45 protein-coding genes (2 of these 45 running past the window's edge) are annotated in these 57,061 nt (G+C 68.0%); 31 read left to right on the top strand and 14 right to left on the bottom strand.

Annotated features, from left to right (window positions below; genetic code table 11):
• The 4 genes in view from LJF27_RS21355 to LJF27_RS21340 are tightly spaced (at most 28 nt apart) and all read left to right on the top strand, a layout consistent with a single transcriptional unit that may run on beyond the window.
• Nucleotides 1-868, top strand: partial view of an acyl-CoA synthetase gene (locus LJF27_RS21355; protein WP_003102517.1) — the 3' portion only. It extends 800 nt beyond the left edge of the window; 868 of the gene's 1,668 nt are visible here — the last part of the coding sequence; the start codon falls outside the window, past its left edge; the stop codon is at nt 866-868.
• A 19-nt stretch (nt 869-887) separates the two neighbouring features.
• Complete coding sequence (locus LJF27_RS21350) at nt 888-1,655, top strand: 3-hydroxyacyl-CoA dehydrogenase (RefSeq protein WP_003451527.1); 768 nt, start codon at nt 888-890, stop codon at nt 1,653-1,655.
• A gap of 17 nt (nt 1,656-1,672) precedes the next feature.
• Entirely contained in the window at nt 1,673-2,863 is a 1,191-nt protein-coding gene (locus LJF27_RS21345) for an acetyl-CoA C-acyltransferase (protein WP_003108823.1), read from the top strand.
• Between the two features lie 28 nt (nt 2,864-2,891).
• Complete coding sequence (locus LJF27_RS21340) at nt 2,892-4,019, top strand: acyl-CoA dehydrogenase family protein (protein ID WP_003451524.1); 1,128 nt, start codon at nt 2,892-2,894, stop codon at nt 4,017-4,019.
• A 116-nt stretch (nt 4,020-4,135) separates the two neighbouring features.
• Here the strand turns inward: LJF27_RS21340 and LJF27_RS21335 are convergent, their stop codons facing one another.
• Nucleotides 4,136-5,068: a LysR family transcriptional regulator gene (locus tag LJF27_RS21335; RefSeq protein WP_003090000.1), complete on the bottom strand. Its 933-nt coding sequence runs from the start codon at nt 5,066-5,068 to the stop codon at nt 4,136-4,138.
• A 173-nt stretch (nt 5,069-5,241) separates the two neighbouring features.
• Here LJF27_RS21335 and LJF27_RS21330 point away from each other — a divergent pair, with 173 nt between their 5' ends.
• Complete coding sequence (locus tag LJF27_RS21330) at nt 5,242-6,471, top strand: acyl-CoA dehydrogenase (protein WP_003089998.1); 1,230 nt, start codon at nt 5,242-5,244, stop codon at nt 6,469-6,471.
• 42 nt (nt 6,472-6,513) lie between these two features.
• Here LJF27_RS21330 and LJF27_RS21325 read toward each other — a convergent pair whose 3' ends face one another.
• The 4 genes from LJF27_RS21325 to LJF27_RS21310 form a co-directional block, all read right to left on the bottom strand.
• On the bottom strand, nt 6,514-6,705 hold the full coding sequence (locus LJF27_RS21325; RefSeq protein ID WP_003089995.1) for a hypothetical protein: 192 nt from the start codon (nt 6,703-6,705) through the stop codon (nt 6,514-6,516).
• Nucleotides 6,662-7,705 (bottom strand): TerC family protein, encoded by a 1,044-nt coding sequence (locus LJF27_RS21320; RefSeq protein ID WP_003104462.1) that lies wholly within the window; start codon nt 7,703-7,705, stop codon nt 6,662-6,664. The genes LJF27_RS21325 and LJF27_RS21320 overlap by 44 nt, the downstream gene beginning before the upstream one ends.
• A gap of 149 nt (nt 7,706-7,854) precedes the next feature.
• On the bottom strand, nt 7,855-9,249 hold the full coding sequence (locus LJF27_RS21315) for a substrate-binding domain-containing protein (RefSeq protein WP_003139062.1): 1,395 nt from the start codon (nt 9,247-9,249) through the stop codon (nt 7,855-7,857).
• A 59-nt stretch (nt 9,250-9,308) separates the two neighbouring features.
• On the bottom strand, nt 9,309-10,223 hold the full coding sequence (locus tag LJF27_RS21310; RefSeq protein ID WP_075604361.1) for a LysR family transcriptional regulator: 915 nt from the start codon (nt 10,221-10,223) through the stop codon (nt 9,309-9,311).
• Between the two features lie 94 nt (nt 10,224-10,317).
• Here LJF27_RS21310 and LJF27_RS21305 point away from each other — a divergent pair, with 94 nt between their 5' ends.
• A complete protein-coding gene (locus tag LJF27_RS21305; RefSeq protein ID WP_019681890.1) occupies nt 10,318-10,749 on the top strand; it encodes a VOC family protein in 432 nt (143 codons plus the stop codon).
• A gap of 110 nt (nt 10,750-10,859) precedes the next feature.
• Here the strand turns inward: LJF27_RS21305 and xthA are convergent, their stop codons facing one another.
• Nucleotides 10,860-11,672, bottom strand: a complete 813-nt coding sequence (xthA, locus tag LJF27_RS21300) for an exodeoxyribonuclease III (protein ID WP_003104469.1) — start codon at nt 11,670-11,672, stop codon at nt 10,860-10,862.
• Between the two features lie 144 nt (nt 11,673-11,816).
• On the opposite strand from xthA, the gene LJF27_RS21295 reads away from it, so the two are divergent.
• The 9 genes from LJF27_RS21295 (at nt 11,817) to LJF27_RS21255 (ending at nt 24,057) form a co-directional block, all read left to right on the top strand.
• On the top strand, nt 11,817-12,530 hold the full coding sequence (locus LJF27_RS21295) for a GNAT family N-acetyltransferase (RefSeq protein ID WP_003122637.1): 714 nt from the start codon (nt 11,817-11,819) through the stop codon (nt 12,528-12,530).
• 133 nt (nt 12,531-12,663) lie between these two features.
• Entirely contained in the window at nt 12,664-14,403 is a 1,740-nt protein-coding gene (locus LJF27_RS21290; RefSeq protein ID WP_003122638.1) for an autotransporter assembly complex protein TamA, read from the top strand.
• Nucleotides 14,400-18,065 carry a translocation/assembly module TamB domain-containing protein gene (locus tag LJF27_RS21285; protein ID WP_023115946.1) on the top strand — a complete coding sequence of 1,222 codons (3,666 nt, stop codon included), beginning with the start codon at nt 14,400-14,402 and terminating at the stop codon, nt 18,063-18,065. The genes LJF27_RS21290 and LJF27_RS21285 overlap by 4 nt, the downstream gene beginning before the upstream one ends.
• Nucleotides 18,066-18,199: 134 nt before the next feature.
• Entirely contained in the window at nt 18,200-18,835 is a 636-nt protein-coding gene (locus LJF27_RS21280) for a CDP-alcohol phosphatidyltransferase family protein (protein WP_012614089.1), read from the top strand.
• An 89-nt stretch (nt 18,836-18,924) separates the two neighbouring features.
• Entirely contained in the window at nt 18,925-20,685 is a 1,761-nt protein-coding gene (locus LJF27_RS21275; protein WP_004349997.1) for a bifunctional alpha/beta hydrolase/class I SAM-dependent methyltransferase, read from the top strand.
• Nucleotides 20,685-22,034: a phosphatase PAP2/dual specificity phosphatase family protein gene (locus tag LJF27_RS21270; RefSeq protein WP_003116853.1), complete on the top strand. Its 1,350-nt coding sequence runs from the start codon at nt 20,685-20,687 to the stop codon at nt 22,032-22,034. Before LJF27_RS21275 ends, LJF27_RS21270 begins: the two co-directional genes overlap by 1 nt.
• Entirely contained in the window at nt 22,027-22,479 is a 453-nt protein-coding gene (locus LJF27_RS21265) for a hypothetical protein (RefSeq protein WP_003116854.1), read from the top strand. The genes LJF27_RS21270 and LJF27_RS21265 overlap by 8 nt, the downstream gene beginning before the upstream one ends.
• Nucleotides 22,480-22,490: 11 nt before the next feature.
• Complete coding sequence (locus LJF27_RS21260) at nt 22,491-23,120, top strand: lysophospholipid acyltransferase family protein (protein WP_003113327.1); 630 nt, start codon at nt 22,491-22,493, stop codon at nt 23,118-23,120.
• A gap of 1 nt (nt 23,121) precedes the next feature.
• Nucleotides 23,122-24,057, top strand: coding sequence for a phosphatidate cytidylyltransferase (locus LJF27_RS21255; RefSeq protein ID WP_003089962.1), 936 nt, complete (start codon nt 23,122-23,124; stop codon nt 24,055-24,057).
• Between the two features lie 230 nt (nt 24,058-24,287).
• Here LJF27_RS21255 and LJF27_RS21250 read toward each other — a convergent pair whose 3' ends face one another.
• Nucleotides 24,288-25,283 carry an aldo/keto reductase gene (locus tag LJF27_RS21250; RefSeq protein WP_003113326.1) on the bottom strand — a complete coding sequence of 332 codons (996 nt, stop codon included), beginning with the start codon at nt 25,281-25,283 and terminating at the stop codon, nt 24,288-24,290.
• Between the two features lie 118 nt (nt 25,284-25,401).
• On the opposite strand from LJF27_RS21250, the gene LJF27_RS21245 reads away from it, so the two are divergent.
• From LJF27_RS21245 to tpx, 3 genes are all read left to right on the top strand, one after another.
• Entirely contained in the window at nt 25,402-26,313 is a 912-nt protein-coding gene (locus tag LJF27_RS21245) for a LysR family transcriptional regulator (RefSeq protein ID WP_003116855.1), read from the top strand.
• Nucleotides 26,314-26,468: 155 nt separating this feature from the next.
• Complete coding sequence (locus LJF27_RS21240) at nt 26,469-27,818, top strand: alanine/glycine:cation symporter family protein (RefSeq protein WP_003113324.1); 1,350 nt, start codon at nt 26,469-26,471, stop codon at nt 27,816-27,818.
• Nucleotides 27,819-27,952: 134 nt separating this feature from the next.
• A complete protein-coding gene (gene tpx / locus LJF27_RS21235; RefSeq protein ID WP_003089950.1) occupies nt 27,953-28,450 on the top strand; it encodes a thiol peroxidase in 498 nt (165 codons plus the stop codon).
• 149 nt (nt 28,451-28,599) lie between these two features.
• Here the strand turns inward: tpx and LJF27_RS21230 are convergent, their stop codons facing one another.
• The 3 genes from LJF27_RS21230 to LJF27_RS21220 all read right to left on the bottom strand — a co-directional run bounded on the left by LJF27_RS21230 (nt 28,600) and on the right by LJF27_RS21220 (nt 32,679).
• Nucleotides 28,600-29,724, bottom strand: coding sequence for a pyridoxal phosphate-dependent aminotransferase (locus tag LJF27_RS21230; protein ID WP_003113323.1), 1,125 nt, complete (start codon nt 29,722-29,724; stop codon nt 28,600-28,602).
• Nucleotides 29,725-29,920: 196 nt separating this feature from the next.
• Nucleotides 29,921-31,246 (bottom strand): TldD/PmbA family protein, encoded by a 1,326-nt coding sequence (locus LJF27_RS21225; RefSeq protein ID WP_023116908.1) that lies wholly within the window; start codon nt 31,244-31,246, stop codon nt 29,921-29,923.
• Entirely contained in the window at nt 31,246-32,679 is a 1,434-nt protein-coding gene (locus LJF27_RS21220) for a TldD/PmbA family protein (protein ID WP_003116857.1), read from the bottom strand. Before LJF27_RS21220 ends, LJF27_RS21225 begins: the two co-directional genes overlap by 1 nt.
• A 256-nt stretch (nt 32,680-32,935) precedes the next feature.
• Between LJF27_RS21220 and muxA the strand changes: the two genes are divergently transcribed.
• The 5 genes from muxA to LJF27_RS21195 all read left to right on the top strand — a co-directional run bounded on the left by muxA (nt 32,936) and on the right by LJF27_RS21195 (nt 42,311).
• A complete protein-coding gene (gene muxA, locus LJF27_RS21215) occupies nt 32,936-34,216 on the top strand; it encodes a multidrug efflux RND transporter periplasmic adaptor subunit MuxA (protein ID WP_003111498.1) in 1,281 nt (426 codons plus the stop codon).
• Nucleotides 34,213-37,344, top strand: a complete 3,132-nt coding sequence (gene muxB / locus LJF27_RS21210; protein WP_003089920.1) for a multidrug efflux RND transporter permease subunit MuxB — start codon at nt 34,213-34,215, stop codon at nt 37,342-37,344. The genes muxA and muxB overlap by 4 nt, the downstream gene beginning before the upstream one ends.
• Nucleotides 37,341-40,451 (top strand): multidrug efflux RND transporter permease subunit MuxC, encoded by a 3,111-nt coding sequence (gene muxC, locus LJF27_RS21205; RefSeq protein WP_003089914.1) that lies wholly within the window; start codon nt 37,341-37,343, stop codon nt 40,449-40,451. Before muxB ends, muxC begins: the two co-directional genes overlap by 4 nt.
• Nucleotides 40,448-41,944, top strand: coding sequence for a multidrug efflux RND transporter outer membrane subunit OpmB (gene opmB, locus LJF27_RS21200; RefSeq protein ID WP_003116859.1), 1,497 nt, complete (start codon nt 40,448-40,450; stop codon nt 41,942-41,944). Before muxC ends, opmB begins: the two co-directional genes overlap by 4 nt.
• Before the next feature lie 133 nt (nt 41,945-42,077).
• A complete protein-coding gene (locus tag LJF27_RS21195; RefSeq protein WP_003113319.1) occupies nt 42,078-42,311 on the top strand; it encodes a hypothetical protein in 234 nt (77 codons plus the stop codon).
• An 8-nt stretch (nt 42,312-42,319) separates the two neighbouring features.
• On the opposite strand, the gene LJF27_RS21190 is transcribed toward LJF27_RS21195, so the two are convergent.
• Both LJF27_RS21190 and LJF27_RS21185 read right to left on the bottom strand, forming a co-directional pair.
• Nucleotides 42,320-43,738: a sensor histidine kinase gene (locus LJF27_RS21190; protein WP_003113318.1), complete on the bottom strand. Its 1,419-nt coding sequence runs from the start codon at nt 43,736-43,738 to the stop codon at nt 42,320-42,322.
• Nucleotides 43,735-44,409, bottom strand: coding sequence for a heavy metal response regulator transcription factor (locus tag LJF27_RS21185; protein ID WP_003089900.1), 675 nt, complete (start codon nt 44,407-44,409; stop codon nt 43,735-43,737). The genes LJF27_RS21190 and LJF27_RS21185 overlap by 4 nt, the downstream gene beginning before the upstream one ends.
• Nucleotides 44,410-44,921: 512 nt before the next feature.
• On the opposite strand from LJF27_RS21185, the gene LJF27_RS21180 reads away from it, so the two are divergent.
• From LJF27_RS21180 to LJF27_RS21145, 8 genes are all read left to right on the top strand, one after another.
• Nucleotides 44,922-46,208, top strand: coding sequence for a TolC family protein (locus LJF27_RS21180; protein ID WP_003113317.1), 1,287 nt, complete (start codon nt 44,922-44,924; stop codon nt 46,206-46,208).
• Between the two features lie 52 nt (nt 46,209-46,260).
• Nucleotides 46,261-47,715 (top strand): efflux RND transporter periplasmic adaptor subunit, encoded by a 1,455-nt coding sequence (locus LJF27_RS21175; RefSeq protein ID WP_003109532.1) that lies wholly within the window; start codon nt 46,261-46,263, stop codon nt 47,713-47,715.
• 22 nt (nt 47,716-47,737) lie between these two features.
• Nucleotides 47,738-50,893, top strand: a complete 3,156-nt coding sequence (locus LJF27_RS21170; RefSeq protein ID WP_003115707.1) for a CusA/CzcA family heavy metal efflux RND transporter — start codon at nt 47,738-47,740, stop codon at nt 50,891-50,893.
• A gap of 206 nt (nt 50,894-51,099) precedes the next feature.
• The gene (locus LJF27_RS21165; protein ID WP_003116860.1) at nt 51,100-52,056 is read left to right on the top strand and encodes an AraC family transcriptional regulator; all 957 of its coding nucleotides are present in this window, start codon (nt 51,100-51,102) and stop codon (nt 52,054-52,056) included.
• 116 nt (nt 52,057-52,172) lie between these two features.
• A complete protein-coding gene (gene benA, locus LJF27_RS21160; protein ID WP_003113315.1) occupies nt 52,173-53,540 on the top strand; it encodes a benzoate 1,2-dioxygenase large subunit in 1,368 nt (455 codons plus the stop codon).
• Entirely contained in the window at nt 53,537-54,025 is a 489-nt protein-coding gene (gene benB / locus LJF27_RS21155; protein ID WP_003116861.1) for a benzoate 1,2-dioxygenase small subunit, read from the top strand. Before benA ends, benB begins: the two co-directional genes overlap by 4 nt.
• A 33-nt stretch (nt 54,026-54,058) precedes the next feature.
• Nucleotides 54,059-55,072 (top strand): benzoate 1,2-dioxygenase electron transfer component BenC, encoded by a 1,014-nt coding sequence (gene benC, locus LJF27_RS21150; RefSeq protein WP_003109537.1) that lies wholly within the window; start codon nt 54,059-54,061, stop codon nt 55,070-55,072.
• Between the two features lie 25 nt (nt 55,073-55,097).
• Nucleotides 55,098-55,859: a 1,6-dihydroxycyclohexa-2,4-diene-1-carboxylate dehydrogenase gene (locus LJF27_RS21145; protein ID WP_003116862.1), complete on the top strand. Its 762-nt coding sequence runs from the start codon at nt 55,098-55,100 to the stop codon at nt 55,857-55,859.
• 5 nt (nt 55,860-55,864) lie between these two features.
• Here the strand turns inward: LJF27_RS21145 and antC are convergent, their stop codons facing one another.
• Entirely contained in the window at nt 55,865-56,887 is a 1,023-nt protein-coding gene (antC, locus tag LJF27_RS21140; protein ID WP_003116863.1) for an anthranilate 1,2-dioxygenase electron transfer component AntC, read from the bottom strand.
• Between the two features lie 18 nt (nt 56,888-56,905).
• On the bottom strand, nt 56,906-57,061 hold the final stretch of the coding sequence (gene antB, locus LJF27_RS21135; RefSeq protein WP_003116865.1) for an anthranilate 1,2-dioxygenase small subunit. Its footprint extends 336 nt past the window's final position; 156 of the gene's 492 nt are visible here — the last part of the coding sequence; its start codon lies off the right edge, out of view — the gene reads right to left on this strand; the stop codon is at nt 56,906-56,908.

Below are 57,061 nucleotides of genomic sequence, written 5' to 3'. Positions count from 1 at the left end.
CGTGGAAAGCACCTGCCGGATCATCCGTGACTACGGCATCACCAACCTTGCCGGATCGCCCACCGCCTATCGCCTGCTGATGGCCGCCGGCGCGGCCGCGGAAACTGCGCTGAAGGGGCGCCTGCGCGCGGTCAGCAGCGCCGGCGAGCCGTTGACGCCGGAGGTGATCCGCTGGTTCGCCGACAGGCTCGGCACCACCATCCACGATCATTACGGGCAGACCGAGCTGGGCATGGTGCTGTGCAACCACCATGCCCTGGCGCATCCGGTGCGGGTCGGCGCCGCCGGGTTCGCCTGTCCCGGGCACCGGGTAGTAGTGCTGGACGACGATCTCAACGAACTGCCGCCCGGCCAGCCAGGCATCCTCGCCCTCGACCGGCGGCGTTCGCCGCTGATGTGGTTTCCCGGCTACCAGGGCCTGGAAACCGCAGCCTTCGTCGGCGACTACTACCTGAGCGGCGATACCGTCGAACTCAACGAAGACGGCAGCATCAGCTTCGTCGGCCGCGCCGACGACGTCATTACCACCTCTGGCTACCGGGTCGGCCCGTTCGATGTGGAGAGCGCGCTGATCGAACACCCGGCAGTGATGGAGGCGGCGGTGATCGGCAAGCCCGACCCGGAGCGCACCGAACTGGTCAAGGCCTTCGTCGTGCTCTGCGCCGGCCACCGGCCGACGCCGGAACTGGCGGACGCATTGCAGCGATACGTGCGCCAGCGCCTGTCGGCGCACGCCTACCCGCGGGAGATCGAGTTCCTCGAGGAACTGCCGAAGACTCCCAGCGGCAAGATCCAGCGCTTTCTCCTGCGCAACCAGGAGATCGCCCGGCAACGCGAGGCGGCCCCACGGGCGGCCGCCGCGAACTGATTCAGCAGGAGAAAACGACGTGCGTATCGAAAATCGAGTGTTCCTGGTTACCGGCGGCAGCTCCGGCCTCGGCGCCGCCACCGCGAAGATGCTGGTGGAGCAGGGTGGCAAGGTGGTGCTGGCCGACATCAACGCCGAGGCCGGCGCAGCCAAGGCCGCCGAGCTTGGCGCCCAGGCGCGCTTCGTCAGGGCCGACATCGCCAGCGAGGCCGGCGGCCGCCAGGCCGTGGCCGCTGCACTGGAGGCCTTCGGCGGCCTCCATGGCCTGGCCAATTGCGCGGGCGTGGCGCCGGCCGAGAAGGTTCTCGGACGCAATGGCATCCATGCCCTGGAGAGTTTCCGCCGGGTCATCGACATCAACCTGGTGGGCAGTTTCAACATGCTGCGCCTGGCCGCCGAGGCCATGTCCCAGGGCCAGCCGGACGAGGGCGGCGAGCGCGGGGTGATCGTCAATACCGCCTCGGTGGCGGCGTTCGACGGGCAGATCGGCCAGGCCGCCTATTCCGCCTCGAAGAGCGGGGTGGTCGGCATGACCCTGCCCATCGCCCGCGAGCTGGCGCGCTTCGGCATCCGGGTGATGACCATCGCCCCGGGCATCTTCGAGACACCGATGATGGCCGGCATGCCCCAGGAGGTGCGCGACTCCCTCGGCGCCAGCGTGCCGTTCCCGCCGCGCCTGGGGCGTCCGGACGAATACGCCGCGCTGGTCCGGCAGATCATCGAGAACAGCATGCTCAACGGCGAAGTGATTCGCCTCGATGGCGCCATCCGCATGGCCGCCCGCTAATACAGGAGGAAGATCCCATGACCCGCGAAGATCCGATCGTCATCGTCAGCGCCGTCCGCACCCCGATGGGCGGCTTCCTCGGCGACTTCAAGGACGTCAACGCCGCTACCCTCGGTGCCGCGGCGGTGCGCGCCGCGGTGGAGCGGGCGCGCCTGCAAGCTGACGAAGTGGACGAGGCCGTGCTCGGCTGCGTGCTCGCCGCCGGCCAGGGCCAGGCGCCGGCGCGCCAGGCGGTGCTTGGCGCCGGACTGGCGCGCGGCACGCCGTGCTCGACGCTGAACAAGATGTGCGGCTCGGGCATGAAGGCGCTGATGCTCGCCCACGACACGTTGCTCGCCGGCAGCGCCGGGGTCGCGCTGGCCGGGGGCATGGAAAGCATGTCCAACGCGCCCTACCTGCTGGAGCGCGCCCGTAGCGGCTACCGCATGGGCCACGGCAAGGTGCTCGACCACATGTTCCTCGACGGCCTCGAAGACGCCTACGACAAGGGCCGCCTGATGGGCACCTTCGCCGAGGACTGTGCCGAGGCCTACGGCTTCACCCGCGAAGCACAGGACGAGTTCGCCGTGGCCTCGCTGACCCGCGCGCAGCAAGCCATGCGCGACGGGCGCTTCCAGGCCGAGATCGTGCCGCTGACGGTCACCGCCGGCAAGACCGAGCGCCTGGTGGATAGCGACGAGCAGCCGCCGAAGGCCCGGCTGGACAAGATCCCGACCCTGAAGCCGGCGTTCCGCGAAGGCGGCACGGTGACCGCGGCCAACTCCAGTTCGATTTCCGACGGCGCCGCCGCGCTGGTCCTGATGCGCCTTTCCGAGGCCGAGCGACGCGGGCTCGCGCCGTTGGCGGCGATTCGTGGGCATGCTTCGTTCGCCGACGCGCCGAACCTGTTCCCCACCGCGCCGGTCGGTGCGGTGAAGCGCCTGATGCAGCGTACCGGCTGGTCGCTGGGCGAGGTCGACCTGTTCGAGGTCAACGAAGCCTTCGCCGTGGTCGGCATGGCGGCAATGCGCGACCTCGACCTGTCCCACGAGCGCCTCAACGTCCACGGCGGCGCCTGTGCGCTGGGCCATCCGATCGGCGCGTCCGGCGCGCGGATCGTCGTGACCCTGCTCAACGCCCTGCAGCAGTACGACCTGGAACGCGGCGTGGCGGCGGTCTGCATCGGCGGCGGCGAGGCGACCGCGATCGCCGTCGAGCGCTTGCGCTGATGCAGGCAGTGAAGAAGAGGAACCCGCGATGATTCCCTGCGAAGAAGAGATCCAGATCCGTGACATGGCGCGGCAGTTCGCCCAGGAACGGCTGAAACCGTTCGCCGCCGACTGGGACCGCGAGCACCGTTTCCCGGCCGAGGCGATCCGCGAGATGGCCGACCTCGGCTTCCTCGGCATGCTGGTGCCCGAGGAATGGGGCGGCGCGCAGACCGGGCACCTGGCCTACGCCATGGCCCTCGAGGAGATCGCCGCTGGCGACGGCGCCTGCTCGACCATCATGAGCGTGCACAACTCGGTCGGCTGCATGCCGATCCACAAGTTCGGCAGCGCCGAGCAGAAGGAGCGCTTCCTCCGTCCGCTGGCCCAGGGTTCGATGCTCGGCGCCTTCGCCCTGACCGAGCCGCAGGCCGGTTCCGACGCGAGCTTCCTGAAGACCCGCGCCCGCCGCGACGGTGACCACTACGTGCTGAACGGTGCCAAGCAGTTCATCACTTCGGGCAGCCACGCGGGGATGGTGATCGTCTTCGCGGTCACCGATCCGGATGTCGGAAAGCGCGGCATCAGCGCGTTCATCGTGCCCACCGACACGCCCGGCTACGAGGTGGTGCGGATCGAGGACAAGCTCGGCCAGCACGCCTCGGACACCTGCCAGCTGGCCTTCAACGACCTGCGTATCCCGGCCACGCTGCGCCTGGGCGAGGAGGGCGAGGGCTACCGCATCGCCCTGGCCAACCTCGAAGGCGGCCGCATCGGCATCGCCGCCCAGGCGGTCGGCATGGCGCGCGCGGCGTTCGAGGCGGCGCGCGACTACGCCCATGAGCGGGAAACCTTCGGCAAGCCGATCATCGAGCACCAGGCGGTGGCCTTCCGCCTGGCCGACATGGCCACCCGCATCGCCGTGGCGCGGCAGATGGTCCACCACGCCGCCAGCCTGCGCGAAGCCGGCCTGCCGTGCCTGACCGAAGCCTCGATGGCCAAGCTGTTCGCCTCGGAGATGGCCGAGGAAGTCTGCTCCGCGGCGATCCAGACCCTCGGTGGCTATGGCTACCTCAAGGACTTCCCGGTGGAACGCATCTATCGGGACGTGCGGGTCTGCCAGATCTACGAGGGCACCAGCGACGTGCAGCGCCTGGTGATCGCGCGCAGCCTGTAGCGGCGACTATCCGTCGTTTCCGCAACGGCGCCTTCTCCCTTCAGGGAGAGGGCGCACTGAGGCACCTCGGAAGCAAATGCCCGAGCCTCGTTCGCCCTACGCCCCTTGGCAGGCGCTCACGCCGGCTGCGCCGCCTTGTTCTCGCGCGCGGTGACCTGCTGGCACAGCTCGATGATCTGCTCGCGCATCCAGCGGTTGGCCGGGTCCTGATCGGTGCTCTCGTGCCAGTACAGGTGGGTTTCCAGCTTCGGCACGTCGCTCACCGGCAGCACCGCGTAGTGCAGGTCGTGGTGACGGGCGAAGCGTTCCGGCACGGTCATCGCCATGTCGGTCTGCTGGACCACCGTGGAGGCCATCAGGTAGTGCTGCGAGCGCAGCGCGATCTTGCGCTGGATGCCCATCTTGCCCAGCGCCAGGTCGATGTAGCCGAGGCCGCTGCGGCGGCTGGAAATATGGATGTGGGTCAGGCCCAGGTAATCGTCCAGGGCCAGCTTCGGCTTGCCCGCCAGTGGGTGGCCGCGGCGCATGGCGCAGACGTAGCGGTCCTCCATCAGCTTGACGTGGCGCACCTGGGGATCGGTGTTCAGCGGCGCGTCGACGGCGAAGTCGAGGCGGCCGGCGGCGAGTTCCTTGGTGGTCTCGCGGCGCTTGGCGAGGAAGCTCTCGATATGCACGTTCGGCGCCAGGCGGCGCAAGCGCTGGAACAGCGGGGGGAGGATGACCGCTTCGGTGAGGTCGGTCATGCTGATGCGGTAGGTCTTGTTCGCCTGCTGCGGATCGAAGCTGCGGCTCTCCTGCACCGAAACCCGCAGCAACTGCAGCGCGTTGCGCACCGGGCCGATGATGTTCTGCGCCATAGGGGTCGGCACCATGCCTTGGGCGGTGCGCACGAACAGCGGGTCGTTGAAGGTCTCGCGCAGCCGGGAAAGGGCGTTGGATACGGCTGGCTGGGTGATGCCGACGATCTGCCCGGCGCGGGTCAGGTTGGCTTCGGTATAGATCGCATCGAACACGATGAACAGGTTCAGGTCGACTTTGTTCAGGTTCATGGCACTGGCTCCGCGACTTTTCTTGTTATTGGGGGCTTGGATGACCCCCATATGGATCATGAATGTTCATGGACGGAAAAAATAGACTGGGCAAATCTTAAGCCCTGTTCCGGCATCGTTACCAGCGCCTTTGTCCGATGCCTCGCCTGCCAACCCGTCAGAAGGTATCCCCCATGGATTTCGCCTATTCCCCCAAGGTCCAGGAGCTGCGTGAACGCGTCAGCGCGTTCATGGAAGCGCATGTCTATCCCGCCGAAGCCGTGTTCGAGCGCCAGGTCGCCGAGGGCGACCGCTGGCAGCCGACGGCGATCATGGAAGAGCTGAAGGCCAAGGCCAAGGCCGAAGGGCTGTGGAACCTGTTCCTGCCCGAGTCCGAGTACGGTGCCGGGCTGGCCAACCACGAATATGCGCCGCTGGCGGAAATCATGGGCCGTTCGCTGATCGGGCCGGAACCCTTCAACTGCGCCGCGCCGGATACCGGCAACATGGAGGTGCTGGTGCGCTACGGCAGCGAGGAGCAGAAGCGCACCTGGCTGGAACCGCTGCTGAGCGGCGAGATCCGCTCGGCCTTCGCCATGACCGAACCGGGCGTGGCCTCGTCCGACGCCACCAATATGGAGGCGCGCGCCGAGCGCCAGGGCGACGACTGGGTGATCAACGGGCGCAAGTGGTGGACTTCCGGCGCCTGCGATCCGCGCTGCAAGATCCTGATCTTCATGGGCCTGACCAACCCGGACGCGCCGCGCCACCAGCAGCACTCGATGATCCTGGTACCGGTCGACACCCCCGGGGTGAAGATCCTCCGCCCGCTGCCGGTGTTCGGCTACGACGACGCGCCGCATGGCCATGCCGAAGTGCTGTTCGAGAACGTGCGGGTGCCCTACGAGAACGTCATCCTCGGCGAGGGCCGCGGTTTCGAGATCGCCCAGGGGCGCCTCGGCCCGGGCCGCATCCACCACTGCATGCGCTCCATCGGCATGGCCGAGCGCGCCCTCGAACTGATGTGCAAGCGCGCGGTCAGCCGTACCGCGTTCGGCAAGCCGCTGGCGCGCCTGGGCGGCAACATCGACCACATCGCCGACTCGCGGATGGAGATCAACATGGCGCGCCTGCTGACCCTGCAGGCCGCCTACATGATGGATACCGTGGGCAACAAGATCGCCCAGAGCGAAATCGCCCAGATCAAGGTGGTGGCGCCCAACGTGGCGTTGAAGGTGATCGACCGGGCGATCCAGATGCACGGTGGCGCCGGGGTTTCCAACGACTTCCCGCTGGCTTACTGGTACGCCATGCAGCGCACCCTGCGCCTGGCCGACGGTCCGGACGAGGTGCACCGCGCGGCGATCGGCAAGTTCGAGCTGGGCAAGTACGTGCCCAGGGAGATGCTGCGCAGCAGCCGCTGACGGCTGTGGTATAGGGGAAAGGCCCGCGGGTGCGGGCCTTTTTCATTCCGGGGAGTCTGCCCCTTTTTCCTCGGCGTTGCGTTCCAGCTGCCACGCGCGACGGCTGTGCAGCAGGGCGGCGAACTCGCGGGCCGCCCGCTCGTTGCGGAAGCAGATCCCACGCGTGCCGAGGCGGACCCGCCAGAAAGGTTCAGCGTGGGTGTCCAGACGTTCGATCCAGAGCGTGTTCGGCATTCGGTTCGGCCTTGTCCTCGACGGTGGCTTTCGGCGTGCGGGTCTTCAGCAGGGAGAGCAGGATGCCGCCCGCCAGCAGGCCGAAGGTTACGCCAAGCGAGAGGCCGGCGGGAATCTTGCCGATCACACCGTGGAGCATGATCTTCGCACCGATGAACACCAGCACCAGGGCCAGGGCGTACTTCAGGTAGACGAAGCGGTGGATCATCGCCGCCAGCGAGAAGTACAGGGCGCGCAGGCCGAGGATGGCGAAGATGTTCGAGGTGTAGACGATGAACGGGTCCTGGGTGATGGCGAAGATCGCCGGCACGCTGTCCACCGCGAACACCAGGTCGGCCAGCTCGATCAGCACCAGGGCGAAGAACAGCGGGGTGGCGTAGCGCACCAGCTTGCCGCTGGCGTCCGGCAGGCGGACGAAGAAGTGATGCTCGTGCAGTTCCTTGGTCACCCGCATGTGCTTGCGCAGGAAGCGCAGCACCGGGTTGTGCTCCAGGTCGGGTTCTTCCTCGTGCTTGTTGAACAGCATCTTCACGCCGCTGAACAGCAGGAAGGCGCCGAACACGTACATGATCCAGTCGAATTCCTTCACCAGCGCGGCGCCCAGGCCGATCATGATCGCCCGCAGGACGATGGCGCCGAGGATGCCCCAGAACAGCACCTGGTGCTGGTAGCGGCGGGGGATGCCGAAGAAACTGAAGATCATCGCCATGACGAACACGTTGTCCATCGATAGCGACTGTTCGACCAGGAAGCCGGTGTAGTACTCCACCGCGCTGGTGGGGCCGAAGGCGTACCAGACCCAGCCGCCGAAGGCCAGGCCGCAGGCGAAGTAGCCAGCGGACAGCAGCAGGCTTTCGCGCACGCCGATTTCGTGGTGGTCGCGTTGCAGCACGCCGAGGTCGAGGACCAGGAGAACGATGACGATGGCCAGGAAGGCCAGCCAGAACCAGGTAGCCGTACCGAGGAACGGTTCGGTGAGAAATGCATGCAGAGCTGCCATTGGGCCCCCTCGCTTCGAATTGTCGGATGGTCATGTGACTCCGACATGGCGGCAATTGCTTACCGTCAGAGGGGCCCGCAGTCACTCGGAAAAAATAAACCAGGCTCCGGGCGCCGGCAAAACGGCGAGGTTACAAAGTGCTACAGCGTTCAGTAGACCCAGACTTCCACCCGCCGGTTCTTCTGTCGGCCCAGTTCCTGGTCGTTGCTGGCGACCGGCAACTCGTCGCCGAAGCCGGCGATCTCGCGGAAACTCACGCCGCCGCGGGCCAGTTCGCGGCGCACGGCCATGGCGCGCAGGCGCGAAAGCAGGACCGAGCGCTCGGCGTCGGACTTGGGATCGCCGAAGCCCACCAGCACGGTGCGCTCCTGCAACTTCCGATTTTGCCGCAGGTAGTCCAGCAAACGCTGTACGTCGAGCAGTGCCTTGTTGTCGAGCAGCGCGCTGCCTTCCTGGAAGCGGAAGTTCACCGTCAGGCGCCGCGCCTGTTCCGCGAGCTTGCGGTATTCGGCGGGCATCTGCGGGCGCGGTGCGATCTGCACCGCCTGGATCTTCTGCGCGACGAAGCCGCTGCGGGTGACGATCGCCTGGCCGCGCGGGCCCTGGGCGAAACGTACCAGGGCCTGGGCCCAGGGGTTCTTCTCGCCGGGCTTCAGGTAGAGGAACAGGCGGCGCGACAGCGGATAGTCCTCGGTGGCGATCAGGCTTTCCTGGGGCGCCATCGGCAGCGATTCGCCGTCGGCGATGGCCAAGGCGCGGGCCCGGCCCACCGACGCGATGCCGACGAAGCCGATGGCGTGCGGATCGGCGCTCACCGCGGCCGCCAGCCGATCGTTGGATTCGAAGCGGCGGGCGTCGCTGGCCAGGCTTTTGCCGTGACTGGCCAGCACCAGTTCCTTGAAGGTGTCGTAGGTGCCGGACTGCTCGTCGCGAGCGTACAGGCGGATGGCGCCGCCCTTGCCGCCCAGTTCTTCCCAGGTACGCACCTCGCCGGCGAACACCGCCGCCAGTTGCGCGGTGTCCAGCGAGGCCAGCGGGTTGTCCGGATGCAGGATGATCGCCAGTCCGTCGATGGCGATCACCTGCTCGGCATATGGGCTGCGCAGGTCGCCGAAGCCGGCCAGGGCGCGAACTTCGCTGTCCTTGACGGGACGCGAGGCCGCGGCGAGTTCGGCGTGGCGTTCGAGGAGGGCGGCGAAGCCGGTGCTCGAACCGTGGGCGGATAGCTCCACCCTCACCAGGCGGCCGTCGCGGCTCTTGCCGAGCAGATGGAGTTCGTTTTCCCGTTCTCCGGGGGTACGGCGGATATCCTCCAGGCCTTCCTCTTCCATCAGGCCCTCGACCAGGGCCGGCAGGAGCTTCGCGCCGATGGTGTTGGAACCCTGGATGCGCAGCGCCGGCGTGTCGTCCGTGGGGATCGGCAAGGGGGCGGCGAATACCGACCAGGGGAAGGCGTAACAGAGGAATCCGAGGAAAACCAGGCTCAGGGTACGGCTCCAGAGGTCTTTGTCACTGGCGCGCTGGCGGTGTGGCATCGCGGGCATCGTCTTCTATGGGGGAAGGGATTTGCCGGCGAGATTAAGTCAGACGGGTGACGCTAAGGTTACAGCGTTGGGGAATCATGGCCCTGCGCCATTGTCTCGGTCAGGAAGTCGAGAAACACCCGGGTCTTGCCGGCCAGTTGGCGCGATGGATAGACCGCGTGGATCGCCGTCTCGTCGGCCTTCCAGTCAGCCAGCAATTCAACCAGGCGGCCTTCGGCCAGTTCCGCCTGTACGTACAGCCGTGGGATCAGGCTCAAGCCGAAGCCGGCGAGCAGGGCATCGCGCACCGCCAGGCTGGAGGACACCCGGTAACGGCCGGCGATAGGCACCGCTATGCACTCGCGGTCCTTGCGGAAGGTCCAGCGGTCGGCATGGCCAGAGAGGCTGAAGCGGATGCACTCGTGTTCGCGCAGGGCCTCCGGCCGCAGCGGCTGGCCATGCTGACTGAGGTAGGCCGGCGCCGCGCAGAGCACGTGCTCCAGGACCAGCAGCGGGCGGGCGACCAGGCCGGAGTCCGCAACCCGGTCGCTACCACGCAGGGCCAGGTCGATGCCTTCGGCGATCAGGTCCTGGCGGCCGTCCTGCAGGAGCAGTTCCAGGCGCAGGTCCGGATAACGCTGGAGAAAAGCCGGAATGGCCGGGGTCAGGCAGGTGAGGGCGAGGGTCAGCGGGGCGCTGACCCGCAGCAGGCCGCTGGGGCCCTGCTGCATCGAAGTGAGCGCGGCGTCGGCGGCCTCGAGGTCGTCGAGGATGCGCTCCAGGCGCTGCCGGTAGACTTCGCCGGCCTCGGTCAGGCTCATGCTGCGGGTGGTGCGATTGATCAGGCGCACCTTGAGGTGCGCTTCCAGCTCGGCGACGTTCTTGCTCACGGCGGCCGGCGAGAGATTCATCTGCCGGGCCGCGGCGGCGAAGCCGCCATTCGCGGCCACGGCGCGGAAGACCTTGAGAGCGGTGAGGTGATCCACGGGGATAATTCACTGTCAGTAATCAATGAATCAGGGATTAAACCATTATCAACCCGAGGTGTGCTGGCTAAAGTCTTGCCATAGTCCACGGTCCAAGAGGTGAATGACCATGCAACCCTTCGTCGTCGAACGTCTCGATCACATCGTCCTGCGGGTCCGCGACCTGGAACGCAGCATCGCGTTCTATCGCGATGTCCTCGGTTGCGTGGTGGTGAAGTGGCGCGACGACCTGGAGCTGGCCCATCTGCGCCTGGGCACGTCGATGCTCGATCTGGTCGCGGTGTCCGGGGCGCTCGGCCGGGAGGGCGGTGCGGCTCCGGGTGGGGAAGGGCGCAACGTCGACCATTTCTGCGTGCGCATCGAGCCGTTCGACGAGGCCGCGCTGGTCACCCATCTCGAGGGGTTCGGCCTGGTCCCGCAGGTTCCCGCGGAAATCCGCTTCGGCGCCGAGGGCGACGGCTGGTCGCTGTACTTCTTCGACCCGGATGGCAATCGAGTGGAGCTGAAGGGGCCGCGGGTGGACAATCCTGCCTGAGGGAAAGGCCCCGCGCCGGATAGGGGGGCGGCGTCGGCGAGATCGCCCGGACCAGGTAGCGATCGCCTGAAGGCTCATCCGGGGGATGAGCCTTTTCCTTGGGCTGAGCCTCAGGCCAGTTCCAGCCAGATCGGGGCGTGATCGGAGGGCTTCTCCATGCCGCGCAGGTCGTAGTCGATGCCGGCGTCCTTGAAGCGCGACTGCAGCACCCGGCTGGCCAGGATCACATCGATGCGCAGGCCGCGCTTGGGGTTGTCCTCGAAGCCACGGCTGCGGTAGTCGAACCAGCTGAAGCGGTCGTTCACCTCCGGATTCAGGGCCCGGAAGCTGTCGACCAGGCCCCAGTTCTTCAACGTAGCCAGCCATTCGCGCTCTTCCGGCAGGAAGCTGCACTTGCCGGTCTTCAGCCAGCGCTTGCGGTTTTCCTCGCCAATGCCGATGTCGCAGTCCTCCGGCGAGATATTGATGTCGCCCATCACCACCAGGGCCTGCTCGGGCTTGAAGCTGTTCTCCAGCAGCGACTGGAGATCGGCGTAGAAGCGCTGCTTGGCCGGGAACTTGGTCGGATGCTCGCGGTTCTCGCCTTGCGGGAAGTAACCGTTCATCACGGTGATCGGGTTGCCCTGGGCGTCGCTGAAGGTGCCCCAGATGAAGCGCCGCTGGGATTCCTCGCCGTCGCTCGGGAAGCCGCGATGCAGTTCCAGGGGCGCCTGGCGGGAGAGCAGGGCGACGCCGTAGTGGCCTTTCTGCCCGTGGTAGTGGACGTGGTAGCCGAGCGCCTCGATCTCGGCCTGGGGAAACTGGTCGTCGGCGACCTTGGTTTCCTGCAGCCCGATCACGTCGGGCTGGTGCCGCTCGATCAGCGCCGCCAACTGGTGCGGCCGGGCGCGCAGACCGTTGATATTGAAAGAGACGATTTTCATGGTGGGCGTCCTGGCAAAAACAGGAATGCTAGCCCAGCCGGGGGTTGCCTGGCGACCCTGGAGGCGCTGTGCTAGTGTCCGCCGGGTACCCGATGGCTGTGTGGCTTGGCGCCTTGCCGGCCCTGTGGTCTGCCGCGGACGGGGATGGCCAGGCCATCCGCTCGACCAATCGCCGTGGCGAAGCGTGCGTGTCGCTGCGCCTGCGGCCGACAAGGAATGCGTTCCATGCCTGATCAGGTCACCGATGTCCGTCTGCTCGACGACGGCTATAGTCGCGAAGTCCGCTCGCTTTTCTACCACGCCTACCGCCACGAACCGACCTTCGCCTACCTGATGGATGCGCAGCGCGCCGGCTACGACCAGCGCGTGCGTGCCTGCGTCCGGGAGATGGTCGAGCGCCATCTGGGCGAAGAGTTGCCGGCCATCGGCCTGTTCATCGACGATCGGCTGGTCGCGGCGGCCCTGATCACGCCGCCGCAGCGGCGCCTGGATATCACCGAGAGCTGGAGCTGGCGCCTGCGCATGCTGTTCAGCGTCGGCCTGGCCGCGACCCGGCGCTACCTGGATTACCACCGGGCGGTGCAGGCCTGCCTGCCGGTCGGCCCCCACCACCAGTTGCCGATGCTCGGCGTGCATCCCGAGTACCAGGGCAGGCAGATCGGCGAGCAGTTGCTGGCGGCCGTGCAGCGCTGGTGCGCCGAGGACTCCGCTTCGCAGGGGCTGGTCCTGGATACCGGCAATGCGCGCTACCTGGACTTCTACCAGCGGCACGGCTACCGCGAGATCGGCGAGGTGACGCTGGGAGCGGTGCGCGAGCACGTCCTCCTGCATCCTGGCGAGACGCCGGCGGCGACCTGAGCGTTCCCCCGGACGCGCGAGAAAAGCCATGCCTGTCAGGCGCTTGGCGTCATAAAACCCGAATGTCAGGAGGTGGTCGGCGGCGTCCGCGCAAATCTGGACGCGCGCCACCCGCCTGCGTAGCATCCGCGCCATGAGACTGACTCAAGGATTGTTCCGGTTCCCGCTGGCCGGGCTGCTGTGCCTGAGTACGGCCGCCTTCGCGGAGAGCCAGCTTAGCGTGCGCGTCACCCCCGCCAATGCCGCCCTGAAGGCCAATATCGAGGCCTATGTGGGTAGCCTCGGCGAGCGGGACGAGGCGGCGTTGCAACGTTTCCGCCGCAATGCCGAGGCGCAGGCGGAAAAGGCGGCCCAGGCGCTCGGCTACTTCCAGGCGCAGATCGACAGCGAGGTGAAGGACGGCAAGCCGCCGAAGCTCACGCTCAAGGTAGTGCCCGGCGAGCCCGTGCGCCTGCGCCAGGTGAATATCCAGGTGCTCGGCGAGGCCGCCAGCCTGGAGAGCTTCCGCTTGCCGTCGGGCAAGCAGCTGAAACCGGGCGCGAAGCTGAACCAGGGCGTCTACGAGGACGCCAAGCGGCTGATCCAGAACCAGGCCTCGCGCTACGGCTTCTTCCAGGGCCGCTTCAGCACCCAGCGCCTGAGCATCGATCCGCGCGCCGGCATCGCCGACATCGACCTGGTCTACGACAGCGGCCAGCGCTACACCTTCGGCAAGGTGAGCTTCGACGGCGACTCGATCATCGAGGAAGAACTGTTGCGCCGCATGGTGCCGTTCAAGGCCGGCCAACCCTATGACTCCGAACTGATCGCCGAACTCAACCAGAATCTGCAATCCAGCGGCTACTTCGAGGGCGTGCGGGTCGACGCCGCGCCGACCCAGGCGCAGGCCGACGGCGCGCGCCAGGCGATCCCGGTAGCGGTCCGGCTGGAGGCGCGCAAGCCCCGGACCATGGGCGTCGGCCTCGGTTTCTCGACCGACGTCGGGGCGCGCGCGAGGTTCAACTGGACCCGCCATTGGGTGAATGCCGAAGGACATAGCCTGGGATTCGAGTCGGAAATCTCCGCACCACGGCAGAACGTCGGCGCCTGGTACGAGATTCCCCTCGATCCGCCGCTCACCGACAAGCTGCGCTTCACCAGCGGCTACCAGTTCGAAGACCTGGTCGACACCGAGAGCAAGCTGCTGACCCTTGGCGGCGAATGGCACAGCAAGCAGCCCGATGGCTGGCAGCGGGTGGTTTCGCTGAACTGGATGCGCGAGGAGTACAAGCTGGGCGACGACTCCGGGCTGAGCAGCTTCCTGATGCCGGGGATCGGCTACTCGCTGCTGGAGACCGACAACAAGGTCGACCCCAGCCATGGCTACCGCCTGCAGTTCAACGTCAAGGGGGCGAAGGAAGGCCTGCTGGCCGACGCCGACGTCCTCCATGTCGACGCCATGGCCAAGGGCCTGACCAGCTTCGCCGGCGGCCATCGCCTGCTCGGCCGCCTGCAGGTAGGCGGAATCGCCACCAACGACTACAAGTCGATCCCGCCCTCGCTGCGCTTCTTCGCTGGCGGCGACCAGAGCGTGCGTGGCTACGACTACCGGACGCTGTCGCCGGAGAATTCCGATGGCGACAAGATCGGCGGCCGCTACATGATCGCCGGCAGCGTCGAGTATCAATATCCGCTGGCCGAGCGCTGGCGCCTGGCGACCTTCGTCGACCAGGGCAACGCCTTCAACTCGCTGGACTTCCCGTCGATCAAGACCGGGGTCGGCTTCGGCGTGCGCTGGGTCTCGCCGGTCGGCCCGTTGCGCCTCGACCTGGCCCATGCGCTCGACGACGACGGCGGTTTCCGCCTGCACTTCTCCATGGGGCCAGAACTGTGAAGGCGCTGAAGATCACCTTGCTGGCCATAGTCGGGCTGCTCCTCGCGCTGCTCCTGGGACTCGCTGCGCTGCTCGGCACCCAGACCGGCAGCGCCTGGCTGCTCGGCCGCGTGCCGGGCCTGCAGGTCAGCGGCTTCGAGGGTCGCCTCGGTGGCGCCTGGCAGGCACGGCGGCTGTCCTGGGCGCAGGACGGTACGCAACTGGTCGTCGAGCGGCCTGAACTGCGCTGGTCGCCGGGCTGCCTGGCGGGGCTGCGCCTGTGCCTGCAGCGGGTGGCCGCCGAACGGGTCGCGCTGGACCTGCCGCCGAGCGGCGACAGCGCCGACAGCGGGCCGATCAGCCTGCCGACGCTGAAACTGCCGCTGAGCATCGAGCTCGGCGAAGTGGCGGTCGGCAGCTTCCTGCTCGACGGCAACCAGCAGGTCGCCGAACTCAAGCTGGCGGCCCATTGGCTGGCCGATGGCCTGCACATCGACTCGCTGACGGCGCGGGGCTTCGGCTTGGACCTGGCGCTCCAGGGGCGCTTGCAGCCGAGCGGCGACTGGCCCTTGCAGGCCGAAGCCACGCTCGGCCTGCCCGCTCCCGAAGGCAAGCCGTGGAAGCTGGCCGTCCAGGTCGGCGGTGAGCTGCAGCAGGCGCTGACCCTGAAAGGCCGCAGCAGCGGTTACCTGGACGGCAGCCTGGAAGGACAGTTGCAGGCGCTGGCGGAAAACCTGCCGGCACGATTGCTGATCCGCGCCGACGGTTTCAAGGGTGCGGCCGGACTACCGGACACCTTGACCCTGAATGCCATCCAGCTCGATGCCGGCGGCGATCTCAAGAACGGTTACCTGATCCGCGGCGGCGCCAGCCTGCCGGGCGAGGGTGGGGCGGTGGCGTTGAGCCTGGACGGGCGGGTCGACGCCCAGGGCGCGGATATCCGCCAACTGCGCCTGGACGCTGGCGGCGAGCAGCGCCTGGAGCTGGTCGGACGCCTGGACTGGCGCGAAAGCCTGGCCGCCGACGCGACCCTGGACTGGAAGGATTTCCCCTGGCTGCGCCTGTATCCGCTGGCGGAGCCGCCGCCGGTGACGCTGAAGACCTTCAAGGCGGAAGTGCATTACCAGGACCAGCGCTACCTGGGCAATTTCAGCGCGGCGGCGAGCGGTCCGGCGGGCGACTTCACGCTGGCCAGCCCGGTGTCCGGCGACCTCGTCCAGCTCAACCTGCCGTCGCTGCAGCTCCGCGCCGGGCAAGGCCAGGCCGAGGGGCGGGTGACGTTGCGTTTCGACAATGGCGTGGCTTGGGATACCGCCCTGCAGCTCAGCGAACTGAACCCGGCTTACTGGGTCGCCGAGCTGCCGGGTTCACTGGCCGGTCCCTTGCGCAGCCAGGGAAGTGTTCGCGACGAGCGGCTGGCGTTGGGCGTGGATCTCGACGTCAAGGGCCGCCTGCGCGGCCAGCCGGCGCTATTCCAGGCGCGCGCCGAGGGCGAGGGGCAGCGCTGGACGCTGGGCAACCTCGACCTGCGCCTGGGGGATAACAAGGTTCAGGGCAGCGGGGCGCTCGACCAGCGCCTGCAAGGCCGCCTGGACATCGCCCTGAACCGTCTCGGCCAGCTTTGGCCGCAACTCTTCGGTCGCCTCGACGGACGCCTCGACCTGGCTGGCAGCCTCGCGGCGCCGCAAGGCAGGCTGAACCTCAAGGGACAGCAGATCGCCTACGCCGAGCAGCGCATCGCCGGCCTCGACCTGCAGGCGAACCTCGATGCCCGGCAGAATGGCACCCTGGCGCTGGTCGCTTCCGGCCTGCGCAGCGGCGAAACCGATCTCGGCCTGTTCAAGGCCAATGCCCGCGGCGACCAACGCCGCCAGCAACTGGAACTGGACCTGCAAGGTGCCTTGCTCAAGCTCGGCCTGGCCTTCGACGGGCAACTGGAGCGCGGCAACTGGCGCGGTCGCCTGGCGCGCGGCGAGTTGAGCAGTGGCGGCCAGGACTGGAAGCTACAGCAGCCGGCGCGCCTGGAGCGGTTGGCCGACGGCAGGGTCAATTTCGGCGCACATTGCTGGGTATCCGGCGCCGCCAGCCTCTGCGGCGGCGAGCAGCGCCTGCTGCCCGAGCCGCGGCTGCGCTACACCCTGCGCGACTTCCCGCTGGACAGCCTGAAGCAATGGTTCCCCGAGGACTTCGCCTGGCAGGGCAAGCTGAACGGCGACCTGCAACTGGACGTTCCGGCCCGCGGCCCGAGCGGCGTGGTCAGCCTGGACGCCGGCAGCGGTACGCTGCGCCTGCGCGACCAGGGCCAGTGGGTCGACGTCGGCTACGACAGCCTGCGCCTGGAGAGCCGGTTGGCGCCCAACCGCGTCGATACCTCCCTCGACTTCCGCGGACCGAAGCTCGGCGAGTTGCGGGTGCAGGCGCAGATCGACCCGGGCCCGGCGAGCAAGCCGCTGAGCGGCGAGTTCAGCCTGGCCGGCCTCGACCTGTCGGTGGCGCGCCCGTTCGTGCCGATGGTGGAGAAACTGCAAGGCAGGCTGAACGGCAGCGGCCGGCTGTCCGGCGGCCTGCTGGCGCCGCGGGTCGACGGACGGGTGACGCTGAGCGACGGCAACATTGGCGGCGGCGAGCTGCCGACCAGCTTCGAGAACCTTTCCCTCGACGCTCGCATCGCTGGCGAAAGCCTGGAACTCGGCGGCGGCTGGCGCAGCGGCAGGTACGGCCAGGGCAGCCTGTCCGGCAACCTGAGCTGGGGCGAGGCGCTGAACGTCGCCCTGAACATCCGTGGCAACCGCCTGCCGGTGGTGGTCGATCCCTATGCGCAACTGGAGGTGGAACCGGACCTGAAGATCGGCATGGCCGGCCAGGAGCTGGCGATCTCCGGCAAGGTCCTGGTGCCGCGTGGCGACATCACCATCCGCCAGTTGCCGCCATCCACGGTCAAGGTCTCCGACGACGCGGTGATCGTCGGCTCCGAGCAGCCCGAGCAGCAGCCGCTGAAGATGAAGATGGACATCGATGTCGAGGTCGGCCAGGACAAGCTGGCGTTTTCCGGCTTCGGCCTCAGCGCCGAACTGGCCGGCCACCTGCACATCGGCGACAACCTGGATACCCGCGGCGAGCTGAACCTGAACAAGGGCCGCTATCGTGCCTACGGCCAGCGCCTGACGATCCGTAGGGCGCGGCTGTTCTTCGCCGGACCGATCGACCAGCCGTACCTGGATATCGAGGCGATCCGCCGGGTCGACGACGTGGTCGCCGGCCTGCGCCTGACCGGCAGCGCCGAGCAGCCGACCAGCGCGGTATTCTCCGAGCCGGCGATGAGCCAGGAGCAGGCGCTGTCCTACCTGGTGCTGGGGCGACCGATGAGCACCGGCGAAGACAGCAACATGCTCGGCGAGGCGGCCCTGGCCCTGGGCCTGGCGGGTAGCGCACCGCTCACCGGGGAAATCGCCAAGCAGCTCGGCATCCAGGACTTCCAGCTGGACACCGAGGGCACCGGCAACAGCACCAGCGTGGTCGCCAGCGGGAATATCACCGACAAGCTCAGCCTGCGCTATGGTGTTGGAGTGTTCGAACCGGCAAATACCATCGCCTTGCGCTACCAGTTGACCAAACGCCTCTATCTCGAAGCGGCGAGCGGCCTGGCCAGTTCGCTGGACCTGTTCTTCAAGCGCGATTTCTGACGGATGCGCTGATACGGACCATGCGTAACGCATAAAAGTGTGTCACTTTTAGCGGCGCATCGACGTCGTAGAATGGAGCGGGCGCCGACCGCCAGGTCGGTGCCCGAAGCAACTCGGCACAAGGACTGGCTGACATGATTTCCGTCTATCAACTCAAACCGCGCTTTCAGAATCTTCTTCGTCCCGGCGTGCAGCGCCTCTACCAGCGCGGCATCACTGCCAACCAGGTGACCCTGGCGGCCTGCCTGCTGTCGCTGCTGGTCGGCGCGCTGGTCGCCGGTTTCGCCAGCCATCTCTGGCTGTTCGCCCTCGTTCCGCTGTGGATGTTCCTGCGCATGGCGCTGAACGCGGTGGACGGCATGCTCGCCCGCGAGTTCGGCCAGAAATCCGACCTGGGCGCCTACCTCAACGAACTCACCGACGTGATCGCCGACAGCGGCCTGTACCTGCCGTTCGCCCTGTTGCCGGGAGTCAACCCGCTGTGGGTGGTGCTGGTGGTGCTGCTGGCGGTGATCAGCGAATATGCCGGCGCGCTGGGCACCATGGTCGGCGCTTCGCGCCGCTACGACGGCCCGATGGGCAAAAGCGACCGGGCGCTGTGTTTCGGCGTGATCGGCGCCGGGGTGGCCAGCGGCCTGTTGCCGCTGGCCTGGATCGACTGGCTGATGTTGCTGATCGCGGCCCTGCTGTTGCTGACCATCGGCAACCGCGTGCGCCAGGGCCTGGCCGAGCTGTCCGCGAGTCGACGGGGCAGCGACGGCCAGGCCTGAGAGGGAACGGGCGAACGCCATGGAGGTGGGCGCCCGCAGGAAGCAACCCCGCCGGGATCCCGGCCGGGGCAACGACATAGGGACATCACATGCGCGACGTACAGGAATTGCGTTTCACCACCCACGACGGGGTAGAGCTCTTCTACCGCCACTGGCCGGCCAGCCGCCCGGCGCCGGACGGCACGCGCCAGGCGGTGCTGCTGTTCCACCGCGGCCATGAGCACTCCGGGCGGATCGCCCACCTGGTCGACGAACTCGACCTGCCGGAACACGACTTCTTCGCCTGGGACGCCCGTGGCCACGGCCTCTCGCCAGGCGCCCGCGGCGACAGCCCGAGCTTTGCCACCAGCGTGCGCGACGTACAGACCTTCGTCGACCATATCCAGGCCGTCCACGGTATCGCCGAAGAGCGGATGGCGGTAGTGGCGCAGAGCGTCGGCGCGGTGCTGGTTTCCACCTGGGCCCACGACTACGCGCCGAAGGTGCGCGCACTGGTGCTGGCTTCGCCGGCGTTCCAGGTCAAGCTCTACGTGCCGTTCGCCCGCAGCGGGCTGAAACTGATGCGCCTGTGGCGCGGCAATTTCTTCGTCAACAGCTATGTCAAGGCACGCTTCCTCAGTCACGACCCGCAGCGGATCGCCTCCTACGACAGCGACCCGCTGATCGCCAAGGCGATCTCGGTGAACGTCCTGCTCGGCCTCTACGAAGCTGCCGAGCGGGTGGTAGCGGACGCACAGGCGATCCAGATTCCCACCCAACTGCTGATTTCCGGGGCCGACTTCGTCGTCCATCGTGCGCCGCAGGAGCGCTTCTTCGAGCGTCTCGGCAGCCTGCGCAAGGAAAAGCACATCCTGCCCGGCTTCTTCCACGACACCCTTGGCGAGCGCGATCGTCACCTGGCCGTCGGCCGTGCCCGGCGCTTCCTCCTCGAGGCATTCGCCACGGCACCTGAACGACCGAGCCTGCTCGATGCCGACCGTCTGGGCCATACCTGCGCCGAGGCCGAGGCGCTGGCCGCGCCGTTGCCGAAGAACTCGCCGCGCGATCTCTACTGGCGCGCCACCCGTGCCGGGCTGCGCCTGGGCAGCCTGTGGTCGGACGGGGTCAAGCTGGGCTTCGACACCGGCTTCGATTCCGGCAGCACCCTCGACTATGTCTACCGCAACCAGCCCAGCGGCAGCGGCCCGCTGGGTCGCCTGATCGACCGCAACTACCTGGACTCCATCGGCTGGCGCGGCATCCGCCAGCGCAAGCTGCACGCCGAGGAGCTGCTGCGCCTGGCCATGCAGCGGTTGCGCGAGGAGCAGCGCGAGGTGCGCATCGTCGACATCGCCGCCGGCCACGGCCGCTACATCCTCGAAGCCCTGCAAGGCGTCGAGCCGCTGCCGGAAAGCATCCTCCTGCGCGACTACAGCGAGATCAACGTGCGTGACGGCAGCGCCCTGATCGAAAGCAAGGGCCTCGCCGGCATCGCCCGCTTCGTCAAGGGCGATGCCTTCGATCGCGCCGACCTGGCGGCGCTGCAACCGAAGCCGAGCCTCGGGGTGGTTTCCGGGCTCTACGAGCTGTTCGCCGACAACCGCATGGTCGGCGACTCCCTCGCCGGCCTCGGCGAGGCGCTGGAGGAGGGCGGCTACCTGGTCTACACCGGACAGCCCTGGCACCCGCAGCTGGAACTGATCGCCCGCGCGCTGACCAGCCACCGCCAGGGCCAGGCCTGGGTGATGCGGCGCCGGACCCAGGCGGAAATGGACCAACTGGTGGCCGCCGCCGGCTTCCGCAAGATCACCCAGCGGGTCGACCAGTGGGGCATCTTCAGCGTATCGCTGGCGCAGAAGGTCGCCCGCTGATGGCGCCGCGCGAGCCGGGGGTACTGAAGCGGGCGGTGCTCTGGCTGCTGTTCCTCGGCCCGTTCTTCTTCGCCAGCTATGGCCTGGCCAACTGGTTGACCAGCCAGCGCGGCGACGTCGGCAGCCTGGTCTTCGACTGGGAACGCGGGATGCCGCTGTGGCCCTGGACCATCCTGCCGTACTGGTCGATCGACCTGCTCTACGGCCTGTCGCTGTTGTTGCCGCGGGACAAGCGCGAGCTGGACACCCACTGCCTGCGCCTGCTCAGCGCCCAGGTGCTGTCGGTGACCTGCTTCCTGCTGTTCCCCCTGCGCTTCACCTTCGAACGGCCGGAACTGGGCGGCGTGTTCGGCTGGCTGTTCGACGTGCTGATGGGGTTCGACAAACCGTACAACCAGGCACCGTCGCTGCACATCGCCCTGCTGGTAGTGCTCTGGGTCTGCTACGCGCGCTACGCCAGCGGCGCCTGGCGCTGGCTGCTGCATGGCTGGTTCGCGCTGATCGGGCTGTCGGTGCTGACCACCTGGCAGCACCATTTCATCGACGTGCCCACCGGCGCGCTGGCCGGTTGGCTGTGCGTCTGGCTGTGGCCGCAGGCGCAGCCCGCGCCGTTCGCCCGCGCCAGTCTGAGCCGCGACCGGCAACGGCGGCGGCTGGCCGCTCGCTACGGCCTCGGCGCGCTGGCCTGCGCCGCCGTCGCCTTTGCCGTCGGCGGTGCGGCGTTGTGGCTGTGCTGGCCGGCGCTGGCGCTGGCGCTGGTGGCGCTGAACTACCTGCTGTTCGGCGCCGCCGGCTTCCAGAAGGGCAGCACTGGCCGCCTGAGCGCCGCCGCGCGCTGGCTGCTGGCGCCATATCTGCTTGCCGCGCGGATCAACGCCTGGCTCTGGACCCGTCGCCGGCCGCAGCCGGACGAGGTGCTGCCGGGCCTCTGGTTGGGGCGCCTGCCGTCGTCCGCGGAACTGGCCGACGGCCGCTTCCGCGCATTGCTCGACGCTACCGCCGAACTTTCCTGCGAGCCGCAGGGGCTGGCCTATCGCAGCCTGCCGTTGCTCGACCTGGTCGCGCCGGACGTCGAGGACTGCCGGCGCGCCGCGGTGCTGATCGACGAACTGCTGGCGCAAGGGCCGCTGCTGGTGGCCTGTGCCCTGGGCTATTCGCGCAGCGCCACGCTGGTCGCCGCCTGGCTGCTGCTCAGCGGCCGCGCGGCGGACGTCGAGTCGGCCGTGGCGGTGTTACGTCGGGCGCGACCGCAAGTGCTGCTGGGCGAGGCCCAGCGGCGGACCCTCGCGGCGCTGAGCGGGAGCGTGCCGGAGCCATCGGCGGAACTGGGCGAGGTGCGCCATGCCTGAGCAAACCCTGGCCCTGGTGGCGGCCCTGCTGCGCCGTGGCCGCGAGCTTGACCGGCTGTCCGCCGCACTGACCCTGCTGGCCATCGGGCTGGGCCTGTACCAGGCCGTGCAGGGCATCGGCTGGCGCTATTTCGCTGCGGCGATGCTGGCGATCGCCCTGCTCGGCCTGTGGCAGAAGTACTGGGCGCTGCGAGTGGCCCTGGACGCCGAACTGTTCGAACGTTTCAGCCACGTCGGCGACAGGCTGGAAGCGCAGACCCAAGACCTGGACCGGGCCCTGGCCGATCTCGGCCTGGCCCGAGCGGACGCCGCAGGGCGCACCTGGCACCAGCGCAGCCACGGCGCCCTGCGCCTGCTACGCTGGCAGGCGCTGGCCTGTGGCGCCCAGTTCCTGCTGGCCTTGTCGTGCCTGTTGTCGATCCCTCTATTCAACGCTCAAACCTGAAGAGTCTTCCCATGCTCGAATCAGTCGTCGCCTATGGCATCATCGCCGGCGCCCGCGCCATCACCGGCTTGCGCAGCCTCTGGCTGGGCACCACGCCGATCCCCAAGCAACGCATCTATTACGCCAACCACAGCAGCCATGGCGACTTCGTCCTGCTCTGGGCCTCGCTGCCGCCGGAGGTGCGGCGGCGTACCCGGCCGGTGGCGGGCGCCGACTACTGGAACAAGGCCGGCCTGCGCAGCTACGTGATCAACAAGGTGTTCAACGGCGTGCTGGTCGACCGCCAGCGCAGCGAGGCCAATGCCAATCCGCTCGAACCCCTCGACCGCGCCCTGGACGGCGGCGATTCGCTGATCATCTTCCCCGAGGGCACCCGCAACCTGGACGATGAGGTCAAGCTGTTGCCATTCAAGAGCGGTATCTACCACCTGTCCCTGGCCCACCCGGACGTCGAGCTGGTGCCGGTCTGGCTGGCCAACCTCAACCGGGTCATGCCCAAGGGCCGCATGCTGCCGTTGCCGCTGCTCTGCACCCTGAGCTTCGGCAAGCCGCTGGTCGCCACGGCGGAAGAAGGCAAGGAGGCGTTCCTCGAACGAGCGCGCATGGCCCTGCTGGACCTGGCGCCGGAAGAGGAGGCCTGAGATGAACGAACAGACCTGGATGCTCTTCGGCGGGATCGGCGCGCTGCTGCTGCTCGCCTCGCTGGTCGGCTTCGTCCTCAAGTGGCGCGCCGGTCCCGGCCCGAACGCGGTGATCGACAACCTGAACGCGCGGATCAACGCCTGGTGGGCGATGGTCCTGGTGATCGGTTTCGCCTTCTGGCTTGGCCAGGCGGCGGTGATCCTGCTGTTCTATGGCGTGTCGTTCTACGCCCTGCGCGAGTTCATCACCCTCACCCCGACCCGGCGCAGCGACTACCCGGCGCTGGTGGCGGCGTTCTACTTCGTGCTGCCGATGCAGTACCTGCTGATCTACATCGACTGGTACAGCATGTTCTCGATCTTCATCCCGGTGTACGTGTTCCTGCTGTTGCCGATCCTCGCCTCGCTGGGCGGCGACACCAAGCACTTCCTCGAGCGCGCCTCGAAAGTGCAGTGGGGCCTGATGCTGGCGGTGTTCTGTATCTCCTTCGTGCCGGCGCTGCTGACCCTCGACATCCCCGGCTTCGAGGGGCGCAACCTGCTGCTGATCGCCTACCTGGTGATCGTCGTGCAGCTCTCCGACGTGATGCAGTACATCTGCGGCAAGCTGTTCGGCAAGCGCAAGATCGCTCCCAACCTGTCGCCGTCGAAGACCGTCGAAGGCTTCGTCGGCGGCATCGCCCTGGCCACCGCCATCGGCGCCTCGCTGTGGTGGATCACCCCGTTCAACCTCTGGCAGGCGGCGTTGATCGCGCTGCTGATCAACCTGCTGGGCTTCTTCGGCGGCCTGGTGATGTCGGCGATCAAGCGCGACCGTGGGGTCAAGGACTGGGGGCACATGATCGAAGGCCACGGTGGCATGCTCGACCGCCTGGACTCGGTGTGCTTCGCCGCGCCGATCTTCTTCCACGTGGTGCGCTACTGGTGGACGCCCTGAGGTTCGCCTGGCGCCGAGGGGAGCGGGGCGGTTGCCGATGGCGGCCGCCCCGTCGTCGTTTTCCCGCCGTGTAGGCAGCCAGGAAATTGCGAGCGATAGAGACCCGTAGGGCGGATACCGTCACAGGCGGTATCCGCCGAAACCCCGGATAAGCGGCGGATAACCGCAAGCGGTGATTCGCCCTACAACCAGGCTCCGGCATACGGGGACGTGACCGCAGCTTCACTGTCTCAGAGATTGACCAGGCGCATGCCTTCCTCGCTATAGCGACTGCCGGCGACCGCCTCGGCGGGGAAGATCGCATCCAGCTCGGCCAGTTCCGCCGCGCTCAGGCGCAATTCCGTCGCGGCGACGTTCTCCTCCAGGTAGCGCCGCTGCTTGGTGCCGGGAATCGGGATCAGGTCATCGCCCTGCGCCAGCACCCAGGCCAGCGCCAGTTGCGAGGGTTTCACGCCCTTGGCTGCGGCCAGTTCGCCGACCTTGTCCACCAGCTTCAGGTTCTTCGCGAAGTTCTCGCCCTGGAAGCGCGGGCTGAAACGACGGTAGTCGTCGGCGGCGAAGTCTTCCGGGCGCTTCAGGGTGCCGGTAAGGAAACCTCGGCCCAGCGGGCTGTAGGGGACGAAGGCGATGCCCAGGCGACGGCAGGCGGCGAGCACCCCGGTGTCCTCCGGATCGCGGGTCCACAGCGAGTACTCGCTCTGCAACGCGCTGATCGGGTGCACCCGGTGGGCACGCTCGAGGGTTTCCGCCGAGGCTTCGCTGAGACCGATGTGGCGGATCTTGCCGGCCTTCACCAGGTCGGCGAGGGCGCCGACGCTGTCCTCGATGGGTACCTGCGGGTCCATGCGGTGCTGATAGTACAGGTCCAGGCGGTCGGTACCGAGGCGCTTCAGGCTGCCTTCGATGGCGCGGCGGATGTACGCCGGGCTGCCGTCGACGCCGCGCGCCCGGGGATTGGCAGGGTCGCGGACGATGCCGAACTTGCTGGCCAGGAACACCTGCTCGCGTTTGCCGCGCAGGGCCTCGCCGAGCAGTTCCTCGTTACTGTGCGGGCCGTACATGTCGGCGGTATCGAAGAAGTTCAGCCCGAGTTCCACGGCGCGATGCAGGGTGGCGATGGCCTCCTGGCGGTCGCCGCCGGTGGTGTAGAAGTCGGTCATGCCCATGCAGCCGAGGCCAATGGCGGAGACGGAAGGGCCGTTGTGGCCGAGTTGACGGGTTTTCATGTGTCGAGCCTCGCGGGAGGGAAGGAAAACGTCGTCATTCTTCGCTCTGCATTGGTCTGGATAAAGCCCATAATTACGGTTTTACCATTCGTATTTTCCAAATAATCGAGGGTGTCCGATGGATCGTTTCCAGGCCATGCAGGCCTTCACCCGCATCGTCGAGCTGGGCGCCTTCGGCAAGGCCGCGGACAGCCTGGAGCTGCCGCGCGCCAGCGTGACCCAGGCGATCCAGCAACTGGAGGCGCACCTTGGCGTGCAGTTGCTGCAGCGCACCACCCGCCAGGTCAGCCTGACCCTCGACGGGCAGGCCTACTACGAGCGTTGCGTGCGCCTGCTGGCGGACCTGGAGGAGGCGGAAAGCTGCTTTCCACGCGTCCTGAACAACCCGCGCGGGCGCTTGCGGGTCGACCTGCCGGGCGCGCTGGGGCGGATGCGGGTGATTCCGTTCCTGCCGGAGTTCTGCGAGCGCTACCCGGAACTGGAGCTGCAGTTGAGCAGCAACGATCGCCTGGTCGACCTGCTGCGCGAGGGTGCGGACTGCGTGCTGCGGGTCGGCGAGCTGCACGATTCCAGCCTGGTCGGCCGGCACCTGGCCGACCTGCCGCAGGTGACCTGCGCCAGCGCCGCCTACCTGGAGCGTCATGGCCATCCGCGGCAGCTCGCCGAGCTCGGCGAGCACCTCGCGGTGAACTACCAGTCGCCTTCCAGCGGGCGTACCTTCGACTTCGAGTTCAGCGTCGACGGGCGTCTGCGCACGTTGCCGATGCGCAGCCGGGTCAGCGTCAACAACGCCGATGCCTACGTCGCCGCCTGCCGGGCCGGGCTCGGGCTGATCCAGGCGCCGCACTATCACGTCGCCGCCGGCCTGGCCGACGGTAGCCTCCGACAAGTGCTCGGAGAATGGTTGCCGCCATCGCTGCCGCTGCATGCCGTGTATCCCTCGCAGCGCCAGTTGTCGCCGCGGGTGAGGGTGTTCGTCGACTGGCTGGTGGAACTGTTCGGTCGCCAGGCGGCCGGCGAGACGCAATGAGACGCAGGCTTTCCGGGCGAAGATTTTTCTCGATTTCGCCGAGAGAACCTCGTTAGGATCGGCAGCCTTGGCCTGTCGAGCAGGGATGTTCGTCCGAGTTCCGGATGCCCGCTGCCGCCAGGCCGCATTCATTCGAACAAGAATAAGGATCGCTGATGGAAAGCTTGCAGAAGTGGGTGGTCGACCTGAACGGCGTGGTCTGGGGGCCGTTGATGCTGGTGCTGATTCTCGGCACCGGCCTGTACCTGATGCTGGGGTTGAAGTTCATGCCCCTGGTGCGCCTGGGAGTCGGCTTTCGCCTGCTCTGGCAGGGGCGTAGCAAGGATGACGAGAGCAGCGGCGAGATCAGCCCGTTCCAGGCGCTGATGACCTGCCTGGCGGCCACCGTCGGTACCGGCAACATCGCCGGGGTGGCCACGGCGATCTTCCTCGGCGGCCCGGGCGCGCTGTTCTGGATGTGGTGCACCGCGCTGGTGGGAATGGCCACCAAGTTCTCCGAAGTGGTGCTGGCGGTGCACTACCGCGAGAAGGATGAGCGCAACGAACACGTCGGCGGTCCGATGTATGCCATCAAGAACGGTCTGGGCAAGCGCTGGGCCTGGCTCGGCGCGGCCTTCGCGCTGTTCGGCGGGCTCGCCGGCTTCGGTATCGGCAACATGGTCCAGGTCAACAGCATGGCCGATGCCCTGGAGGTTTCCTTCGGCGTGCCCGACTGGGTCACCGGGGTCGCCACCATGCTCGTCACCGGGCTGGTGATCCTTGGTGGCATCCGCCGTATCGGCAAGGTCGCCGAAGCCCTGGTGCCCTTCATGTGCGTCGGCTACATCGTCGCCTCGGTGATCGTCCTGGTGGTCCATGCCGAGGCGATTCCCGGCGCGTTCCAACTGATCTTCACCCACGCCTTCACGCCGATCGCCGCCACCGGCGGCTTCGCCGGCGCAGCGGTGATGGCGGCAATCCGTTTCGGCGTCGCACGCGGGATCTTCTCCAACGAGGCCGGCCTCGGCACCGCCGGCATCGCCCAGGCCGCCGGCACGACCCATAGCGCGGTGCGTTCGGGCCTGATCGGTATGCTCGGCACCTTCATCGATACCCTGATCATCTGCAGCCTGACCGGCCTGGCGATCATCACCTCGGGCGTCTGGACCAGCGGCGCCAGCGGCGCGGCGCTGTCCTCGGCGGCGTTCGAGGCGGCGATGCCGGGCGTCGGCCACTACATCCTGTCGCTGGCCCTGGTGGTGTTCGCCTATACCACCATCCTCGGCTGGAGCTACTACGGCGAGCGCTGCTGGGAGTACCTGGCGGGCACCCGGGCGATCCTGCCGTTCCGGATCGTCTGGACCCTGGCGATTCCGTTCGGCGCCATGACCCAGCTGGACTTCGCCTGGCTGGTGGCGGATACCCTCAACGCGCTGATGGCGATTCCCAACCTGATCGCCTTGCTGCTGCTGAGTCCGGTGGTGTTCCGCCTGACCCGGGAGTATTTCGCCAAGGCCAGGAGTTGAGCCTCGGGGGACGGCGACGCTCAAACCCGAGGTTTTCGCTCGGGTAAAGCGTGCTAGCATCGTCGCCGGCCCCGAATGCTTCCGCCGCCGGCCACAGGGCCGGCGGCTTCTCACTGACTAGAAGGATCAACGCAATGGCTCAAGTGACTCTCAAGGGCAACCCGGTCAACGTCGATGGCCAGCTCCCGCAGAAAGGCGCCCAGGCTCCGGCCTTCAGCCTGGTCGGCGGCGACCTCGCCGACGTGACCCTGGAAAACTTCGCCGGCAAGCGCAAGGTGCTGAACATCTTCCCCAGCGTCGACACCCCGACCTGCGCCACCTCGGTGCGCAAGTTCAACGTCGAGGCCGGCAAGCTGGCCAACACCGTGGTGCTGTGCATCTCCGCCGACCTGCCGTTCGCGCAGAAGCGCTTCTGCGGCGCCGAAGGCCTGGAGAACGTAGTCAACCTGTCGACCCTGCGCGGTCGCGAGTTCCTCGAGAACTATGGCGTGGCCATCGCCAGCGGCCCGCTGGCCGGCCTGGCCGCGCGCGCCGTGGTGGTGCTCGACGAGCAGAACAAGGTGCTGCACAGCGAACTGGTCGGCGAAATCGCCGACGAGCCGAACTACGCGGCGGCCCTGGCGGCTCTCTGAGCCCCACGGCCAACCCGCTTCGTCCCATGACTGTCAGCCAGGCTGGCTGGTAACGGGCGAACCCGAATCCCTTGGCTGCTCGCTTCGGGCCATGAGCAGGGCGGATAATCGCGGCGCGGTCATCCGCCCTGCGTCGCAGAGACGCAGCGCTAGCGCATGGCGACCTGGTGGCGCCGGCTGACGCTGGCGAAGGCGCTCCGGAACGCCTGCATCTCTTCCTCGCTGCCTACCGTCACGCGGACCCAGTTGGGCCAGGAGGCCCACGGGCGGCCAACGTGCACCCGCTGTTTCTCCAGTTCGGCGATGACCAGCTCGGCGGGACGGCGCATATCCACCATGAAACAGTTGGACTGCGAGGCGGTGCAGCGGAAGCCCTGCTGGCGCAGCCAGGCGATGGTGCGCTCGCGGACCTCTGCGTTCTGCTGCTTGCGCCGTGGCACCAGATCGTCGTCACGCAGGCTTTCCAGCCCGGCGTGGGCGGTCGGCGAGGGCACCACGTTGTGGCCGCCGAAGCGCTCCAGCCGCGCCAGCAGCTGCGGATGCCCGATGGCCAGGCCGAGCCGGGCGCCGGCCATCCCGTAGAGTTTCGAGAAGGTACGCAGGACCAGCACATCCTGGCGCTGGACGGCCAGGCCGACGACGCTGGGTGCGTCGGAAAAATGGATATACGCCTCGTCGACCAGCACCACGCTGCGCTCGGGCTTGCGTTCGATCGCCCTGACGATCCGCTCGTGCGGGGTGAGGGTGCCGGTCGGGTTGTTCGGGTTGCAGATATAGATCAGCCCAGCGTCGCGTTGCGCGGCGGCGAGCATGCGCTCGATGTCGTGGGCCGCCTCGGCGTCCAGCGGCACGGCAGCGACCTTCGCCCCCTGGGCCTGGGCGGCGCCAACCACGGAGTCGTAGGAGGGATCGGCGATGACCAGGCCGCGCTCCTTGCCGGTGAACGCCGCGACGGCGTATTGCAGCGGCTGGCGCGAGCCGCAGTAGGCGTGCACGCATTCGGCGGGGATGCCGTTCTGCTTGGCGAACAGGCCGACCAGGGCGTCCTGCGCGTCGTAGTCGTAGCGACCGCAGAGCGCGGCCGCTCGCTGCATGGCGGCCCTGGCCTTGGCGGAGGGGCCGTAGGGGCTTTCGTTGAAATCCAGGAAGGTCTCTTGCGGCTTGCCGGCGGCGCTTGTCGCGCCGCTCCCGGCGAAGGCTCGCGGGCTCAGCAGGATGCTGCTGGAGGCCAGGGCGGTCAGGGTCACGAACGAACGACGACTCAAAGCGGGCATAGCTTCACCTCCGTGTACCGAATGGGATATGCGTGCGGTGGGTTCCTCTCGGGCGTGTGTCACCAGAGTGGATAACGAGGAGGGAGTCGGTCCGTTTATGGTGGCGTGATAATGGCGCCGGAATATCGGCGGTCGTTCTTCGGATTGCGCACGCGGCGCTCCCGGGCGGCGAACCGCCGGGGAGCGCCGTGTGGATTCAGAGCGTGAGGGTGAAGCGCCCGGTCAGCGCGCCCGGCAGGTGCATCGAGTCGGTCTGGCGTTCGCCGTAGGTATTGCTGGACAGGCGCAGTTCGCGCTCGTGGCTGAGGTCTTCCAGATGGGCGCCGAGGAAGCTGTACAGGCTGTCGTCGAAGCACATGGTGCTGACCGGCGCCCGGATCTGGCCGTTCTCCACCCAGAAGGTGGCGAAGCGGGTCATTCCGGTCAGGCGTGCGGCGGGCATGTCCGAGTAGTTCAGGTACCACAGGTTGCCGATGTACAGGCCGGTATCCAGGGCCTCGAGGATACGCGCCTGTTCCAGGCTGCCGCCGGCCATGTCCAGCGCCGTGGGCGCCTCGTTGGCGCCGGCGCCATTGGCTACCAGGCCGTATTCGCGGGCGCTGCGCGAACTCACCAGGCGTCCGCTCAGGCGGCCGTTGCCGACCAGTTCGACCTCGGCGCGCGGCGAGCCTTCCGCGCTGAATGCCGGGGAGGGCGAGGTGGCAGGGCGCTCGGCGAGGTTCAGCAGCGGGCTGAGCAGGGCGTCGCCGTTCTGCAGGCGTTGCAGGGGGCTTTCGCCGGTAGCCAGGGCGCGCGCGGAGAAACCGCCCCAGCAGAGCATCTGCATGACTTCCTCGAGCGCCGCCGGCGCCAGGTAGGCGCGATAGTCGCCGGGGCGCAACTGGCGCAGCGGCTTGCCCAGGTGGCCGAGCTGCTCCCGGGCCTGTTCGAAGCGCCGGGCGAAGGCTTCGTCGTCCCAGCGCTGGCCGGCGTAGTCGGCCTTCACCGCCTGGCCGTTGCCATGGAACAGGCTCCAGTCGAAGTTGAAGCTGCTGCCGGCATGCCAGCCGAAGGCGCCCCAGGAGTTGGCGAAGCCACGGAACAGCGGTCCGGCGGCATAGATGCCGACCAGGTCGAGGTCGCGCGCCCGGCGTTCGAGGCTGGCCAGCAGCGCGCCGCTGTCGGGCGCTGCGCCGAGGTCCTGGTTCTCTCGCTGCCAGGCCGAGGTGTCGAGCAGCAGATAGGGATCGGCGGGAATCCAGGCCAGGCTCTGGCGCAGTTGCCGAAGGCCTTCGGCCAGACGCTGGCGGTCTTCTTCCGGCGCGCCGGAGAGCGTCAGGTCGAGGCTCGCCTGGCGTTCGTCGCGAATCAGCCGGAGCAGCGCGCTGGCCTGGCGCACCCGGCCGGTCTGGCGCACCCGCGCCCGGTTGAAGCGGATGAACTCGGAGTCCTCGGCGCTGTACCAGAGGGTGAAGTCCTCGCCCTCGGCCAGATGCCGGCGCAGGTCCTCGGCGAGGGCTTCGAAATGCTGTCTCTGGTGCATCAGGTATCTCCCCCGAATACGTCCACATCGCTGAATACGCAGGCCGGCGAGGCGTGGCCGACACGGATCACCTGGTTCGGCTCGCCCTTGCCGCAGTAGGGCGTGCCGAGCACCTCGAAGGTGCCGGCGTCGCCCACCGCGCTGAGGTTGCGCCAGAACTGCGCGGAGATGCCCCGGTAGTTGGGGTTCTTCACCACGCCCTTGAGTTCGCCGTCCTCGATCAACTGGCCCCATTCGCAGCCGAACTGGAACTTGTTGCGTGCGTCGTCGATCGACCAGGAGCGGTTGTAGGACATCAGCACCCCGCGCTCGATACCGGCCACCAGCTGCGCGAAGCTCTTGTCGCCGGGCTCCAGGTTGAGATTGGCCATGCGGTCGATGGGCGCGCGGTTCCAACTGCTGGCGCGGCTGCTGGCGACGCCCTCCAGGCCGCTGCGGTGTTGCGACAGGGCGCCGCCGAGCGGACGCAGCAGGCGGCCTTCGCGGATCAGGTATTCCTTGCGCGCGGGGCTGCCGTCGTCGTCCTGGCGGTAGCTGGCCAGCTCCTCGGGGATTTCCGGGTCGAAGCTGACGTTGAGCAGGCTGGAGCCGTACTGGTAGCGACCGAAGTCCTCGGTCTTGATGAAGCTGGTACCGGCGTAGTTGCGCTCGTCGCCGAGGATGCGATCCAGCTCCAGCGGGTGGCCGATCGACTCGTGGATCTGCAGGATCATCTGGTCCGGCATCAGCAGCAGGTCGCAGCGGCCGCTCGGGGTGTTCGGCGCCGCCAGCAGTTGCAGGGCCTGGTCGGCGATGCGCGGCGCGGCGCCGACCAGGCCGAGGCGCTCGATCACTTCGGCGCCGCCCTGCTGGCCGGCATGGTGGCCGCCGAAACTGCGGGTCTGGCTGTCATGGCCGTCGTAGGCGGTGACGCTGGCGCCGGGATAGACGAAGCGCTGCTCGTGGTATTGCTCGGCGCCGGCGCTGTTCAGGTAGAGCTGTTCCTGGCGGCTGACTTCGAGGAATACGCTCCAGTTCACCAGGCGCTCGTCGCGCGGCACCTTGGCGGATTCCTCGGCGAGCAGTTCGTAGCACTCGGCGAGGGAGGGGAAAGGGGCGTCCTGGTTCGGCGAGCGATACTGCGAGCGGCCGCTTGCCGGCGGCAATCCGCGGACGTCGAACAGGGCGTGCCGGGCGATCCGCTCGGCTTGCCGTTCGGCCTGCTCCAGGGCGGCCTGCAGGCCGGCCGCGGAGAGATCGTTGGTGGCGGCGTAGGCTTCCACGCCGTTCAGCCGTACGCAGAGCATGGCGCCGCGGTCCTGGCTGAAGTGCGGCGGTTCGCTGACGTTGCGGCGCACCGAGAGGTACTCGCCGCTACGCTGGACGTAGCGCAAGGAGTGGAATTCGGCGCGACTGCGGAGCGCCGCGAAGCGGTGTTTCAACGGGTCGATCATCTGTGCGTCCCTGGCCGATTGCGGAGTGGGCGAATGCAGAACGCTCTATTTCAAGCCTTCGTCCGTAACGGAGCAAGCCGTTTGTTGTCATAGCCTGGTGCCAGGCTGCGGGTAGCTCGCCGAAGCATGCGGGCGGAATGCCTAACTATCGGTAAAGCAAGGGTAAATAGCGGGTAAAGAGGCTTTGCCTGGGCCCCTGCAATGCTTATCGTGCAGCCTGGAAAAAGCGCCTCCGTTCTAAGCCTGAAGAAGAACCATGACTCCAACGACCGGTAAATCCAAGTTCCGTACCCTGCGCCCGTGGCTGATCACCGCCCTGGCCTTCGCCGCCGTGATCGGCCTGGTGATGTGGCTGGCGGCGCCCGCCTCGGCACCGTCCTCCGACGGGCGACCCGGTCGCGGCGGCAAGCCGGGCGCCGCGCTGCCCAAGGCCAACGCGCTCACCGTCGGCGTGGCCAGGGTGGAGCAGGGCGACCTGGCGCTGCATTTCAACGCGCTTGGCACCGTCACCGCCTTCAACACGGTGAACGTCAAGCCGCGGGTCAACGGCGAGCTGGTCAAGGTGCTGTTCCAGGAGGGGCAGGAGGTCAAGGCCGGCGACCTGCTGGCGGTGGTCGACCCGCGCACCTACAAGGCGGCGCTGGCCCAGGCCGAGGGCACGCTGATGCAGAACCAGGCGCAACTGAAGAACGCCGAGATCGACCTGCAGCGCTACAAGGGGCTGTACGCCGAGGACTCGATCGCCAAGCAGACCCTGGATACCCAGGAAGCCCAGGTCCGCCAGTTGCAGGGCACCATCCGTACCAACCAGGGCCAGGTCGACGACGCCCGCCTCAACCTGACCTTCACCGAGGTCCGCGCACCGATTTCCGGGCGCCTCGGCCTGCGCCAGGTGGACATCGGCAACCTGGTCACCAGCGGCGATACCACGCCGCTGGTGGTGATCACCCAGGTCAAGCCGATCTCGGTGGTGTTCAGCCTGCCGCAGCAGCAGATCGGCACCGTCGTCGAGCAGATGAACGGCCCCGGCAAGCTGGCGGTCACCGCGCTGGACCGCAACCAGGACAAGGTTCTCGCCGAAGGCACCCTGACCACCCTGGACAACCAGATCGACACCACCACCGGCACGGTCAAGCTCAAGGCGCGCTTCGAGAACGCCGACGGCAAGCTGTTCCCCAACCAGTTCGTCAACGTGCGCCTGCTGGCGCAGACCCTCAAGGGCGTGCTGACCATTCCGGCCAACGCCGTGCAGCGCGGCACCAACGGTATCTATGTGTACGTGGTCGGCGCCGACAACAAGGTCAGCCAGCGCAGCGTCGCCATCGGCACCAGCGAGAACGAGCGGGTGGTGGTGGAAAGCGGCCTGAAGGCCGGCGAGCAGGTGGTGGTGGAAGGCACCGACCGCCTGCGCGACGGTATGGAAGTGCGTGTCGCCGAGGCCTCCCCGCAGGTCCTCGAGGGCGAGCCGCAGAAACCGCAGACTGGCCGCCCCAGCGGCCTCCAGGGCGACTCGGTGGGTAGCGGGAGCGCTGAATGAACCCCTCCCGCCCGTTCATCCTGCGGCCGGTCGCGACCACCCTGCTGATGGTGGCGATCCTGCTCTCGGGCCTGATCGCCTACCGCTTCCTGCCGATCTCGGCGTTGCCGGAAGTGGACTACCCGACCATCCAGGTGGTCACCCTGTACCCCGGCGCCAGCCCGGAGATCATGACCTCGTCGATCACCGCGCCGCTGGAGAACCAGCTCGGGCAGATTCCGGGGCTCAACGAGATGTCTTCCAGCAGTTCCGGCGGCGCCTCGGTGATCACCCTGCAATTCAGCCTGCAGAGCAACCTCGATGTCGCCGAGCAGGAAGTCCAGGCGGCGATCAACGCCGCGCAGAGCCTGCTGCCCAACGACCTGCCGAACCAGCCGGTGTTCAGCAAGGTGAATCCGGCGGACGCGCCGATCTTGACCCTGGCGGTGATGTCCGACGGCATGCCGCTGCCGCAGATCCAGGACCTGGTGGATACCCGCCTGGCACAGAAGATCTCGCAGATCTCCGGGGTCGGCCTGGTCAGCATCAGCGGCGGCCAGCGCCCGGCGGTTCGGGTGCGCGCCAACCCGACGGCGCTGGCGGCGGCGGGGCTGAGCCTGGAGGACCTGCGCAGCACGGTGACCAGCAACAACCTCAACGGCCCCAAGGGCAGCTTCGACGGCCCGACCCGTGCCTCGACCCTGGACGCCAACGACCAGTTGCGCTCGGCCGACGCCTACCGCGACCTGATCATCGCCTACAAGAACGGCTCGCCGCTGCGCATCCGCGACGTCGCCAGCGTCGAGGACGACGCCGAGAACGTGCGCCTGGCCGCCTGGGCCAATAACCTGCCGGCGGTGGTGCTGAACATCCAGCGCCAGCCGGGGGCCAACGTGATCGAGGTGGTCGACCGGATCAAGGCGCTGCTGCCGCAGCTGCAATCGACCCTGCCGGGCAATCTCGACGTGCAGGTGCTGACCGACCGCACCACCACCATCCGCGCCTCGGTCAAGGACGTGCAGTTCGAGCTGGCGCTGGCGGTGGCGCTGGTGGTGATGGTCACCTTCCTGTTCCTGCGCAACGTCTACGCCACCCTGATTCCCAGCTTCGCCGTGCCGCTGTCGCTGATCGGCACCTTCGGCGTGATGTACCTGTCCGGCTTCTCGATCAACAACCTGACCCTGATGGCGCTGACCATCGCCACCGGCTTCGTGGTCGACGACGCGATCGTCATGGTGGAGAACATCGCCCGCTACCTGGAGCAGGGCGACTCGCCGCTGGAAGCGGCGCTCAAGGGCTCGAAGCAGATCGGCTTCACCATCATCTCGCTGACCTTCTCGCTGATCGCCGTGCTGATCCCGCTGCTGTTCATGGGCGACGTCGCCGGGCGGCTGTTCCGCGAGTTCGCCATCACCCTGGCGGTGGCGATCCTGATTTCCGGCTTCGTCTCCCTGACCCTTACGCCGATGCTCAGCGCCAAGCTGCTGCGCCACATCGACGAGGACCAGCAGGGCCGCTTCGCGCGCGCCGCGGGGCGGGTCATCGATGGCCTGATCGCACAATACGCCAAGGCCCTGCGGGTGGTCCTGCGGCACCAGCCGCTGACCCTGCTGGTGGCCATCGCCACCCTGGCGCTGACCGCGCTGCTCTACCTGGCCATGCCCAAGGGCTTCTTCCCGGTGCAGGACACCGGGGTGATCCAGGGCGTCGCCGAAGCGCCGCAGTCGATCTCCTTCCAGGCCATGTCCGAGCGCCAGCGCGCCCTTGCCGAGGTGGTGCTGAAGGACCCGGCGGTGGCCAGCCTGTCCTCCTACATCGGCGTCGACGGCAGCAACCCGACCCTCAACACCGGCCGCCTGCTGATCAACCTCAAGCCGCACAGCGAGCGCGACGTCACCGCCAGCGAAGTGATCCAGCGCCTGCAGCCCGAACTCGACCACCTGCCCGGGATCAAGCTGTACATGCAGCCGGTGCAGGACCTGACCATCGAGGACCGGGTCGCCCGCACCCAGTACCAGTTCACCTTGCAGGACGCCGACCCGGACGTGCTCGCCGAGTGGGTGCCGAAGCTGGTGGCGCGGCTGCAGGAGTTGCCGCAGCTCGCCGACGTCGCCAGCGACTGGCAGGACAAGGGCTTGCAGGCCTACCTGAACATCGACCGCGACACCGCCTCGCGCCTCGGCGTGAAGCTCTCCGACATCGACAGCGTGCTCTACAACGCCTTCGGCCAGCGGCTGATCTCGACCATCTTCACCCAGGCCACCCAGTACCGCGTGGTGCTGGAGGTGGCGCCGCAGTTCCAGCTCGGCCCGCAGGCCCTGGAGCAGCTCTACGTGCCGTCCAGCGACGGCACCCAGGTGCGCCTGTCGAGCCTGGCGAAGGTGGAGGAGCGGCATACCCTGCTGGCGATCAACCATATCGCCCAGTTCCCCTCGGCGACCCTGTCGTTCAACCTGGCCAAGGGTTACTCCCTGGGCGAGGCGGTCGAGGCGATCCGTGGCGTCGAGGCCAGCCTGGAGCTGCCGCTGAGCATGCAGGGCAGCTTCCGCGGCGCGGCGCTGGCCTTCGAGGCCTCGCTGTCGAACACGCTGCTGCTGATCCTCGCCTCGGTGGTGACCATGTACATCGTCCTGGGCATCCTCTACGAGAGCTTCATCCATCCGGTGACCATCCTCTCGACCCTGCCCTCGGCCGGGGTCGGCGCGCTGCTGGCGCTGATGCTGGCGGGGCAGGAGATCGGCATCGTGGCGATCATCGGCATCATCCTGCTGATCGGCATCGTCAAGAAGAACGCGATCATGATGATCGACTTCGCCCTCGACGCCGAGCGCAACGAAGGCAAGCCGCCCCATGAGGCGATCTACCAGGCCTGCCTGCTGCGCTTCCGGCCGATCCTGATGACCACCATGGCCGCGCTGCTCGGCGCGCTGCCGCTGATGCTCGCCGGCGGCGCCGGCGCCGAGCTGCGCCAGCCGCTGGGCATCACCATGGTCGGTGGCCTGCTGCTGAGCCAGGTCCTGACCCTGTTCACCACCCCGGTGATCTATCTCTACTTCGACCGCCTGGCCCGTCGCTGGGCGGCCTGGCGCAAGCAGCGCGGGCTGGACCTGAACACCGAGGCCGGGTTCGACGGGGACGCCGGGCGATGAGTCTGTCCACGCCCTTCATCCGCCGCCCGGTCGCCACCACGCTGCTGACCCTGGCGTTGCTGCTGGCCGGCACCCTGTCGTTCGGCCTGCTGCCGGTGGCGCCGCTGCCCAACGTCGATTTTCCGGCCATCGTGGTCAGCGCCAGCCTGCCGGGCGCCAGCCCGGAAACCATGGCCTCGTCGGTGGCCACGCCGCTGGAGCGCTCGCTGGGACGGATCGCCGGGATCAGCGAGATGACCTCCAGCAGTTCGCTGGGCTCGACCACCGTGGTGCTCGTGTTCGACCTGGAGAAGGACATCGACGGCGCCGCCCGCGAGGTGCAGGCGGCGATCAACGGCGCGATGAGCCTGCTGCCCAGCGGTATGCCGAACAATCCCAGCTACCGCAAGGCCAACCCCTCGGACATGCCGATCATGGTCCTCACCCTGACCTCGGAGACCCAGAGTCGCGGCGAGATGTACGACCTCGCCTCGACCGTGCTGGCGCCCAAGCTGTCGCAGGTGCAGGGGGTAGGGCAGGTGAGCATCGGCGGCAGCTCGCTGCCGGCGGTGCGGGTCGACCTCAACCCGGATGCCATGAGCCAGTACGGGCTGTCCCTGGACAGCGTGCGCACGGCCATCGCCGCGGCCAACAGCAACGGCCCCAAGGGCGCCGTCGAGAAGGACGACAAGCACTGGCAGGTGGACGCCAACGACCAGTTGCGCAAGGCCCGCGAGTACGAGCCGCTGGTGATCCACTACAACGCCGACAACGGCGCCGCGGTGCGCCTCGGCGACGTGGCCAAGGTCAGCGACTCGGTGGAGGACGTGCGCAACGCCGGCTTTTCCGACGATCTGCCGGCGGTGCTGCTGATCGTCACCCGCCAGCCCGGCGCCAACATCATCGAGGCCACCGACGCCATCCACGCGCAACTGCCGGTGTTGCAGGAACTGCTCGGGCCGCAGGTCAAGCTGAACGTGATGGACGATCGCAGCCCGTCGATCCGTGCGTCGCTGGAAGAGGCCGAGCTGACCCTGCTGATCTCGGTGGCGCTGGTGATCCTGGTGGTCTTCCTGTTCCTGCGCAACGGCCGCGCCACGCTGATCCCCAGCCTGGCGGTGCCGGTCTCGCTGATCGGCACCTTCGCGGTCATGTACCTGTGCGACTTCAGCCTGAACAACCTGTCGCTGATGGCGCTGATCATCGCCACCGGCTTCGTGGTGGACGACGCCATCGTGGTGGTGGAGAACATCGCCCGACGCATCGAGGAGGGCGATCCGCCGATCCAGGCGGCGATCACCGGTGCCCGCCAGGTCGGTTTCACCGTGCTGTCGATGACGCTCTCGCTGGTCGCGGTGTTCATCCCGCTGCTGCTCATGGGCGGCCTCACCGGGCGGTTGTTCCGCGAGTTCGCGGTGACTCTCTCGGCGGCGATCCTGGTGTCCCTGGTGGTATCCCTGACCCTCACGCCGATGCTCTGCGCGCGTCTGCTGCGTCCGCTGAAACGGCCCGAAGGCGCTTCCCTGGCGCGGCGCAGCGATCGCTTCTTCGCCGCCTTCATGCTGCGCTACCGCGCCAGCCTGGGCTGGGCGCTGGAGCACTCGCGGCTGATGGTGGTGATCATGCTGGCCTGCATCGCCATGAACCTCTGGTTGTTCGTGGTGGTGCCCAAGGGCTTCCTCCCGCAGCAGGACTCCGGGCGCCTGCGCGGCTACGCGGTGGCCGACCAGAGCATCTCGTTCCAGTCCCTGAGCGCGAAGATGGGCGAGTACCGCAAGATCCTCTCTTCCGATCCGGCGGTGGAAAACGTGGTCGGCTTCATCGGCGGCGGCCGCTGGCAGTCGAGCAACACCGGTTCGTTCTTCGTCACCCTCAAGCCGATCGGCGAACGCGACCCGGTGGAGAAGGTCCTCACCCGGCTGCGCGAGCGGATCGCCAAGGTGCCCGGCGCGGCGCTCTATCTCAACGCCGGCCAGGACGTGCGCCTGGGCGGCCGCGACAGCAACGCGCAGTACGAATTCACCCTGCGCAGCGACGACCTGACCCTGCTCCGCGAATGGGCGCCGAAGGTCGAGGCGGCGATGCGCAAGCTGCCGCAGCTGGTGGACGTCAACAGCGACTCCCAGGACAAGGGCGTGCAGACCCGCCTGGTGATCGACCGCGACCGCGCGGCGACCCTGGGGATCAACGTGGAAATGGTCGACGCGGTGCTCAACGACTCCTTCGGCCAGCGCCAGGTGTCGACCATCTTCAACCCGCTGAACCAGTATCGGGTGGTGATGGAGGTCGACCAGCAGTACCAGCAGAGCCCGGAGATCCTCCGCCAGGTCCAGGTGATCGGCAACGACGGCCAGCGCGTGCCGCTGTCCGCGTTCAGCCACTACGAACCGAGCCGGGCACCGCTGGAGGTCAACCACCAGGGCCAGTTCGCCGCCACCACGCTGTCCTTCAACCTGGCGCCGGGCGCGCAGATCGGCCCGACCCGCGAGGCCATCATGCAGGCCCTGGAGCCGCTGCACATCCCGGTGGACGTGCAGACCAGCTTCGAGGGCAACGCCGGCGCGGTGCAGGACACGCAGAACCAGATGCCCTGGCTGATCCTCCTGGCGCTGCTGGCGGTGTACATCGTCCTCGGCATCCTCTACGAGAGCTACGTGCACCCGCTGACCATCCTCTCGACCCTGCCTTCGGCCGGGGTCGGCGCGCTGCTCGCGCTGATCCTCTGCCGCAGTGAGCTGAGCCTGATCGCGCTGATCGGCATCATCCTGCTGATCGGCATCGTCAAGAAGAACGCGATCATGATGATCGACTTCGCCCTGGAGGCCGAGCGCAACCACGGCCTGAGCCCGCGCGAGGCGATCCTCGAGGCCTGCATGATGCGCTTCCGGCCGATCATGATGACCACCCTGGCCGCCTTGCTCGGCGCCTTGCCGCTGATCTTCGGCATCGGCGGCGACGCCGCGCTGCGCCGGCCGCTGGGCATCACCATCGTCGGCGGGCTGATCGGCAGCCAGTTGCTGACCCTGTACACCACCCCGGTGGTCTACCTCTATCTCGACCGCCTGCGCCACTGGGTCAACCAGAAACGCGGCGTACGCACGGACGGTGCGCTGGAGACACCCCTATGAAACACACCCCCTCGTTGCTTGCCCTGGCCCTGGTCGCCGCCCTCGGCGGCTGCGCCATCGGCCCCGACTACCAGCGACCGGACCTGGCGGTGCCCGCCGAATTCAAGGAAGCCGAAGGCTGGCGCCGCGCCGAGCCGCGCGACGTGTTCCAGCGCGGCGCCTGGTGGGAGCTGTACGGCGACCAGACCCTGAACGACCTGCAGATGCACCTGGAACGTTCCAACCAGACCCTGGCCCAGTCGGTGGCGCAGTTCCGCCAGGCCGAGGCGCTGGTGCGCGGCGCGCGGGCGGCGTTCTTCCCGTCGATCACCGGCAACGCGGGCAAGACCCGCAGCGGCCAGGGCGGCGGCGATAGCACCGTGTTGCTGCCGGGAGGCTCGACGGTGAGCAGCGGCGGCTCTGGCGCGATCAGCACCAGCTACTCGACCAACCTCAGTGTCAGCTGGGAGGTCGACCTCTGGGGCAAGCTGCGCCGGCAACTGGAGGCCAACCAGGCGAGCCTGCATGCCAGCGCCGCCGACCTCGCCGCGGTGCGCCTCAGCCAGCAGTCGCAACTGGCGCAGAACTACCTGCAACTGCGGGTGATGGACGAACAGATCCGCCTGCTCAACGACACGGTGACGGCCTACGAGCGTTCGCTGAAGGTGGCCGAGAACAAATACCGCGCCGGCATCGTCACCAGGGCCGACGTGGCCCAGGCCCGCACCCAGCTGAAAAGCACCCAGGCCCAGGCCATCGACCTGAAGTACCAGCGTGCCCAGCTGGAGCACGCCATCGCCGTGCTGGTCGGCCTGCCGCCGGCGCAATTCAACCTGCCGCCGGTGGCGAGCGTGCCGAAGCTGCCGGACCTGCCGGCAGTGGTGCCGTCGCAATTGCTCGAACGACGGCCGGACATCGCCTCGGCGGAACGCAAGGTGATTTCCGCCAATGCCCAGATCGGCGTGGCCAAGGCCGCCTATTTCCCCGACCTCACCCTGAGCGCCGCCGGCGGCTACCGCAGCGGCAGCCTGAGCAACTGGATCAGCACGCCGAACCGCTTCTGGTCGATCGGCCCGCAGTTCGCCATGACCCTGTTCGACGGCGGCCTGATCGGCTCCCAGGTGGACCAGGCCGAGGCGACCTACGACCAGACCGTGGCGACCTACCGGCAGACCGTGCTCGACGGTTTCCGCGAGGTGGAGGACTACCTGGTGCAATTGAGCGTCCTCGACGAGGAGAGCGGGGTGCAGCGCGAAGCCCTGGAGTCGGCCCGCGAGGCACTGCGCCTGGCCGAGAACCAGTACAAGGCCGGCACCGTCGACTACACCGACGTGGTCACCAACCAGGCCACCGCGCTGAGCAACGAACGCACCGTGCTGACCCTGCTCGGCAGCCGCCTGACCGCCAGCGTCCAGTTGATCGCGGCAATGGGCGGCGGCTGGGACAGCGCCGATATCGAGCGGACCGACGAGCGGCTCGGCCGGGTCGAGGAGGGCCTGCCGCCTTCGCCCTGAGTTCTTCTCGCTGCCTGTTCCTGACGAATGCCTTTCCCCGCTATTGCGCTTGCATGACACACCGCCGTCCGCGTCTCGGCTAGAGTGCGGCGGCGGATGTGGAGGTGAATACGTGTCGGGGAAGTTTCCGGAAATGCCCTCGCGCCGAGGCTACTGGCTCGGCTGGTTGTGCCGCCTGGCCATGCTTGGCGGCGTCGCTGCGATGTTCTGGGCGCTGCTGCAATGCTTCGTCCTGCTGCACGGTGAACCGCCGCTCCAGCGCGCCCCGCTGCGGACGCCCTGGACCCTGCTGGCGCTCGGCCTGGCGCTGTTCCTCGCCGGTTTCTGCGGCGAGTACCGGCTGTGGCGGCGCCGCGCCGGTTGCTGAAACCGGCGTCAGGCAGCGCCCGTCGAAGGGAACAGCAGGCGCAGGTGGGTCTTCTGCTGCGGTACGCTTTCCGCTTCGGCGCGGCCGCCGTGGTAGGCCATGATCGATTGCACGATGGCCAGTCCCAGGCCGGTGCCGGCCTGGGCTCCAGTCTGGCGTCCGGCGCGGCGGTAGAAGCGCTCGAACAGGTGCGGCAGGTACTCCGGCGGGATGCCCGGACCGTCGTTGCTGACCCTCACCTCGGTGTGCCCCGCGCGTTCCCCGATCCGCACGTCGATGCGCCCGCCTTGCGGGGTGTGGCGCACGGCGTTGGACACCAGGTTGGAAATGGCGCGCTGGATCATCAGGTTGTCGCCGTGGGCGAAGCCGTTGCCGGACAGGCGCAGTTCGACGCCCTTGTCCTCGGCGACCATCTCGTACAGGTCGATGACCTTGGCCGCCTGCTCGTGCAGGGCGACGCAGCCGAACTGGGCCTGGATCGCCGGGTTGTCCACCTGCACCAGGAACAGCATGTCGGTGACGATCCGCGACAGCCGCTCCAGTTCCTCGGCATTGGACTCCAGGGCTTCGCGGTATGCCGCGCCGTCGCGATGCTGGCTGAGCAGCACCTGGTTGCGCACCAGCAGGTTGCAGATCGGCGCGCGCAGTTCGTGGGCCAGGTCGTCGGAGAACTGCGAGAGCTGGCGTACGCCATCCTCGAGGCGGCCGAGCATGTGGTTGAAGCTGCGGGCCAGGCTGTCCAGCTCGCGCGGCAGGTTCTGCTCGGGGATGCGGTAGGAGAGATCCTGCGGGCTGACCTGGGCGGCCACCCGGCGGAAGCGGTTCAACGGTTCGAGGCCGGCACGCACCACCCACCAGGCGGCCAGGGCGATCAATGGCAGGAGGAAGGGCAGGGCCAGCAGGGTGGCGCGGAGGAAACCGTCGAGCAGGCGCTCGTCGGCGTTGCGCTCGCTGCTCAGCAACACCTGTACCGGGGTGCCGTTCTTCATGCGCATGGAAGCGCCGATGCTCAGCAGGCGCTGGTCGTTGCCGGTGCTCCAGCTCTGGAACACCGGCTGGCGGGCGTCCGCCTGCAAGCGGGCGAGAAGCGCGCGGTTGGCCGCGACGCTGGCCGCAGCCTGGTCGCCGAAGCTCATCAGCGGCTGGCCGCTGCGGCTGTCGAGAATGCTCAGGTGCAGGCCGCTGTGCGCCACCAGTTGGTCCTGCAGGGCATGCGCCTGTACGGCCGGGTCGCTGCGCAGGTCGAGATCGTCTTCCAGGCTGTGGCGGATCTGCTCCAGCTTCAATTGCAGGTTTTCCCGCTCGCGGGCTTCCAGCTCGCGGCCGAGGTTCCAGTGCGCCATCGCGCCGAGCGCCAGGGCCAGCAGCGCGCCGAGGGCGCCGACCAGCAGGGCCAGGCGCAGCGACAGTCGGCCTGGTGGCGTCATCGGCGCGCTTCCAGGACGTAGCCGACGCCGCGAATGGTATGGATCAGCTTGAGGTCGAAGCCGTCGTCGATCTTCGCCCGCAGGCGGCAGATGGCGACTTCCACCACGTTGGAGTCGTTGTCGAAGTTCATGTCCCAGATCAGCGAGATGATCTGCGTCCGGGTGATGACGTCGCCGTTGCGCCGCATCAGCAGGTGCAGCAGGGCGAACTCCTTGGTCGTCAGGTTGATCCGCACCCGGCCGCGGAAGGCCCGGTGGCGGCTGGCGTCCAGCTCCAGGTCGGCGACCCGCAGGACGTCCTGCATCGGTGCCTGGTCGTGGCGGCGCAGCAGCGAGCGGACCCGCGCCAGCAGTTCGGGGAACTGGAACGGCTTGACCATGAAGTCGTCGGCGCCGAGATCGAGGCCGCGCACCTTGTCGGTCAGCCTGCCATGCCCGGTGAGCATCATCACCCGCGCGCTGCTGCGTTCGCGCAGGCGGCGGAGCAGGTCCCAGCCGTCGATGCCGGGCAGGTTGACGTCGAGGATCACCAGTTCGTAAGGGTGTTGCAAGGCCATGTGCAGGCCGTCGATGCCATCGTTGGCGCGGTCGACGATGTAGCCGCTTTCGGTCAGGCCCTGGTGCAGGTAGTCGGCAGTCTTGACTTCATCTTCGATAATAAGGATGCGCATGTTCGCCCCTATATAAAGTATGGATTCATTTGCAAGTAAATGTTTAAGTGCATTGCTATAAAGTTACATTGCGGGCGTTGCCTGGATAGAATCCTGGAAATGTAATTTCATATCGTTGCGCTGCTTCGATGATAATTATCGAATGACCGGGTAGTTCTCCCGGGAGTCCGCCTGAGAACTTTGGAAATGTCCGCGGCGCAAGCACCGCTGGGCGTGAGGGGCAATGCCTTTTGTAAGCGCATGTTGCTTTTGTCCCTATGTTTCATCCAACTATTGCCAGTCTCTTCGAAGGTTGCCGAAGTGTAACCGCTAATTGTCCGTGGAGAATATTCATTACCGACTTGTAATTCTTCCGTCACCTTGCCGATAAGCCCCGCTACCTAACATCTGCCGCATCCCGGAAGTGCAACTTCGAATATCGCCGGCGAGATATCGCCGATGAACGGTTGCGTGGTTCCGGGCCGGTAATGGATCGCCGTCGCCGACGACGATCAGCAGACGAGGAGCGGAACATGCCGATACTTCGGCCACTGGCCAGCGCGGGGAAACGCGCCTGCTGGCTACTGATGGGACTCTGCCTGGGCCTGCCGGCCCTGGCGAACGAGGCGCCGGTGAGTTTCAACGGTACTTCGATCAGCCTCGAGCAGGCGTTGGAGCGGGCCCTGCGGAGCAACCCCGAGCTGGCGGCGGTGGGGCGCGAGACCGAGATCGCCAGCGGCGCGCGGCAGCAGGCCGGGCTGATCCCCAACCCGGATCTGTCCTGGAGCGTCGAGGACACCCGCCAGGGCAATCGCCAGACCAGCGTCAGCATCGCCCAGCCGCTGGAGCTGGGCGGCAAGCGCGGTGCGCGGGTGGAGGTGGCGAAACGCGGCAGCGAGATCGCCTGGACCCAACTGGAAGTCCGTCGCGCCGAACTGCGCGCCCAGGTCCGCGGCGCCTACTACGCGGCGCTGACCGCGCAGGAGCGGGTGCGCCTGGCGAAGACCTCCCTGGACCTGGCCAGGCGCGCGCTGCAGGCCGCCGACCGACGGGTCAAGGCCGGCAGCATCTCCTCGGTGGAACGGGTTCGCGCCCAGGTCCTGGCGGACAACGCCCAGCTCGACCTGAGCCAGGCGGAGCTGGAGCAGCAGCGCACCTATGTGCAGCTGTCGAGCACCTGGGACGAGCCGCAGCCAGGCTTCGCCAGGGTCGGCGGCGCGCTCGACGCGGTGCCGGCGAGCATCACCCGTGGCGCCTTGCTGCGCCATCTCGACGAGTCGCCGACCCTGCGCCTGGCGGCCCAGGAGGTAGCGCGCGGCGAGGCCCAGGTCGACCTGGAGAAGCGCCAGCGCATCCCCAACCTGACGGTCAGCATCGGCAGCAAGTACGACCAGACCGCCCGCGACGGACGTGGCGAACGGGTCAACCTGATCGGCCTGTCGATGCCGCTGCCGCTGTTCGACCGCAACCAGGGCAACATCTACGCCGCCCAGAGCCGCGCCGACCAGGCCCGCGACCTGCAGCGCGCGACCCTGCTGCGCCTGCGCAGCGAAGCGGTACAGGCCTACGACCAGTTGCGCACCTCGGAACAGGAGCTGGCGCTGGTCCGTCGCGACCTGCTGCCCGGCGCACAGAGCGCGCTGGACTCGATGACCCGCGGCTTCGAGATGGGCAAGTTCAACTTCCTCGACGTGCTCGATGCCCAGCGCACCCTGGTCGGCGTCCGTGCCCAGTACGTGCGCGCGCTGGACGCCGCGGCACAGGCGCGGGTGAGCATGGAGCGCCTGCTCGGCGAAGACATCGGCCACCTCGGCCAGTGAGATTTCCGGGGCGGGCCGCCGGCGCGCCCCCCGAACGGTTCGGGAGAACAGAATGGGCAAGAAGACGATTATCGCGGTGACCGCACTGGCACTGCTCGGCCTGGGCGGCGGCGCCTACCTGGAGCTGGGCGGGAAGGCGCCGGCCGGCGCCGGCGAAGCGGCCGCCGAGGGCGAGGGCAGCGGACCGCGCGGCGGCATGTTGTTGCGCCAGGGCGACCTGACCCTGGAACTGCTGGTGCCGGAGGACGGCAGCCCGCTCAAGGCCTGGGTCGAGCGCGGCGGCAAGGCGCTGGCGCCGCAGGAGGTGGTCCTCGGCGCCGACGTCGAGCGTGCCACCGGCGAGGTCGAGGACCTGCTGTTCAAGGCCAGCGGCGATGGCCTGGTGGCCAATGCCGGGATCGCCGAGCCGCATGCCTTCACCGCGCGCCTCAAGCTGATGGCCGGCAAGCAGGGCTACGACTTCGCCTTCACCCGCGAGGAGGGCAAGCTGGAGCTGGATGCCGAGCAGATCGAGGCCGCCGGCATCACCCTCGATACGGCGCGGACGATCAGCCTGGCCCAGGTGGTCTCGCTGCCCGGCGAGATCCGCTTCAACGAGGACCGCACCGCGCATATCGTCCCGCGCCTGCCGGGGATCGTCGACAGCGTGCCGGCCAATCTTGGCCAGGCGGTGAAGCAGGGCGAGCTGCTGGCGGTGATCAGCAGCCCGCAGTTGTCCGACCAGCGCAGCGAATTCGCCGCCGCCCAGCGCCGCCTGAGCCTGGCGCAGAGCACCTACAAGCGCGAGCAGCAGCTGTGGAAGGAGGGCATTTCCGCCGAGCAGGAATTCCTGCTCGCCCGCCAGGGTTTGCAGGAAGCCGAGATCGCGCTGAACAACGCGCGGGCGAAGATCGCCGCGCTCGGCGGCAATCCCAGCCTGCAGGGCGGCAACCGCTACGAGCTGCGCGCGCCGTTCGCCGGGGTGCTGGTGGAAAAGCACCTGACCCAGGGCGAGCCGGTGGACGGCACCGCCAACGTCTTCACCCTGTCCGACCTGTCCTCGGTCTGGGCCACCTTCAACGTGCCCGCGCAACTGCTCGGCCAGGTCCGCGTCGGCAGCAAGGTCAAGGTGCTCGCCCAGGCGCTGGATAGCGAGGTGGAGGGCACCGTGTCCTACATCGGCGACCTGCTCGGCGAGCAGACCCGCGCGGCCACCGCCCGGGTCACCCTGAGCAACCCCGAGAGCACCTGGCGCCCGGGCCTGTTCGTTTCCGTGCAGGTGGCCGAGGCGACCCGCAAGGAAGTCCTGACGGTCGCCGACGGCGCGGTGCAGAACGTCGACGGCGAGGACGTGGTGTTCGTCCGCGTGGCCGATGGCTTCGTGGTCCAGCCGGTCAAGCTGGGCATCAGCGACGGCCAGCGCGTCGAGGTCCTCGAGGGCCTGCGCGCCGGCAGCCAGGTCGCCGCCAGCGGCAGCTTCATCCTCAAATCCGAACTGGGCAAGGGCTCGGCGGAACACGGTCACTGAGTCCCGCTCCAGGAGTCTTCGCATGTTCGAACGCATCATCCAATTCGCCATCGAGCAACGCTGGCTGGTCCTGCTGGCGGTGCTGGGGATGGCCGGGGTCGGCATCGGCAGCTACCAGAAGCTGTCCATCGACGCGGTCCCGGACATCACCAACGTCCAGGTGCAGATCAATACCGCCGCCCCCGGCTACTCGCCGCTGGAAGTGGAGCAGCGGATCACCTACCCGGTGGAGACCGTCATGGCCGGCCTGCCGGGTTTGCAGGAAACCCGTTCGCTGTCGCGGCCGGGGATTTCCCAGGTGACGGTGATCTTCGAGGAGGGCACCGATATCTACTTCGCCCGCCAGCAGGTCAACGAACGCCTGAGCACGGCGCGCGAGCAACTGCCGGAAGACATCTCGCCGACCCTCGGGCCGATCTCCACCGGTCTCGGCGAGATCTACCTGTGGACGGTTGAGGCCGAGGAGGGCGCGACCAAGGAGGACGGCAGCGCCTACACCCCCACTGACCTGCGCACCATCCAGGACTGGATCATCCGTCCGCAGTTGCGCAACGTGAAGGGCGTGGCCGAGATCAACACCATCGGCGGCTACGCCAAGCAATTCCTCATCGCCCCGGATCCGAAGAAGCTCGCGGCCTACAAGCTGACCCTCGGCGACCTGCAGAACGCCGTGCTGCGCAACAACGAGAACGTCGGCGCCGGCTACATCGAGCGGCGCGGCGAGCAGTTGCTGATCCGCGCGCCGGGCCAGGTCAAGGACATGGACGATATCCGCGGGATCATCGTTTCCAACGTCGACGGCGTGCCGATCCGTATCCGCGACGTCGCCGAGGTCGGCCTGGGCAAGGAGCTGCGCACCGGCGCGGCCACCGAGAACGGCCGCGAAGTGGTGCTCGGCACGGTGTTCATGCTGATCGGCGAGAACAGCCGGGAAGTGGCCCAGGCGGTCGGCCAGCGCCTGGAGGAGATCAACCGGACCCTGCCCAAGGGGGTCAAGGCGATCACCGTCTACGACCGCACCACCCTGGTGGACAAGGCCGTGGCCACGGTGAAGAAGAACCTGGTGGAAGGCGCGGCGCTGGTGATCGCGGTGCTCTTCCTGTTCCTCGGCAACATCCGCGCGGCGTTGATCACCGCCACCATCATCCCGCTGTCGATGCTGTTCACCTTCACCGGGATGGTCGGCAACAGGGTCAGCGCCAACCTGATGAGCCTCGGCGCGCTGGACTTCGGCATCATCGTCGACGGCGCCGTGGTGATCGTCGAGAACGCCATCCGCCGCCTGGCCCACGCCCAGGCCCACCACGGCCGCCAGCTGACCCGCGCGGAACGTTTCCACGAGGTCTTCGCCGCGTCCAGGGAGGCGCGCCGGGCGCTGGTCTTCGGCCAGATCATCATCATGGTGGTGTACCTGCCGATCTTCGCCCTCACCGGGGTCGAGGGGAAGATGTTCCACCCGATGGCGTTCACCGTGGTCACCGCGCTGCTCGGCGCGATGATCCTCTCGGTGACTTTCGTCCCGGCGGCGATCGCGCTGTTCATCACCGGCAAGGTCAAGGAGGAGGAGAACTTCGTCATGCGCCGCGCGCGTCTGGCCTACGAACCGGCGCTGCGCTGGGTGCTCGGGCACCGCGCGCTGGTGGTCGGCGGCGCCCTCGGCGCGATCCTGCTCACCGGGCTGGTGGCCTCGCGGATGGGCAGCGAGTTCATTCCCAGCCTCAGCGAGGGCGACTTCGCCATGCAGGGCCTGCGGGTGCCGGGCACCAGCCTGACCCAGTCGGTCGAGATGCAGCAGACCCTGGAGAGGAAGCTGATGGGCAAGTTCCCGGAGATCGAGCGGGTCTTCGCCCGCACCGGGACCGCCGAGATCGCCTCCGACCTGATGCCGCCGAACGCCTCCGACAGCTACGTGATGCTCAAGCCGCAGAGCCAGTGGCCGGACCCGAAGAAGTCGCGGGAGGCGCTGCTGGAAGAATTGCAGGCCGCGGCCCTTGAGGTGCCGGGCAGCGTCTACGAGTTCTCCCAGCCGATCCAGTTGCGCTTCAACGAACTGATCTCCGGGGTGCGCAGCGACGTCGCGGTGAAGGTCTTCGGCGACGACATGCAGGTGCTCAACGACACCGCGGAGAAGATCTCCAAGGTGCTGCAAGGCATCGACGGCGCCTCCGAGGTGAAGGTCGAGCAGACCACCGGCCTGCCGGTGCTGACGGTGGACATCGACCGCGACAAGGCGGCACGCTTCGGCCTCAATGTCGGCGACATCCAGGACACCGTGGCCACCGCCCTCGGCGGACGCAACGCCGGTACCCTGTTCGAGGGCGACCGCCGCTTCGACATCGTCATCCGCCTGCCGGAAACCCTGCGCGCCGACCTGCCGGCACTGTCCAACCTGCTGATCCCGCTGCCGCCGAACAACCTGGCGCGGATCGACTTCATCCCGCTGTCGGACGTGGCGCGCCTCGACCTCTCGCCGGGACCGAATCAGATCAGCCGGGAGAACGGCAAGCGGCGCATCGTGGTCAGCGCCAACGTGCGCGGCCGCGACATCGGCTCGTTCGTGCTGGAAGCGCAACAGAAGCTGCAGGACGGGGTGAAGATCCCGGCCGGCTACTGGACCACCTGGGGCGGCCAGTTCGAACAGTTGCAGTCCGCCGCCAAGCGCTTGCAGGTAGTGGTGCCGGTGGCGCTGCTGCTGGTGTTCACCTTGCTCTTCGCCATGTTCAACAACGTCAAGGACGGCCTGCTGGTGTTCACCGGCATCCCCTTCGCCCTCACCGGCGGGGTGCTGGCCCTGTGGCTGCGCGGGATACCGCTGTCGATCTCGGCGGCGGTGGGTTTCATCGCCCTGTCCGGGGTGGCGGTGCTCAACGGCCTGGTGATGATCTCCTTCATCCGCAACCTGTTGCAGGAAGGACGCAGCCTCGACCAGGCGGTGTGGGAGGGCGCCATCACCCGCCTGCGTCCGGTGCTGATGACCGCCCTGGTGGCGTCCCTCGGTTTCGTGCCGATGGCCCTGGCCACCGGCACCGGCGCCGAGGTGCAGCGGCCGCTGGCGACGGTGGTGATCGGCGGCATCCTGTCCTCGACCATGCTGACCCTGCTGGTGCTGCCGGTGCTCTATCGCTGGACCCACGGGCGCGACGCCGGACCGCGCGAGGAGACGCCGGCGGCCGGCTGAAGCGGGCGCGCAAGCGGGCCGGCAGGGGAAACCCTGGCGGCCCTTTTTCGTTGGCCGTTGGACGGATTCCGTTCGATTACCGCACGCGATTGCCGGCCCGGATTGTCGCCGGCGGAGGGCTTGCGTAGTGTGGGTGGACGTTCCGCGCCCGGCGCTTGGCGCCGCGCGGCGATAACAACAACGATAGCAGCCTGAGTGTCCTGCCCATGAATGCCTCCTTGCTCAGCGAGCGCAGCCGGGTGTTCGAACGTGCCGACCCCTATGCGGTGTCCGGCTATGTCAACCGGCACGTCGGTACGCACTGCATACGCCTGCCGGCCTCCGGCAGGCCGCAAGCCAGCCTCGACCACCGCACCTTCGCCAGCCTCGACCTGTGCCGGATCAGCTACGGCGCGGCGGTACGGGTCACCTCGCCGGCGCTGGAGAGCATCTTCCACCTGCAGATCCTCCTGCGCGGCCACTGCCTGTGGCGCGGCGGCGGGCAGGAACACGCCCTGGCGCCGGGCGAGCTGTTGCTGATCAACCCGGACGATCCGGTCGACCTGACCTATTCGGCGGACTGCGAGAAATTCATCGTCAAGCTGCCCTGCGCGCTGCTCGAAGCGATCTGCGCCGAGCAGCGCTGGAGCCATCCGGCGCGCGGCGTGCGTTTCCTCGAACATCGCTATCGCCTGGACCAGCTGGAAGGCTTCGTCGGCCTGCTCGCCCTGGTCTGCCGCGAGGCCGAGTCCGGCGAGCGGCTGGCGCGGGTCGACAGCCACTTCGAGCAGATCCTCGGCAGCAAGCTGCTGACCCTGCTGAAGACCAACGTCAGCCGCGAGGACCCCGGCGATGCGCAGGTCGTCTTCGCCCGCCTCGATGCCTACATCCGCCGCCATCTGCAGAGCGAGATCGAGGTCGCGGCGCTGGCCGAGCAGGCGCACATGAGCACCCGTTCGCTGTACGCGCTGTTCGAGCGCCAGCTTGGCGAGAGCCCTCGGCAATACATTCGCCGGCTGCGCCTGGAGCGCATCCGCGCCTGCCTGGAAGACCCCGGCTGCCGGGTACGCAACCTCACCGAACTGGCCCTGGACTTCGGTTTCGCCCACCTCGGCCGCTTCGCCGAGCAATATCGCCGGCAGTTCGGCGAGCTGCCTTCGGAAACCCTGCGCCGGCGCGCCTAGCGCCGACCGCCACGGCGTGCAGGAATCGGCCAGCGATCCGCAGGCAACGGATATCCCCAGCAGCACGCGCTACCTAACCTGACCGGGCCTGAACAATAACAACGGAGGCCCCGGCCATGTCCCTGGGTAGCGATTACTTGCGTTCTCTGCTCGAGGAAGACCCCGAGCGCGGCGTCTACCGCTGCAAGCGGGAGATGTTCACCGATCCACGCCTGTTCGAACTGGAGATGAAGCACATCTTCGAGGGCAACTGGGTCTATCTCGCCCACGAAAGCCAGGTTGCCGGAGTCAACGACTACCTGACCACCCAGATCGGCCGCCAGTCGATCGTCATCGCGCGCAACCGCGACGGCCAGCTCAACGCCTTCATCAACGCCTGCAGCCACCGTGGCGCGATGCTCTGCCGGCACAAGAGCGGCAATCGCAGCAGCTATACCTGTCCGTTCCACGGCTGGACCTTCAACAACTCCGGCAAGCTGCTCAAGGTCAAGGACCCGGCCGAGGCCGGCTACCCGCAGGGCTTCAACTGCGAGGGCTCGCACGACCTGACCCGGGTGGCGCGCTTCGAGTCCTACCGTGGCTTCCTGTTCGGCAGCCTCAACCCCGATGTCAGGCCGCTGGCCGAGCACCTGGGCGAGTCGGCGAAGATCATCGACATGATCGTCGACCAGTCGCCGGAAGGCCTCGAGGTGCTGCGCGGCTCTTCCAGCTATGTCTACGAAGGCAACTGGAAGCTCACCGCCGAGAACGGCGCCGACGGCTACCACGTCAGCTCGGTGCACTGGAACTACGCGGCGACCCAGAGCCAGCGCCAGCAGCGCGACGCCGCGGACCCGCTGCGGACCATGAGCGCCGCGGGCTGGGCCCGGCAGGGCGGCGGCTTCTACTCGTTCGAGCATGGCCACATGCTGCTCTGGAGTCGCTGGGCCAACCCCGAGGACCGGCCGGCCTTCGAGCGCCGCGCCGAGCTTGCCCGCGACTTCGGCGAGGCCCGCGCCGACTGGATGATCGAGAACTCGCGCAACCTCTGCCTGTACCCCAACGTGTACCTGATGGACCAGTTCAGCTCGCAGATCCGCATCGCCCGGCCGCTGTCGGTGGACCGCACGGAAATCACCATCTACTGCATCGCGCCGAAAGGCGAGAGCGCCGAGGCGCGCGCCCGGCGCATCCGCCAGTACGAGGACTTCTTCAACGTCAGCGGCATGGCCACCCCGGACGACCTGGAGGAGTTCCGTTCCTGCCAGCAGGGCTACCAGGGCAGCGTGGTCGGCTGGAACGACCTGTCGCGCGGCGCCGAACACTGGATAGAGGGCGCCGACGCGGCGGCCGCGGCCATCGACCTGCGGCCGCGCCTGAGCGGCGTGCGCACCGAGGACGAAGGGCTGTTCGTATTGCAGCATCGCTACTGGCAGGAGGCGCTGCTCGCCGCCCTGGAGCGCGAACGGACGCAGCGCGTGGCGCTGCGGGAGGTGGCGTCATGAGCCTGGGCTACGACGCCCTGCGCGATTTCCTCTACCGCGAGGCGCGCTATCTCGACGACAAGGATTGGGACGCCTGGCTGGCGTTGTACGCCGCGGACGCCAGTTTCTGGATGCCGTCCTGGGACGACCGCGACCAGCTCACCGAGGACCCGCAGCGGGAAATCTCGCTGATCTGGTACGGCAACCGCGGCGGCCTGGAGGACCGGGTATTCCGCATCCGCACCGAGCGCTCCAGCGCGACCCTGCCGGACACCCGCACCTCGCACAACCTGAGCAACATCGAACTGCTCGGCGAGGACGACGGCATCTGCCGCGCGCGCTGCAACTGGCACACCCTGAGCTATCGCTACAAGACCGTGGACAGCTACTTCGGCACCACCTTCTACGACCTCGACGTACGCGGCGAGAGTCTGCTGATCAAGGCCAAGAAAGTGATCCTGAAGAACGACTACGTTCGCCAGCTGATCGACGTCTACCACGTCTGACGCCCGCGCCGGCGGGCTGTCGAGGGACATGCCATGAACCATCGGATCGCACTCAACTTCGAAGACGGGGTGACCCGCTTCATCCATGCCGCGCCCGGCGAGACCGTGGCCGACGCGGCCTACCGCCAGGGCATCAACATCCCCCTGGACTGCCGCGACGGCGCCTGCGGCACCTGCAAGTGCCTGGCCGAGGCCGGGCGCTATGCGCTGGGCCAGGACTACATCGACGATGCCCTCAGCGCCGAGGAAGCCGCCCGCGGCTACGTGCTGACCTGCCAGATGCGCGCCGAAAGCGACTGCGTGCTGCGCGTGCCGGCGTCCTCGACCCTGTGCAGGACCGGCCAGGCGCGCTACGAGGCGCGCATCAGCGAAGTCCGGCAACTCTCGCCGAGCACCATCGGCCTGTCGCTGCGCGGCGAGGCGCTGGCCAGCCTGGCGTTCCTGCCCGGGCAGTACGTCAACCTCCAGGTACCCGGCAGCGAGCAGCGCCGCGCCTACTCCTTCAGCTCGCTGGCGAAGGACGGCGAGGTCAGCTTCCTGATCCGCAACGTCCCCGGCGGGCTGATGAGCGGCTTCCTCAGTGGCACGGCCAGGGCCGGCGACAGCCTGGCGATGGACGGCCCGCTGGGCAGTTTCTACCTGCGCGAGATTCACCGGCCACTGCTGATGCTGGCCGGCGGCACCGGCCTGGCGCCGTTCACCGCGATGCTCGAACGGATCGCCGAACAGGGCAGCGCGCACCCGCTGCACCTGGTCTACGGGGTGACCCACGACGTCGACCTGGTCGGTCTCGAGCGCCTGGAGGCGTTCGCCGAACGGATTCCCGGCTTCACCTGGAGCGCGTGCGTGGCCAGCGCCGACAGCGACTATCCGCGCAAGGGCTACGTGACCGAGCACATCGCCGCGCAGCACCTGCACGAGGGCGACGTCGACATCTACCTGTGCGGGCCGCCGCCGATGGTCGAGGCGGTCGAGCGCTACCTGCGCGAGCAGGGCGTGCGCCCGGCGAATTTCTACTACGAAAAGTTCGCCGCCAGCGCGGCCTGAACCCGAGCGAGCCAAGGAGATTCCCATGAACGACAGATTCCGCGACAAGGTCGCCCTGGTCAGCGGCGCCGCCCAGGGTATCGGCCTGGGCGTGGTCCGGCGCCTGCTGGAGGAAGGCGCGCGGGTGGTGGCGGTGGACCGCTCCGAGCTGGTCCACGAACTGGCCGGTGACGCCTGCCTGTGCCTGACCGCCGACCTGGAGCGCTATGCCGAATGCCAGCGGGTACTGGAGCGGACCCTGGAGCGTTTCGGCCGGCTGGACATCCTGGTCAACAACGTCGGCGGCACCCTTTGGGCGAAGCCCTACCAACACTACGCCGAGGACGAGATTGAGGCCGAGCTGCGGCGTTCGCTGCTGCCCACCTTGTGGTGTTGCCGAGCGGCGCTGCCGGCGATGCTGGGGCAGGGCAGCGGGGCGATCGTCAACGTCTCGTCGGTTGCCACCCGCGGGGTCAACCGGGTGCCCTATGGCGCCGCCAAGGGCGGGGTGAACGCGCTGACCGCCTGCCTGGCGTTCGAGACCGCCGACCAGGGCATCCGCGTCAACGCGGTGGCGCCGGGCGGCACCGACGCGCCGCCGCGAAGGATTCCGCGCAACGCCGCGGCGCAGAGCGAGGAGGAGCGGCGCTGGTATCGACAGATCGTCGAGCAGACCCTCGACAGCAGCCTGATGAAGCGCTACGGCAGCATCGACGAGCAGGTCGCGGCGATCCTCTTCCTCGCCTCCGACGAGGCGTCCTACATCACCGGCGTGACCCTGCCGGTAGCTGGCGGCGACCTCGGCTGAGCGCTTCAGTCGCCGCTTTCGGTGAACTTCTCCAGGTACAGCCGCAGATGCTCCAGGGAGTGCTCGCGCAGCCACTGGCGGACCGCCTCGACCATCGGCGGCGGCCCGCACAGGTAGAGGTCGAAAGCTTCGTCGCGCAAGCGGGCGGCGTCGAAATGCTCGTGCAGGTAGCCGCGCCGGCCATCCCAGTCGGCGTCCGCCTCGCTGAGCACCGGGACGAAGCGGAAGCCGGGAAGCCGCTCGGCGTAGCCGGCGATCCGTTGCAATTCGCAGAGATCGGCGGCGCGGCGTACCCCGTAGTAGAGATGCACCGGCCGCTCGCAACCGCGCTCGGCCAGTTCGTCGAGCATGCCGAGGAACGCCGACAGGCCGGTGCCGCCGGCCACCAGCAGCAACGGGCGCTCCACCTGGCGCAGGTAGAATGTGCCCAGCGGCGCCTCGAAGCGGATCTCGTCGCCGACCCGGCACCCTTGGCGCAGGTAGTCGCTCATGGCGCCGCCCGGGAGCAGGCGGATGAGGAATTGCAGGTGGTTCTGCGGATTCGGCCGGTTGGCGAAGGAGTAGGCGCGCCGGCAGTCGCTGCCGGGTACTTGCAGGCGCGCGTACTGGCCGGGCAGGAAGTCCAGCTGGCGGCCCGCGGCGCCGGCGTCGAGGCGGAGCAGCGCGGTGTCCTCGGAGAGCAGGCGCAGTTCGCGCACCACGCCGCTGTGCGCCTGGGCCGCGGCGGCGTGGCAGAGGGTCGAGGCGAAGTCGAAGTAGAAGGCCGCGTCGGAGCGCACCCGGGTCTGGCAGGCGAGCACCTTGCGCTGCTCCAGGTCGGCGGCGGAGAGGGTGTCCTCGTCGGCGTAGTCCAGGCTGTAGCTGCCCGCCTCGCAGCGGCCCATGCAGGTGCCGCAGACCCCTTCGCGGCAGTCCAGCGGCAGGTTGATGCCGTGGCGCAGGGCGGCGTCGAGGAGCAGGTCGTCGTGGCCGACGGGCAGGAACAGGGTCTTGCCGTCGGCGAAGCTGAGGGCGACTTTGTGATTCATCGTGACGGGGCCCGCCGTTCAGAGGTGGTAGAAGTCGAGGACCGAGTCGATCCGGTCGTTGAGCAGGACGATGTGCTTGCGCGCGATCAGCCAGGCCTCGCCATGGGGTTTCAGGCGGTAGGTGGCATGGCCGAAGAAGCTGCCGGTCTGGTCCAGGCGCTGGAACAGGGTCTG

The sequence above is a fragment of the Pseudomonas sp. 203-8 genome (assembly GCF_020708595.1).
GTDB classification, from domain to species: Bacteria; Pseudomonadota; Gammaproteobacteria; order Pseudomonadales; family Pseudomonadaceae; genus Pseudomonas; species Pseudomonas aeruginosa.
Note: the sequence above shows the minus strand (reverse complement) of the source record. Positions and strands in the feature narration are given on the sequence as shown.

Excerpts from the sequence above, each read along its gene's own strand:
- muxC (WP_003089914.1), top strand. The coding sequence starts at position 37,341 with ATGAGTCTGTCCACGCCCTTCATCCGCCGCCCGGTCGCCACCACGCTG.
- LJF27_RS21345 (WP_003108823.1), top strand. The coding sequence starts at position 1,673 with ATGACCCGCGAAGATCCGATCGTCATCGTCAGCGCCGTCCGCACCCCG.
- LJF27_RS21335 (WP_003090000.1), bottom strand. The coding sequence starts at position 5,068 with ATGAACCTGAACAAAGTCGACCTGAACCTGTTCATCGTGTTCGATGCG.
- LJF27_RS21165 (WP_003116860.1), top strand. The coding sequence starts at position 51,100 with ATGAATGCCTCCTTGCTCAGCGAGCGCAGCCGGGTGTTCGAACGTGCC.
- LJF27_RS21330 (WP_003089998.1), top strand. The coding sequence starts at position 5,242 with ATGGATTTCGCCTATTCCCCCAAGGTCCAGGAGCTGCGTGAACGCGTC.
- LJF27_RS21290 (WP_003122638.1), top strand. The coding sequence starts at position 12,664 with ATGAGACTGACTCAAGGATTGTTCCGGTTCCCGCTGGCCGGGCTGCTG.
- LJF27_RS21170 (WP_003115707.1), top strand. The coding sequence starts at position 47,738 with ATGTTCGAACGCATCATCCAATTCGCCATCGAGCAACGCTGGCTGGTC.
- benA (WP_003113315.1), top strand. The coding sequence starts at position 52,173 with ATGTCCCTGGGTAGCGATTACTTGCGTTCTCTGCTCGAGGAAGACCCC.
- LJF27_RS21295 (WP_003122637.1), top strand. The coding sequence starts at position 11,817 with ATGGCCAGGCCATCCGCTCGACCAATCGCCGTGGCGAAGCGTGCGTGT.
- LJF27_RS21275 (WP_004349997.1), top strand. The coding sequence starts at position 18,925 with ATGCGCGACGTACAGGAATTGCGTTTCACCACCCACGACGGGGTAGAG.
- LJF27_RS21305 (WP_019681890.1), top strand. The coding sequence starts at position 10,318 with ATGACCATGCAACCCTTCGTCGTCGAACGTCTCGATCACATCGTCCTG.
- LJF27_RS21225 (WP_023116908.1), bottom strand. The coding sequence starts at position 31,246 with ATGCACCAGAGACAGCATTTCGAAGCCCTCGCCGAGGACCTGCGCCGG.
- antC (WP_003116863.1), bottom strand. The coding sequence starts at position 56,887 with ATGAATCACAAAGTCGCCCTCAGCTTCGCCGACGGCAAGACCCTGTTC.
- muxB (WP_003089920.1), top strand. The coding sequence starts at position 34,213 with ATGAACCCCTCCCGCCCGTTCATCCTGCGGCCGGTCGCGACCACCCTG.
- LJF27_RS21175 (WP_003109532.1), top strand. The coding sequence starts at position 46,261 with ATGGGCAAGAAGACGATTATCGCGGTGACCGCACTGGCACTGCTCGGC.
- benB (WP_003116861.1), top strand. The coding sequence starts at position 53,537 with ATGAGCCTGGGCTACGACGCCCTGCGCGATTTCCTCTACCGCGAGGCG.
- LJF27_RS21320 (WP_003104462.1), bottom strand. The coding sequence starts at position 7,705 with ATGGCAGCTCTGCATGCATTTCTCACCGAACCGTTCCTCGGTACGGCT.
- LJF27_RS21265 (WP_003116854.1), top strand. The coding sequence starts at position 22,027 with ATGCCTGAGCAAACCCTGGCCCTGGTGGCGGCCCTGCTGCGCCGTGGC.
- benC (WP_003109537.1), top strand. The coding sequence starts at position 54,059 with ATGAACCATCGGATCGCACTCAACTTCGAAGACGGGGTGACCCGCTTC.
- LJF27_RS21280 (WP_012614089.1), top strand. The coding sequence starts at position 18,200 with ATGATTTCCGTCTATCAACTCAAACCGCGCTTTCAGAATCTTCTTCGT.
- LJF27_RS21220 (WP_003116857.1), bottom strand. The coding sequence starts at position 32,679 with ATGATCGACCCGTTGAAACACCGCTTCGCGGCGCTCCGCAGTCGCGCC.
- LJF27_RS21315 (WP_003139062.1), bottom strand. The coding sequence starts at position 9,249 with ATGCCCGCGATGCCACACCGCCAGCGCGCCAGTGACAAAGACCTCTGG.
- LJF27_RS21195 (WP_003113319.1), top strand. The coding sequence starts at position 42,078 with ATGCCCTCGCGCCGAGGCTACTGGCTCGGCTGGTTGTGCCGCCTGGCC.
- LJF27_RS21325 (WP_003089995.1), bottom strand. The coding sequence starts at position 6,705 with ATGCCGAACACGCTCTGGATCGAACGTCTGGACACCCACGCTGAACCT.
- xthA (WP_003104469.1), bottom strand. The coding sequence starts at position 11,672 with ATGAAAATCGTCTCTTTCAATATCAACGGTCTGCGCGCCCGGCCGCAC.
- LJF27_RS21260 (WP_003113327.1), top strand. The coding sequence starts at position 22,491 with ATGCTCGAATCAGTCGTCGCCTATGGCATCATCGCCGGCGCCCGCGCC.
- LJF27_RS21255 (WP_003089962.1), top strand. The coding sequence starts at position 23,122 with ATGAACGAACAGACCTGGATGCTCTTCGGCGGGATCGGCGCGCTGCTG.
- opmB (WP_003116859.1), top strand. The coding sequence starts at position 40,448 with ATGAAACACACCCCCTCGTTGCTTGCCCTGGCCCTGGTCGCCGCCCTC.
- LJF27_RS21250 (WP_003113326.1), bottom strand. The coding sequence starts at position 25,283 with ATGAAAACCCGTCAACTCGGCCACAACGGCCCTTCCGTCTCCGCCATT.
- LJF27_RS21185 (WP_003089900.1), bottom strand. The coding sequence starts at position 44,409 with ATGCGCATCCTTATTATCGAAGATGAAGTCAAGACTGCCGACTACCTG.
- LJF27_RS21340 (WP_003451524.1), top strand. The coding sequence starts at position 2,892 with ATGATTCCCTGCGAAGAAGAGATCCAGATCCGTGACATGGCGCGGCAG.
- LJF27_RS21180 (WP_003113317.1), top strand. The coding sequence starts at position 44,922 with ATGCCGATACTTCGGCCACTGGCCAGCGCGGGGAAACGCGCCTGCTGG.
- LJF27_RS21230 (WP_003113323.1), bottom strand. The coding sequence starts at position 29,724 with ATGCCCGCTTTGAGTCGTCGTTCGTTCGTGACCCTGACCGCCCTGGCC.
- muxA (WP_003111498.1), top strand. The coding sequence starts at position 32,936 with ATGACTCCAACGACCGGTAAATCCAAGTTCCGTACCCTGCGCCCGTGG.
- LJF27_RS21145 (WP_003116862.1), top strand. The coding sequence starts at position 55,098 with ATGAACGACAGATTCCGCGACAAGGTCGCCCTGGTCAGCGGCGCCGCC.
- LJF27_RS21245 (WP_003116855.1), top strand. The coding sequence starts at position 25,402 with ATGGATCGTTTCCAGGCCATGCAGGCCTTCACCCGCATCGTCGAGCTG.
- LJF27_RS21240 (WP_003113324.1), top strand. The coding sequence starts at position 26,469 with ATGGAAAGCTTGCAGAAGTGGGTGGTCGACCTGAACGGCGTGGTCTGG.
- LJF27_RS21270 (WP_003116853.1), top strand. The coding sequence starts at position 20,685 with ATGGCGCCGCGCGAGCCGGGGGTACTGAAGCGGGCGGTGCTCTGGCTG.
- LJF27_RS21190 (WP_003113318.1), bottom strand. The coding sequence starts at position 43,738 with ATGACGCCACCAGGCCGACTGTCGCTGCGCCTGGCCCTGCTGGTCGGC.
- tpx (WP_003089950.1), top strand. The coding sequence starts at position 27,953 with ATGGCTCAAGTGACTCTCAAGGGCAACCCGGTCAACGTCGATGGCCAG.